This window comes from Paenibacillus sp. FJAT-27812 (assembly GCF_001273905.1).
Taxonomy (GTDB): domain Bacteria; phylum Bacillota; class Bacilli; order Paenibacillales; family Paenibacillaceae; genus Pristimantibacillus.
This window is the reverse complement of sequence record NZ_LIGH01000001.1, coordinates 6021090-6078760: the sequence shown is the minus strand read 5'-3', so window position 1 is coordinate 6078760 and position 57671 is coordinate 6021090. Positions and strand designations below refer to the sequence as shown.

Below are 57671 nucleotides of genomic sequence, written 5' to 3'. Positions count from 1 at the left end.
CATTGACGTTTGCCAATTATCCAAGAGGAAGCGGAGAATGGCTGTTAGCGGCAAGAGAGCGGATCAATCAAGCGTTAGCCAGCCATTTTGCATAAGCAATTAAATAGTTGATGGGGTGGAAGACAAATGGCTACATTTAATTATTCGGGATCTACATTTTATTATAATGATCAGCCCATACGACTCCTTTCGGGAGCCATCCATTATTTTCGGACCGTCCCGGAGTATTGGGAGGACCGTCTTTTGAAATTAAAGGCTTGCGGGTTTAATGCCGTTGAAACATATGTGCCTTGGAACCTTCACGAACCGAAGAAAGGCCAGTTTTATTTTGAAGGGATGGCTGATCTTGTTCGTTTTATAGAGCTGGCCGGAGAGCTGGAATTGCATGTTATCGTTCGGCCTTCGCCCTATATTTGTGCGGAATGGGAGTTCGGAGGACTTCCCTCATGGCTGCTTGCTGATTCGGATATGCGCCTTCGCTGCTATTATAAGCCGTTCCTAGATCATGTAGACGCCTACTATGATGTGCTTCTTCCGAAATTGAAGCCGCTATTATGCACGAACGGCGGACCTATTATCGCCATGCAAATCGAGAACGAATATGGCAGCTACGGCAACGACAAACGATATTTAACGCATCAAAAAGAGAGCATGATCGCCCGTGGGGTGGATGTGTTGTTATTTACCTCGGACGGACCTGAGGACGCGATGCTGCAAGGCGGCATGATCGACGGTGTATTGGCAACGGTGAATTTTGGTTCCCGGGCAGTTGAAGCATTCGATAAGCTTAAACAATATCAACCGGACGCGCCGCTCATGTGTATGGAATATTGGAACGGCTGGTTTGACCATTGGGGCGAGGAGCATCATACCCGTCCAGCCGATGATGTCGCATATGTACTAGATGAAATGCTAAGCCTGCATGCATCCGTTAATTTTTATATGTTCCACGGAGGAACGAATTTTGGCTTCTATAACGGCGCAAACGGCCATACAAAGGAGAGCTATGAACCGACGGTTACAAGCTATGACTATGATGCGCTGCTGAACGAATCCGGTGAACCAACGGCTAAATATTATGCGGTGCGCGATGTCATTTCAAAGTATGTGGAGCTTGGTCCCTGTGAATTGCCGGCCCCAATCGCCAAGAAAGCTTACGGACGGGTGGCAATGACTGGGCAAGCCTCATTAACGGCAAATTTGGATCGCATGTCGACACCTATCCATACCGCATTTCCGGAGACGATGGAGAAATTGGGCCAGGATTACGGTTTTGTTCATTATCGTACCTTTATAAGCGGTCCTCGTCCGAAAGAAGAGCTTTTCTTGCAAGAGCTGCATGACCGTGCGCAGGTCTTCCTAAACGGGCAGCCTGCAGCCATTTTGGATCGTGTCCATGCCGATGTGAAGCTTGAGTTTGAAGTTCCTGCTGACGGAGTTGAACTCACCATACTTGTCGAGAATGCAGGCCGTGTCAATTATGGGCCTTACATGAAAGACCGGAAAGGGATTACCGAAGGCGTGCGCTACGGAAGACAGTTCCTATCGGATTGGACAACGCATACGCTACCGTTAAAGGATTTGTCCTCTCTAGAATTTGGAGGCTTGTTTGAGCAAGAGGAACCAAGCTTCTATCGCGGAAATGTAACGGTGGATGAGCCTTGCGATACGTTCCTCAGTTTGGAAGGGTGGACTAAAGGAGTCGTCTTTATCAATGGCTTTAATTTAGGACGCTATTGGAATATGGGGCCGCAGAAAACATTGTATGTGCCGGGGCCGATACTGAGGCAAGGCGACAATGAGATTGTCATTTTTGAATTGCATGGCGCCGCTGATAAAGCGGTAACCTTTTTGGATCAGCCTGATCTAGGCTCATAAATGAAATCAGATAACAACTTCGTTGAGAGGAAGTATATGGATGTCAAGTGCGCTTCGCTTTCGCAAAGATGGAACCTTTAAAATCGTTCAATTCACAGATATTCATTGGATAGACGGATCTGATTTAGATTTGCAATCGAAGGCTGTTATGGAGCTTGTGCTGGATGCGGAGCAACCGGATCTTGTTATGTTTACAGGGGACGTTATTTATACGGGCACGCATGAGGAAGGGTCCAGCTTATGCCACGATCCTGCTGGCGCCTTTCGGCAAGCGGTTGCCGCTGTCGAACAACGCGCCATCCCTTGGGGCGTCGTATTCGGTAATCATGACACGGAGAACGGCATTACAAGGGATCAACTGATGAGCGAAGTTTTAAAACACGCTTACACATTGGCTGAAAGGGGACCTGAACACATACATGGCGTAGGAAACTATGTGCTCCCCGTCTTTGGCTCAAATAACGAAAAAGCAGCAGCGTTGCTCTATTGCTTTGATTCTGGCGCATACTCCGAGCAGCCGAGCGTTCCGGGGTACGATTGGATCCGCCATGATCAGGTTGAGTGGTATACCGAGCAATCTCGTGAATGGAAAGCAAGGCTTGACGGGGAAGCATTGCCGGCGATTTCATTCTTTCATATTCCTCTGCCTGAGTACGAAACCGTATGGAGGCAGGAAGTATGCTACGGCTCTAAACATGAGAAGGTATGCTCAGCCAAAACGCAGGCAGGCATCTTCTCGGCGATGATAGCGCAAGGGGATGTGATGGCTACTTATTGCGGACATGATCATATTAACGATTATTGGGGAGAGCTTTACGGCATACGGCTTTATTACGGCCGGGCGACTGGATTCAATACCTACGGCAGGCAAGGGTTCCAGCGGGGTGCGCGCGTTATTCAATTGACGGAAGGCAAACGCAGCATCGATAGCTGGCTTCGTCTAGAGGATGGCTCAACGATTAAAGACCAAACGGAACATCTGCCGGAATATGAAAAACCGACCTTATAAGGCCGGTTCAGGCTATAGTGAAACCCACGCTTTTTCCGAAGCGATGGGTTTCTCTTTTTGTATTTGATATCGTGACGGATATCGACGGAAAATAGAGTGGCGCAAATCCGCTAGTGGAGGAGATGCGATTCGTCAAACAATATGATAAAGGGATGAGTGTTCATCGAATGTGCCGCTGCAAAGTCGCCTGGATTTATAGCGGGATAAAGGATAAAGGTGTTAAGATGGAATACATACAAAAGAGAGAGTGGAGAGGAATAGAATGAGTGCAAATCTAAGTGGTAATAAGATGAGAACAATAGGTCTTATTGGCGGTATGAGCTGGGAGTCGTCATTGCTCTATTACCAAATCATCAATCAAAGCGTAAAAGAAAAGCTTGGCGGACACCATTCTGCAAAAAGTATTTTGTTATCGGTCGATTTTCAAGAAATCATCGATCTTCAGCATCAAGGGAATTGGAATGAAGCTACAAAAATCATGATTGATTCCGCACAGAAGCTAGAAGCTGCCGGGGCTGATCTAATCGTCATATGTACGAATACGATGCACAAAATGGCAAAGGAAGTGGAAGAATCGGTATCGATCCCTTTGCTTCATATTGCTGATGCAACTGCAACAGAAATTGTGAAGGCCGGCATTAAGAAAGTCGCTTTGCTGGGAACTGCCTTTACGATGGAACAGGATTTTTACAAGGGCAGGCTCGCTGAAAAATTTGAGCTCGAAGTGATCGTTCCGAATGCATCGGATAGAAAGATCGTCCATGACATTATCTATCAAGAGCTTTGTCTCGGAATCATTAATGATGAATCTAGAAAAGCTTACTTGAAGATTATTGACGGTTTGAACAAGCAGGGGGCAGAGGCTGTTATTCTTGGTTGTACTGAAATTACGCTATTAATCGCACAAGATGATTGCAGTATCCCGATTTATGATACGACAAGGCTACATGCAGAAAGTGCTGTTGATTACGCTTTAAAAGAGAACTAAGCCATAGTAAGTGGTTATAGAAGAGGATGCCGATCATAAAAGGCATCCTTTTTGTGCTGCAAAAAAATATTTTGTTCACAGAATTTGTTTACATATATAAACTTAAATGGGATAATGCGCATTAAAAGTCAGGAATGTTGAAACGGGAGGACAAAAATGTGGCTAGAAAAAATCAATTAATAGGAAGCTTCATACTCGTCATGATTGCTTTGATCGTTTATTCATTGTATCCAAAAAAATTTGAAGTAGAGAGGGAATATCGATCTATTATCTATTCGTTTGATTCCGATTTTGAGCAAGAAACAATAATCAAAATGAGCGGAGATGGATATAAAAGGCTTCTTGGGAAAAATACCGTAATAGGAACGCTGACCGTAGATAAAGATTTAACATATCCTTTCAAATTAGAGTTCGACGGTCAAAAATACTTTTTCTTGATTACAGAAACTAACAATTGGTCTTTTCTAAAAGCATTGGAACCATCACGGCCTCAAGAAATCTTGATAAAGTCTGGCTGATGCTGAATGGCATTAACGAAAAATATGGGATTAATGGATATGTTTTTGGCCCAGCAGACAATAAAGAAGAGGCGAACGAATTAATAAAGCAGATGTTGGGTTATGAAAAAAACAGTTAGAATAGCTAGCCATATGAGGGGTCTTATTGTAAAATGATATAAAAAAGTGAAACTTTGTTTCAACTAATGAAACAGTGTGGCGAAAATGATTTGAAAGTTAGTCCGTTATTAAACAGCATTCATTACCTTTCTTAGAAGGAGAGTGGCAATAGATGAATAGTAAAGAACGGTTTTCTGACCGGGTGGATTCGTATGTAAAGTTTCGCCCGAGCTATCCGGATGAAGCGATTAATTATTTATACGATGTTGTTGGAGTGCAAGCGAAAAGTAAGATCGCGGACATTGGTGCAGGAACAGGTATTTTTTCAAAGCTGCTTTTGGAGCGCGGGAGTCATGTTACGGCCGTGGAGCCGAACCAAGAAATGCGGGGAGCTGCGGAAAAGACGCTTAACGGTGAAAAAAATTACCGTGCCGTTTCCGGCTCCGCTGAAATGACTGGACTGCCGGATCGGTCTGTAGATTTTATCGTTTGTGCTCAGGCCTTTCATTGGTTTGACCGCAGCTCAGCGCAATCGGAATTTAAACGAATTTTGAAGCCCGGTGGCATGGTTGTGTTAATATGGAATTCGAGGCTTCTTCAGGGTACCCCTTTTCGGGAAGGGTACGAGCAGCTGCTGCAAACTTTTGGCACGGACTACAATAAAGTGAATCATAAAAACATTTCGCCAGAAATACTGGTTTCTTTCTTCAAATCGGGGAACATGCATGAAAAACGATTCATCTATCAACAAGTGTTTGATTTTGAAGGATTGAGCGGTCGATTACGGTCGTCTTCCTATACGCCTGCATTCGGAGAACCGAAATACGATCTCATGATGAATGAGCTGCATCATTTATTTGAACGGAATAAGGAGAATGGCAAAGTGTTTTTTGAATACGAGACCGAGGTATACTGGGGCGAAGTTTAAAAAATAAGATAGCGATAATCAATGAAGCCACTCCAACATACGGAGTGGTTTTATGTTTGTTATGGAATAATAAGGGGATAGAGACGATCACTCACCTCGAATTTTCATAATCGCTTGATACACTCATTGCAGCGGTTGAGAAAGCCGTATAACTTTGGGTGAGAGGATGGGTTCATCTTGCAAACGAACAAGCATGAAACCGTTTTAAGTCAAGATTTGTTTAACAAAGTTCCGCAGCTTACGATTTTTTTCTGGATCATCAAAATTTTAGCAACGACGGTAGGTGAAACCGCAGCGGATTTTCTTGACAGCAACCTTGATTTGGGGTTGACCAATACGACCTTTGTGATGAGCATCCTTCTAATCGCAGTCTTGTATTATCAATTTAGATTGAACAAATACGTGCCAGTCGTATACTGGTCGGTAGTCGTCCTAATCAGTATTATAGGTACTCTGATTACAGATAATCTCGTAGATAACATGGGTGTTTCATTGGTGACGACTACAGTTATTTTTACACTTGCGCTGGCGGCGACATTCGCAGCGTGGTATGCAAGCGAGAAATCTCTGTCTATTCATTCGATTATAACAAGTAGACGTGAAGCTTTTTATTGGTTGGCCATTCTGTTCACCTTTGCGCTCGGCACGGCAGCTGGCGATCTTGTGGCGGAGAGCATTGACTTGGGTTATTGGAAGTCAGCGCTTATATTTGCCGGGCTAATCGCTGTTGTGACGGTGGCTCATGTTCGCTTCAAGCTAAATGCGGTACTCGCTTTTTGGATCGCTTATATTTTGACTCGGCCGCTTGGTGCCTCGCTAGGCGACTATTTATCTCAACCGCGGGAGGATGGAGGTCTTGGCCTAGGTACGGTTGTAACCAGTGCAATCTTTTTAGTTACGATTCTGAGTCTGGTTATCTATTTGACGAAATCTCGTAAGGATGAAAACTCAGCCGTGAACCCGGTTGGAAAATAGAGCAAGCAAACGCTGTGAAAAGGCTATAATAGGTAAAAGGAAGCAGCGGGAGGATATATGAAAAAAATTCTAATTGTTGAGGACGAACCGAACTTCGCAAGATTTCTTGAACTGGAGCTCAGGCATGCCTCGTTTGAAGTCACCGTCGCGTATGATGGGACGAGCGGGCTTGCCATTGCACTTGAGCATGACTTTGACCTGATATTGCTTGATGTGATGCTGCCGGGGATGAACGGATTTGAGGTCTGCAGAAACATTCGCGAACACAAGAAAACGCTCATTATGATGTTGACCGCGCGGAATAAGGTAACGGATAAGGTAACCGGGTTGGATTATGGAGCAGACGACTACATTCCAAAGCCGTTCGCCATTGAAGAACTATTTGCCCGCATGCGAGCGTTGTTCCGTAGGTATGAGCATAGTGAACAGACGTTATCTGCGTTATCTTTTCTGGATTTAAATGTTGATTTGAATGCCAGAGTCGTTACGCAATCAGGCGATTCCTTAACGTTTACGAAGCGTGAATTCGATCTGCTGGCTGTATTTATGCAAAATGTTAACTTGGTGTTGTCAAGGGACAACCTGCTTAATAAAGTGTGGGGCCACAATACCGAAGTGGAAACGAATGTTGTCGATGTTTATGTCAGATATTTAAGGAATAAATTAGGCTCTCCGGGAGATGAGAAATACATTAAAACGGTTCGTGGAATAGGATATGTGATGCGGTTATGAAAATGATTATGTCTCGAATAAACACGCTGCCGATGAAATGGCGGATCACCTTGTGGTCCGCCTTATGGATGTGTGTGTTTTTTCTCCTCTATAATTCGGTTCAATATTTGGTTCTGGATCGGTGGATTCTTGCTCAAGAAGAGAATGGAATCAGAAAAAACATGGATGAAATTCTCGTTTATTACGCGGATAACGACTCAAAGGATGTGGCCTCTGGAAAAAACTTCCTCGATAAAGTGAATCAGCCGGATCAGTTTATTCGCATACTAGACAAGAACGGGGCACCTTTATTTACGGTTAACGGTAATTTGCCCGACTCCTGGGTAAAGCCGGAGAAGGTGGATGCTATCACGCTCGTAAGCTTGTGGCATGAACAGGATCATTTATTAGTCATGAGAAGTCCCATCAGGACAGATGAGTTCATAGGCACAATTGAAATTGTCCGAAATTTGGAAAACTACGAAAGACTGAATCATATTTTGCTGCTAGTGATGGCTATCGGAGGTTTGGGAGGCGCCGCATTCAGTATGTTTGCAGGTGTTCTGCTTGGCAGACAATTGGTCAAGCCCGTCGCTAGGCTATCAGAGACGATGGAGAAGATTACACATAACGGACTAGGGGAAAGAGTAGAATATTGGGACAATAAGGATGAGTTGTCCAATCTTAGTTTTATTTTTAATAATATGATGGATCGTCTGGAAGAAGTGTTCCAACAACAGAATCGATTTGTGGAGGATGCTTCGCATGAGCTCAGAACACCTATCGCGATCATTGAGGGCCATCTAAACCTGATAGCCCGTTGGGGGAGGAACGACCCGACTGTATTAACCGAATCACTGAATGCTTCTCTGGATGAATTGGCGCGCCTCAAAAATCTCACTCATGATCTGCTGGCTTCGTCTGAGGCAACTAGCGAGCAGACAAGCACGGAACAAGCTGATATTTATAAAATCGTGCATCATGTAGTGGACGGCTTTGCCGTAATTCACCCGGAATTTGTGTTCCAAATCGACATTGACGCCCTGAAGCATAGGGCTGCGGCTATTCGAGGATATCATTTGAAACAGATTTTAATGATTGTTCTTGATAATGCAATCAAATACTCCGGTGATAAGAAGGATATAAAGATAGCCGGAGACGCGCTTGATGACCAAACCGTTCAGATCCAGATAAGGGATAAGGGATTGGGCATTCAGGCGGTGCATCTGCCCCGTGTATTCGACCGCTTCTACCGCGTCGATGAGGCAAGGAGCAGTAAGCAGGGCGGCAGCGGGCTCGGACTTTCAATTGCAAAACGGCTAGTTGAAGCTTATTGCGGGACCATTCAAATCAAGAGCTCCGAAGCACAAGGAACGATTGTGTCTTTCATGTTACCGATATTCAAAGATGAAGCTGGTCAAGCGTAAAGACGCCTCCAAACCCCATTTAGCAAGTGGGAAAGGAGGCGTCTTTTTTATTTCATTAACTTTCGATACATTTTAATCATAGATAAGGGGATAACCTCCAAGCGGCTGCTTCGTTTATAGACTCCATAACTAATGATGAAAGAAAGCGCAGCAGCTCCTAATATATCGCCTGGGTAATGAACGCCAACATATACTCTCGAGATGCCCGTAAGGATAGCCAGCGCCAACATCACGATGCCCAGCTTACGCTTCACAAATAAAATGCTGAATGCCAACGAGAAAGCGAGTGTCGCATGGTCGCTGGGGAAGGAGGCATCCGGCACATGCGGAATCAGCTGCATGATTTGATGATCGACGAAAGGTCTGGAGTGGTTGACTAGAGGTGAAATCATAAAGATCCCCAGCATGAGCGCGACAGAAGCAGTTAATAAGGAATAGAAGACAAGTTTCTGATTTCTCTCTTTCCCTGTAAGCCAAAGATAGGCCATAACGGCAAGCATGAACCAGACGATCCCCTGTGCGAACAGTTCGACAGAATCGTCAAACCAATCAAAACGGCCGGCGAAATGATTAAAGAAATAAAATATACGATTGTTCATAGCAAGTACCTCTTCTTTTTCTCAAAACTTTAACATAGCTTTATGAAAATTTAGCGTGAATCGATTGTGAAAACATGTACATATGATTTCATGGAAATTATAATGGATTTATCATTTGGATTTGAAGAAGAGGTGGAACGTTTGATTTTAGTAAGTTCTTGTTTGGCCGGACTAGAAGTAAGATATAACGGCACGCATAGTTTAGATCAACGGATAAAAAAAATGCTGCAGCAAAATAAAGCGATTACCGTGTGCCCTGAATTGCTGGGAGGTTTCTCCACGCCTAGGGAGCCTGCTGAAATCATTGGCGGCGATGGAGAAGATGTGCTGGATGGGAAGTTTCGGAAGTGAATCTTGATTCCGTGTTAGAAGTGTCGACAAACTCCCTGCAATAATCTTCTTTATTTGAGGTGGTTTTTTCTATATATCAGGAAGTTGAAGCCATTAACTGAAACCAACATCGACTAAAGTCTAGGTGAAAGTCCAGTCTTTAGTCCTTACTTCTAAATTGGATTATTCTGCTATGCTTAACCTAACATTGTAAATAAAACAATGGCTAAGCAAGCCGAGAAGGAGTGAGTGGGTATCAAAACGAATCATCCTGAGTTTTTACTAAAAACGAAGCATGAAGCTTCGCCAAAATGGGGAAAGGGGATTGTCGTATGTTTGCTGATCATAGTTCCGATTCTGATCGGTTTACTGCAAATACAAGCACCCCGAAGCGTCAAGTCGGATGCCCCGCCGGATCAGTTCTCTTCTGGGAGGGCCATGACGAAGCTTGAGATCATTGCGAAAGAGCCCCATCCAATCGGAAGCCAAGCTCATCAAGCTGTTCAAGATTATCTTGTCAACGAACTTGAAGGTCTAGGTTTAAAACCAGAAATACAAAAAGCAACAGCACTCTTACCGCAAGGAGGCGAGATTGAAAATATAGTTACGCGCATCCCGGGGACGGATAACAGCAAAGCGGTTATGATAACCGCACACTACGACAGCGTACCAACTGCCCCTGGTGCTGGGGACGATGGAGCGGGGATTGCTGCAATGCTGGAAACGATCCGTGCGCTGCAGGTATCGGGTCCTTTGAAAAATGATCTTATTTTACTCATGACCGACGGCGAAGAAACGGGACTTAATGGCGCTAAAGCGTTTATGAATGAGCATCGATTCGCCAAGGATGTTGGGGTTGTGCTTAATTTTGAAGCGCGTGGCAATAAAGGGCCTTCCTTTATGTTTGAGACAAGTGACCAAAATGGATGGTTAATCAAAGAATTCATCAAAGCCGCTCCTGATCCTATCGCGTATTCCATCATTTATAGTCTGTACAAAAGTATGCCTAATGACACGGATCTAACGGTGTTCAAGCAGGGAGATCTGCCTGGATTGAATTTTGCATTCGGCATGGGGTTAAACGCCTATCATCAACCCATAGACACTCCGGAGAATCTCGATCCTTCAAGCTTGCAGCATCATGGAGAGTACATGTTAAGTTTGTCCCGGCACTTCGGACAGCTTGACCTCAAGCAAGTAAAGCAAGAGGACCTGATTTATTTTAACCTATATGGCAGTCATATGGTCAGCTATCCACAATCATGGAGTATATGGTTGATGATCGTTGGCACGTTGTTTTTTATCCTCACTATAGCGTATGGCATTCGCCAGAAGAAGATAAGCGTCAAAGGGCTGGCTGGAGGATTTATAATTACGCTTATTAGTTTAATAGTCGTTTTTGGGTTAGTAACGCTGTCATGGAGCGGATTAACCTCGCTTGTATCCAATGAGCAGCTTAAGGTCATTTTACTTGACCCTCAAGTGAGTTTATATTTTTTAATTGGATACATTGTGGCTGCGGTGTCGATTGTCTGCCTTTTGGTGCGCTTGATTTCTAGGAAGATTCGGATGGAAAATGTGTGGGCAGGCACGCTTCTGTTATGGACGGTACTTAGCATAGTTATGGCGATTTATTTACCCGGCGGCAGCTATCTCATTATATGGCCGCTTCTAGCCAGCCTTGTTGGGTTAAATCTTTCTATTCGTCAAAAAGGGGACGCAGGGAAGTGGGGATCAGTATTTTTTGCGATGCCGGGCCTGCTTCTGTTTGCTCCAGTCTGTTACTTGATCTATGTCTTAATGACCCTTCAACTAGCAGGAGCTTTGCTTACTGTTATCGCTCTTGCGTTTACACTCATTTTCCCTGTTATTTGCAAGGGGCGCAGTTTACCACACGCGCAAACCCATTAATACACCCGAAGAGGCCCATGCATTTGTGCATGGGCCTCTTCTAGCATTTTGGGATTACCCTTTTATTGTTAAAATGGGCTCAACTTCAGCAACGACTTGCGCCATACCGAACTGTTCGTGCGATTCAATAATGTCGTTGATATTCTTGTACGCATAGGGAGCTTCTTTCTTTAATTCTTCTTCCCACTTCTTGAGAATATCTTGTCTGGCTTTAATATCATTTCGATTCGGATCAATAGGTGTTACAATATTAAACCTTGCAATAAAATCGCGGAACAAAGCATCGTCAACCTTTACAGACTCTCCTCGAGAAAGATTTCTGCCTGCGCCATGGCTTGCGCTGTACAAGCTATCCCGATTGCCAAGGCCCGCTAGAATATAGCTTTTTGCCCCCATGGAGCCAGGGATGAAGACAGGTTCTCCAGTAAATTGGAAAGGAGTGTTCATCATTTGTTCTGCAGACCTTGCTGTGCAAGAACCTTTGCGGTGGATAAAGCCTGCGCTGCCGTCAACATTTTCTTCCCAAACGAAATTATGCGGAGCATCGTATAATAGCTTATACTCAAAATCCTTTATGCTTAGCGCTAACGATTTTTGAAGCATGAGTCCTAAAAACAACCGGTTCGCAAAGGCAAAATTTGCTGCGTTGTGAAGCAGGTTCCAATAACGATTCCATTGTGAAGCATGCTGTTCAGAATGAGGCAGTACGTAGATTCCGTTCTTTGGATGCTTTAATGATGCGGGATAAATTTCTTTTAGCATCTCTTTGATGTTAAACCCGGCATGGTGTCCGATCGATACAGAGCCCGTATGGATCATCACGACAACCTGGCCCTTTTTGATATTCCATTCTTTTGCTATCGCATGGTTGCGTATATGAACGACCTTCTGAATCTCGACAAAATGATTCCCGCCGCCGATCGAGCCAATCTGACTATCATAGGAGACTTCACTGCTGCCCAAAAAGCTATCTAGACCGTCCACTTTGTCAGTAATGAACGAGCCTAAACGGTTTACCTTGGACAGGTCTTCCTCTTGCTGCCTAGCATCATAAAACGCCCACAAACCGCTGCGGTTCATCGTTTTCTGCGACTCCAGAATGCCCATTAAACCTTCTTTGAGGATTGCTTCACGCTGAACTTTTGTCATGGGGATACTACGACCGCCTTCAAAGAAAATATGGCGAATATCGGCTTCTATTTTTTTACTATTCGACCGAATATCATCTTCCTTTAATGAGGTGGTATAAAGCCGCATCCCACAGTTAATGTCGTTGCCTACGGCTTGGGGGATGACGAACCCTTTGGTGAAAATCGTAGTCCCGATCGGGATTCCGCTTCCTTTATGAAAATCCGGAGTAATGGCAACCTCTTCAACTTTAGCATTTTCGTTCGAAAAATAACCGGGAGCATAATGTTTTAATGTCGCTACTGATTCATTCACGGTCAGCAGCTGGTCAAGCTCTTCTATGGCATTTTTTTCTACTTTAATATTATCGTTTATAAAAAAACGGACTGGAATTTCGTTGCTGTTGTTAATGTTCAATAAGGACCATCCTTTTGGTTAGTTGTTTTATATTTCAAATTTGTAATTGCGATGTATTCGATGGAAATGCATAACATGGCAAATCACCCTTCCCTCGTTGAATATTTCCAATATAGCATTTCAATAATGGAAAAGCATTAGGCTTGCTCATTTTCAGGAGCATCTGTTTGTTGGCTATCCCTTTTTACCGACCCGCGAAACATTAGAATACCTAGAATTAAAAGGGGCAAGACGATCGTAAAAATCGAAGCAAACGGCGTCCAGTTTTTCGTAAGGAAATTATTGATGGAAATTGTGTTTTGGTAACATAGCAGAGCAAGAGCTATCAAGCCAAATCCAAGGGGAATGGTGTACGGCTTCGGGTCCTTCAGCTTGAATATTTGGCATATTCCGATCAACGATGCGTCAAACGTCATCACAATCTTCATCACGATGGACAATATCCAAATAAACATCATGATCCCTTCGATACGCTCGAGAAAATGGCCGATATTAATATTTTTAGCTAGGACGTATGCAGGGAATAATTGATTGCCTGTGACAGCTGCTCCCATTACGCCTATACATCCTGCGGTAATGATGATCAGGACCATTCCGCCAATCACGGTTCCCCATACAAAGCCGTGTCCTTTTGTTGCTGATTTCGTTACATAAGGGTAGAGCATGGAGAGTACGATGATTTCCTGAAAGCCGGAAAACGTAAAGCCTGCTTTTACAATCGGTTTAAAGCCATACTCCAGCATCGGTTCAAAATCTATGATTTCTACTTGAGGAAAGATTGGCAAGATGAGCAGGCAGAGCATGCAAAACAGTATCGGAAAAAAAATTTGCGATGCACGGGAATACACGATCATCCCAGCTCGAACGCCGATGATTACGATAATGACGAAAATAATTTGGATAATTTCGATCGGCGTTTCAGGCAACGTTTGTGTCGTAAGAAAAAAACCGAGATCACCAATCATAAGGGAAGCGAGCAAATAGAAAAAAGCGATAAAACATAACCCTATTACATTACCAACCCATTTTCCAAAAGCAAGCTGACACATCTCGATGATTGTTTTGTCCCCATATCGTTTGCCGATTACGACATAGATGAGCACGGTTAAAAGGTTTAGGCCGACCCCAACAATGGCAGCGAGCCAAGCATCCTGTTTGGCTACCAAAGCAAGTCCCGCAGGAGTGATGAGGATAGAGGTGCCAATCATGAAAAAAATAACTAATATGGTGAACGTGCGAACGCTTAACGTATCTTGTTTCATCATCGGTCTGTTCCTTTCAGGACATCAACGAGTAAAGTGCACGAGCATAAGGTGATATTATTTTTGTTATCCATTCCACAGGGTTAGGCGGTACGTTCATATACATGAAAACCAGACTGCCAGAGGTTGCTAAAATCATAATTAGAATGATCAGCATGAGCTCCTTCATTCTGCGTTTGCCGAAGAGGGGTGGGATTTCAACAATGAAAACCCACGCCCATGCTCCAATTACGCCTAACCATAACCACATCGTTGCCGCCACCTACTTTTTAATCGTGCTTCTGACAGACTGTACCGTAGTGCCAATTCGCCGAATGGTGCAGTGGGAATGGACAGTGATTTTCACATTCTCGAAGGTTTTATCCCAATCCTTAATGCCATGCCACATTTTCGGATCGGAACGGTGAAGAGCTGAACCAAATCCAAATATATCTACTTTGACTTGCTTTTGAAATTTATGCAGAGTGCGATTGATTATTTCTTCCAGCTTCTTGTCAGCGAGTTTGTTTAATTTCGCAAAAGTTTCTGGCTGTGTGATGTCGAGCTCGCAGCTAATGTCCGTGATGTCCTGCTCCGTTTTGAGAATGACTTCGAATTCCGGAGCTCCGCTCTTCGTATTTACACGAATATTAGCATGAGAATGGACGATTTGAAGACTGATGTTTCCTTTAGACTCTGGACAAGCAATTATGCCGCTAGTTTTGATAATGCTATTTTGAATATAATTGAGAGCCTTCGAGTCATTTTCATTCAGCCAGCCAGCCATGCGGTCCAGTTTGAAAGCGACCATCCCGGAATATTTGAGAATGACCTCGGGGTCAACATATTCAGCATTCGTAATTTTATCTCCTTTTGAAGGGTTGCCTTCAATTTCGATAGCGGTCAATGTCGGCCCTTTGCCCTGCTGGGATAAATCTTGAATAAGCTTGTCCAATGTGATTTTCCCGGTCGCTGCCCAAAGTCTGTCTGAGGTTTCCAGCTTGGTATATAAATTGTTCGCAGGAATCGGATCTATAGGGCTGTACATGTTCAAAATTTTTCCCGCGGTCGTTCCTTTAGCCACAATGAGATAAAAGTCGGTTCTCATCTCACGGTTTCTTGCGATAAAATCGAGCGGCTTGCTGATTCCGCTGCGCGCGACATCCTCGCCAATAATCAATATACGTAGATGCGGGTAATACAGCTGCCGAGCTGCTTTAACCGTCATTCTGCTCAGGGCATCCGGTACGGAAACGCCTGTTGCTTCATAAGAAACGACGGGACTGAAGCTGCTTGAACCCGCTTTCTTATTGCTAACCTGACTCGGATTGACGATCTGTACGGTTACGTTGTATCGGTCGCCTTTCTTATCGATGGCAAGCCCTACGACGATGCTCAGCTCGTTTAGCTCATGCCTGCTCCAGCAAGCAGATATAAGGCTAGCAAAGAGCAGGAGTACGATGACGACAAGAAGTTTTCTAATCAGGGACTTAGATCGATTCATGTTTTTTTCTGCCTCACTAGATTTTTGGGATTAAGACTCTTTGGTCGTGTAATCATGGAGCGCAAGGGTACACGAAAGAGGGTATCTTTCTGATCTGTGCTATTGAAGGGAGCCAGCGGCGCCATATAAGGAACACCAAATGATGTGAGGCTGCACAGATGAAAGATAATCCCAATAATAAAGATAAATACGCCGTACAAACCAAAGGATGCTGCCATGATCATCAGCAGAAAACGGATAATGCGAGCCGCAATTCCTAGATTGAAAGCTGGGAGTACGAAATTGGAGATAGCCGTAATGGAAACCACTATAACCATGGCAGCACTTACGAGACCGGCTTCTACTGCAGCTTGCCCGACGACTAGCGTTCCAACAATGGAGATCGATTGTCCGATCGTTTTCGGCATTCGCACGCTGGCTTCACGAAGGATTTCAAAGGTAATCTCCATGATCAACGCTTCTACAAAGGCTGGAAAAGGCACACCCTCACGCTGGCTTGCCAAATTGTAGAGTAAGGTCGTTGGGAGCAGCTCCTGATGAAACGTTGTTATCGCAATATAGAAAGAGGGTGTAATGGTTGCCAAAATAAATGAAAGAAAGCGAAGCAAACGAATTAGTGTACTAAAATCTGCCCGTTCGTAATAATCCTCGCTTGATTGAAAAAACTGCGTAAACAGCGCAGGAACGAGCAAGGCAAAAGGGGTCCCATCCACCATGATCGCGACTCTGCCCTCCAGTAGTCCAGCAGCTACCACATCAGGCCTCTCCGAATTAAATATGGTTGGAAAAGGTGAATATTTTTTGTCTTGAATTTGTTCTTCTATATAATTGCTTTCTAGAATGCCGTCGATATTGATCTGCTGCAAACGTTCTCTAACCATTTCAAGGACACTATCCGAAACGAGATTTTCGATAAAAATAACCGCAACTTCTGTCTGCGTGACGCTTCCTATCTTATAGGTCTCAAACCATAGATGCCGGCTATTGATTTTTCTGCGAATCATAGCGGTGTTCCAGCTTAACACTTCTGTAAATCCTTCACGCGGGCCGCGTACGACGGATTGAACATTAGGTTCTTCCACAGGGCGTGCTTTTAAATCTTTTGTGTCAACAGCAAGCGCTTGAGCGCAATCGTCAAGAAGGAGAATGCTGTTCCCAGTAAGCAGCAGATCAAAGATCTCATTAAACGAAGTGGGATTAAATACGGCGCCTTCAGGAATGACGCTTTCCTTGTAGTAGTCCAACAGTTCATTTGGTGTGGTACACGGATTGTTCTCATAGTTACCCGTAAAGACGGATTGAAGCATAGAGCTTGAGCTTGATAGCCCATCAATATAAACGATGGCTCCTTGTATAGGCATGTTATTTGCTAAATTCACTTGAAATTGACGGGAAACCAGGTCAGGACTATTTCCGAGATTATCGCGCAGCTGTTTTAAATTAAGCTTTAATGCAGCGTGCAAAGGCTCGTCATCAATGGTGTCTGTTTGATTAATCATCTGAATACCTCTGATCTGATGGTTAATATAGTCGTATAGTTAGGGTATCCTGTTTATCCATATAAATACATGTTAATGCGGGGTACAGGGCAGCACAAAAAAAGAGCGCAGTTTCAGCGCTCCTCATTTGAATCCTTTCATTTTCACCTAAAGAAGCGTCTCCGCCCCATCAATAAATACTTCAGTTCCTGAAATATGGCTCGACTCCTGTGACGCAAGAAACAATACCAAATCAGCAACCTGCTCTGGCTGACCCGGTCCATGCTCTAGCGGCTGGCTGCCCTCCGGATATTTAACCGGAATTTTGATTTTATCAAGCTGGGGCGTTTCTTTTGTACTTTCGCCGATATTGGTTTGAATAGCGCCTGGGCAGATAACGTTCACCCGAATTTTATAATTAGCCAATTCAAGGGCTGCCATCTTGGCAAAAGCAATTTGGCCTGCTTTTGAACTGCTGTAGGCTGACATGCCAATTCCGGAAAATTTACGGCTGCCGTTAATGGAGCTTGTAATGATGATGCTTCCGCCGTTTTTCTTCATATGCGGAATCGCATATTTAACAGTTAGAAATGTTCCTTTTAAGTTCGTTGTCAGCGTATGGTCCCATGCTTCCGGCGTCATGTCCTCAATGGGAGAGACGACGCCGTTGATTCCCGCATTTGCAAACACGATGTCTATTCGGCCCCATTGTTCAAACGCAGCTTGAATCGCTTTATTTACCCGGTCTGGGTCTGATACATCTGTATCTATAAATAAGGATTCTCCGCCTAATTCATTGATTTGTTTTTCCACGGTCTCACTTCGGTTGTTGTTTAAATCGATGAGACATACTTTTGCGCCATGTTTAGCCAGAAGCAGTGCTGCCGCACGACCGATTCCAGATCCAGCGCCGGTAATGACGGCTACTTTATCTTTTACACGAAGCATGTTTGTTTGCTGCTGTTTTTCTTCGGTTATGTTCATGATTATCCCTCCTGAAGGACAGTAATTTTCCGATTTAGTGTTCCTTGGGAATGCTTTTTTATTCTAAATGAACAAGAACGCGAATGATTTAGTAATAAAATCTGGCTCTCATCTGCTATACTTGTAAGAAATCAATCCAAACTATAGATTATTTGAGGTGCTTTAACGTTCATGAATCCGCTAAAATTATTACGAGGCTTTAATTTTTTGTACTTTGCATTACTTTCAATGTTCATTACATTTCTTCCCGTCTACCTTGCAGAACAGGGCTTGCAGCCAGCGCAGATCGGTTTTATTATCGGTACGGGCGGCTTTATCACCATTATTACACAGCCGTTGTGGGGAATGATCAGCGATAAGACGAGAACCATTCGAAAAATACTCATCCTATTGGTCTTAATTTCAAGCGTGATCGGTTATTTTTTGTACAGCTCCAGTTCTTTTTTTCTGCTCATCTTATTCGCGATGCTGCTGTACTTCTTTTTAATGCCGATCGACCCGTTGTTAGAGAGTCTTAACTTCTCTATATCTGAAAAATCCGGTGTTAGCTACGGATCCGTACGCACATATGGAGCTTTAGGTTATGCGGTTACGTCGCTGCTCACAGGGTACGTCATGTCTTATTTTGGCGCACACAGCTTATCATTGCTTTTTGTTGGCATTGGACTTATCAGTTTACTTATAAGTTGGAAAATGTCTGACGTGCCGGTTACAGGAAAACCTGTTACCTTAAGCAGTCTTAAACATTTTATGAGCAATAAAGAGACGCTAATGTTTCTTCTGCTCGTATTTGTTTGCTCGGTTCCGGCGAGGATGAACGACACGTTTCTAGGCATTTATATCCGCGAGCTGGGAGGCACGCCCGAACTGATCGGACAGGCTTTTTTTCTAGCGGCGGGCAGTGAAATTATTGTATTTGCCTTGAGCTTTTGGTGGATGCGCAAAGGCAAGGAGATGATGCTGATCTCATTCGCGTCCATCTTTTTCTTCATACGCTTTTTTCTTTCAGCCTGGATAACAGATCCGCATGTATTGGCTTATCTGCAAATCCTGCAAGTGCTGACTTTCCCGATTTTCTATTCAGCGGCTATTCAATATTTGTACCGGATCGTTCCAGTAGAGTGGAGGGCGACAGGCCAGACCGTATTGGCGCTGCTGTTCTTTGGCGTATCAGGGATACTCGCTTCCTACTTAGGAGGCTTTATTTACGGGACATTTGGCGCTAAAACGCTTTATCTCTCGATTTCGGCCATGTCCTTTCTAGGCATGTTGTTTGGCTTCGTTCTTTATCGGTATTATGGCGGCAAGAATAATGCTAGCAACGAAGCGGTATAAAAGCTCGAGACGCCAAAGCACCTATCCAATTCACTTGGATGAGGTGCTTTTTTTTATGCAGCGACATACGAAAAAGACCCATTGGATGGGCCTTTTTCTTCAATCTATTTAAAGGAATTTGTGCAATTTGAATGCACAGGTGCATTCAGTGGTTAATTAGTAGCCTTTGCCGTAAGGACCAACGCCTACGCCGCCAACGTTACCGTAACCGCCGCCGTAACCGCCGCCGCCAAATATACCGCAGCTACAAGCGATAATGACCAACAAAATGAAAAGCACCAGGATAATACCAGTGTGTGAGAAAGCACCACCTACATGACCGGACATTTTCATTGCACCTCCTTACGTTTTGGGTACTCTGTAACTTATGCACGGCAACAGCTGAGTGATTGGGTGTTTGTTACAGAGTTATTTGATCATATTCATTTGCCCAAAAGGGTTTCATACACGTTTATCGATTAGTAACCGCCAAATCCACCAAAGCCACAGCTGCAAGCGATAATCACAAGCAGGATGAAAAGAACAAGGATAAAACCAATGCTATTATTTGCACCACCAACGAATCCAGACATTAAACTTTCACCTCCCTGATACTGACTACTCTGTAGGTTATGCAGATTAGAATAGGAATGATTGGATGTTTGTACCGGGTACATTTGATAAAGGTTATTTGCCCAGTAGGCTAATTACTGATCCTCACGGAGGGAAATCCTTTATTGTTAATTGTCAGCGGAAAAATAGGTCCAAGTTGGGCAAGACTGTTATGGATGACAAATTTGTTAAGCAACATTTGAATAGCTGGCTTTCGTAGGAGGTATTAAGGAATATGCGCTTTAAAGATGTGTTTTCTATTATCGGTCCAGGCATGATAGGTCCGTCAAGCTCACACACGGCAGGTGCCGTCCGGTTAGGAAGGGTTGCGCGCGGTTTGTTTGGCGAACAGCCTGAGCAGGCTGATATTATTTTTTATGGTTCTTTCGCAGCTACATATGGCGGTCATGGGACGGATTTGGCTGTAATCGCGGGACTGCTTCAGTTCGATAGCGATGACGAGCGAGTACCGGATTCGCTGGATTTGGCGGATAAGCTTGGGATGAAAGTGACTTTTCAAACGGGTAGCGGGGCTGCCGTTCATCCGAACACATTGGCGATTAACCTTCTTTCGGGTTCGAAAAGCGCTCAAATGACGGGCTGCTCGATTGGCGGCGGCAATATCGAAGTGGTGGAGGTGAATGGGTTTGATCTCAAATTTACCGCTAATTATCCGACCCTCATTTTATTCCATGACGATCAACCAGGCGTGCTTGCAAGCATCACGCGGCTGCTAAGCGATGCCAATATCAATATCGGTTATATGGATGTAGACCGCAAAGGCAGACTCGGACAAGCTGCGACGGCAGTTGAAACGGATGGCGAGATCTCGGAAGAGCTGCTAGCGAAGGCCAAAAGGCTGGATCATGTGAATAACCTTAATTACATTGATTTAAATGGTGGTGTTCCGCATTGAGATTTAAAACCCTAAAGGAACTTGCGATGGTTAGCGTAAGTGAAGGCAAACCGATCTACCGTATTATGCTGGAGGATCAAGCGAAGGAATCCGGCCGGACGGAGGATCAGGAATGGGACAAAATGAAGAACTATTACGGCATCATGAAGGAAGCCGCCCAAAAGGGAATCTCTTCGGATAAAACGTCCCGGAGCGGTCTGACTGGCGGAGATGCGAAACGGGTGTATGAATATACCCGCAAGCCGGATGCTTCATTGGAGCCGTTTGCTGGCTCGGCAATGGCCTATGCACTCGCGGTTTCTGAAGTGAATGCGTCTATGGGGCGCATCGTCGCTACGCCAACCGCCGGATCATGCGGCGTCATCCCCGGCGTATTTATCAGCAGTCAGGAACGGTTCGGCTGGGATGACGATCATTTGGTGAACGGTCTGTTTTGCGCCGGGGCAATAGGGTATGTCATCGCGAACAACTCTTTTATATCCGGAGCAGAAGGAGGCTGCCAAGCTGAAATCGGCTCTGCCATCGGGATGGCTGCCGGAGCGCTTGTGGAGCTGAAAGGCGGAACCCCCGCGCAAGCCGTTCACGCAGTCGGACTTGCGCTTAAAAACACGCTTGGCTTGATTTGCGACCCGGTAGGCGGCTTAGTGGAAATTCCTTGTATTGTTAGAAACGGATTTGGGGCGGTCAATGCGCTAGCTGCCGCTGATATGGCGCTTGCGGGCGTAAGAAGCGTTATTCCTTCAGATGAGGTTATACAAGTCATGCTCGAAGTAGGGAGCGCAATGCCGGATATTCACCGTGAGACGGCTGGCGGGGGGTTGGCTCAGACGCCAACCGGCATACAAATTTTCGAACAACTCGCCAAAGACAGAAAGAATGCTCGCGATGAAGGACAGGGGAACGATATTGACCAATAATGCGCGGAGTTACTTCATTGCCCACTAACCGTTTAGGTTAGTGGGCAATATTTGCTTCTACTCATAATTAACGTTTAAGCATCGCTTGTATTTCTGCATGGAGCTGCATGTTTCCCGCAATAATGCCCGTTGATGCCCAAGTGAACGGGTCTCCGTTAATGTCTGTTACAGCGCCTGCTGCCTCTTGAACAACTAAAGCGCCTGCCATCCAATCATAGAACTGTTCCCCATATTCCCAGTAATCATCTATTCTGCCACAGGCTACATATGCCAGCTGCAGAGCGACAGATCCAAGCATACGAAATTGAACTCTCTTTGACAGCAAAGTATTTTCGTTAGTCACCCTATCAAAGGGTGTACGAACAAAATAGTCACTTGTACCACTACCATTTGTCCAGTCGAAATAGGGGAATTGGAATATATTACTAAGAACTTGGACGATTAAACATTTATTTACAGTAAAATGATCGTATGAAATGGGAGGAAATCGATGTCAGCAAATGAAGTCCAAAAACGTATCATCATGAATAACTACGGCAAGATCCCCCTAACCTTTGTTGAAAATGCCGGAGTTGCGAGTGCGGATATATGTTATTTTACAGATCGGCTGGGTTATGGCATTTATTTTACTGCGCAAGAAGCAGCGTTCGTCTTCACTGATAAAACCGACCAGCATGACGAGAATCAAGTGCTTGCGCTTCAGTTTCTTGATGCTAACCCAGAGGTAAAAGTTACGGGCCGTCACAAAAGCGCGGAAAAAGTAAATTTCTTGATTGGAAATGATACAGCTAACTGGCATACAGAACTCTCCACTTATCATGAGGTATGTTACCTTGAGCTATGGCAGGGCGTGGATGTTGTTTTTTACGGTGGTGCTGGGAAGCTCAAATATGATTTTATTGTTCAGCCTGGTGCGAATGCAGAGCATATTCAGCTCACTTATCGCGGCGCAGACCGTATTTCCTTGGACGATGAGGGAAACCTGCTTGTTCAAGCTTCGTTTGGTATGTTGAGCGAGGAGCGTCCGATAAGTTATCAGATCATTGACGGCAAGAAGATTTTTGTAGAGAGCCGTTTCGTATTGAGGCACTCGGACAATGGAGTTGCTGTATACGGCTTCGAAGTAGGGCCTGCGTATAATCCAGACTACGAATTAGTTATCGATCCCGTACTCATGTATTCGACTTTTTTGGGAGGAAGCAGCGTAGGAGCCGGTCAAAGCATCGCAGTCGATGCGAGCGGTAACGCTTATGTGACAGGATTTTCCGCTTCGGCTAACTTTCCGACGACAGCGGGAGCGTTTCAAACTGCTCTAACTGGTGCTAGCAATGCCACCGTGACCAAACTGAATGCTACAGGAACAGCACTCATCTATTCAACTTATTTGGGTGGCAGCGAATCCGATGTGGGATTAGGCATTAAGGTTGACGAAAGCGGCAGCGCTTATGTCACAGGCTACACGACATCAATAAATTTTCCTAGAACAGCTGGGGCATATCAATCGCCGAATGCTGGTCCAACCAATGTGTTTATAACAAAATTGAATGCAGATGGCAGCAATCTTGTTTATTCCACCTTCTTTGGGGGAATGGGCCTTAGTTTTGGCTATGGTATTGCCATTAACGGCGCGGGTGAAGCCTATGTGACGGGAAAAACGACAGCCTTAAATTTCCCAACGACAGCAGGAGCATTTCAAACGGCTTTTGGCGGAGATAACGATGTGTTTATTACAAAGTTAAACGCTGCTGGAACCGCGTTAATCTACTCCACCTACCTGGGGGGAAGTTCCTATGACCATGCTCAAGGGATAGCAATTGATGCAAGCGGCAATGCCTATGTAACTGGAAATACGACTTCAACGAATTTCCCACTTACAAGCGGCGCATTTCAATCAAGCTTAAAGGGAGGGAGTGATGCCTTTGTAGCTAAAATAAATCCATCCGGAACAGCACTTATCTATTCGACCTATTTAGGCGGTACTAGTTTTGATATTGCATATGGCATTGGAGTCGACGCTGCCCAAAATGCAATTGTGGCTGGCTATACGACTTCGACTGATTATCCTACTACAACAGGAGCGTTTCAAACGACGAATAAAGGAACCGCTGATGTCGTCATAACGAAACTAAACGGTACGGGGACAGCGCTGGTCTATTCCACCTATTATGGCGGAAATGGTTTTGATTCAGGGCGGGCTATTGCAGTTGATTCCTCTGGAAACGCCTATGTGACCGGCTATACCGAATCCACTAAATTTCCTCTGTCAGCCGGTGCCTATCAAACATCGCTTGGCGGTCAAAGAGACGCTTTCTTAGCCATTTTGAACACGGCTGGAAATGCCCCCATTTATTCCACGTATTTTGGCGGCACGAATTATGATGACGGTGGGTACGGCATTGCGATAGACAGTAATTTTAGCGCTTATTTGACAGGTTCTGCCTCCTCAATCAATTTTCCAACCACACCTGGGGCGTTCCAGACATCTTTGCCTGGGAGCAGAAATGCATTCGTAGCAAAAATCGGCTCACCTTTCCAAGGACCTACTGGTCCAACAGGACCGACGGGGACAACCGGTGTAACGGGATCTACAGGTGCAACCGGTGATATGGGGACGAGTGGGGCAACGGGCGCAACAGGAGCAATCGGAACAACTGGAGCTACGGGATCGACAGGTGCAACAGGAGCCGCGGGAGAAACTGGGGCAACTGGAGTTACAGGATCGACAGGATCGACAGGAGACACAGGAGCAACAGGAGCAACAGGAGCCGCAGGAGTTACGGGCTCCACAGGAGCAATTGGAATTACAGGATTTACAGGGGCTAGGGGAATTACTGGAGAAACAGGTGCAACTGGAGCAACGGGAGAAATAGGAACAAGTGGAATTACGGGATCGACAGGTGAAACTGGAGCTACGGGAGAAACAGGAACAAGTGGGATTACGGGAACTACTGGTGCAACTGGAGCTACGGGAGAAACAGGAACAAGTGGGATTACGGNCTGGAGCTACGGGAGAAACAGGAACAAGTGGGATTACGGGAACTACTGGTGCAACTGGAGCTACGGGAGAAACAGGAACAAGTGGGATTACGGGATCTACAGGTGCAACTGGAGCTACTGGATCTACAGGGGCTAGCGGAATTACTGGAGCAACAGGTGCTGAGGGAATCACTGGAGCAGGAGGGTCTACTGGTCCAATAGGGGTTACAGGAGCAACTGGGTTAAGAGGTGCTACTGGGCAGTCTGGTCAATCTGGACAGATCGGTCCAGCAGGCCCAACAGGCCCAGAGGGACAGACAGGACGGAACGGTCAGACTGGAGTGACAGGCATACCAGGCCCAACAGGTTCAACAGGCTCTACAGGTTCTACGGGCCTAAACGGAACAGCTGGATTGCGGGGACCGACGGGAACGACTGGTCCGGCAGGTCCGATAGGACCGATAGGAGCGAAAGGGACGACGGGAGTAATGGATTTCGTTGGCCAGAATGGAATAAACGGATTGATGGCACCAACGGGTGCAACTGGAGCAACGGGAGCAACGGTTGTTAATGGTTTGACTGGAAAAACAGGAAAAACAGGACCAAGAGGTAATAGAGGTCCAAGAGGCAAAAAATGCGCCATAAAAATTATTAAAAGGAAAAAGAAACGTTATAAATGTGTGATTAAAAAGAAAATACAAGTTTGCAAAAAACGCATCATGCGAAAAAAACAAATTTCCAAAAAATCATGCGAAAGCGGAAAGCTAAGTAAGAAAATAAAATAACATCAACTTTTAGCAGAAAGACAATCCTATGTGATAGGATTGTTTTTCGGCTTATTTGTTTTTAAGCTGCATCTCCTCATTGGGCAGGATTACTGAATCAAAACAGAGAATCCCTACTAATAATAATTTCAGTCGACTCAATGAAAATGAATTTGAACAATTGTTGTACTTTTAGTAGTAACGTTTTTGTCATACCATTATGGAGGGATAATTATGTCATTTATTAATGATCAGGAGATCATATTGACCGAATCTGAGCTGAGATCCATCATTGGTTACCCGAGCGAGATCGTTCAGCAAAAGTCCATTTCTCATCTTGATGAGCACTGCAGAGATTATATCGCTAAGTCTCCGTTCCTATTTATTTCAACCTCTAATGCCAGCGGAAAATGTGATGTATCTCCGCGAGGGGACGCTGCAGGTTTTGTACACGTAGTTGACGACCATTACTTAGTAATTCCGGAACGAAGAGGGAACAAAAGAATGGACTCTTTGTGCAATATACTGTCGAATCCTGAAGTAGGTCTTATTTTTCTTATACCCGGTCTCGGAGAAACGTTGCGTGTCAATGGACGTGCTTTTATAACGAAGGATAGTGAATTGTTAAAGCCTATGGCCGTAAATCAAATCATTCCAACAGTAGGTATCGTTGTTGCCGTTGAAGAGTGCTTCCTGCATTGTGCCAAAGCATTCAAACGTTCAGGTCTATGGGAGTTAGAGACTCGTATAGAAAAGGAGAAGCTGCCTTCCGCATCAAAAATCTTATCCGCACATATCAAGCTTGAAGGAATAACCTCAGAGGTTATTGCCGCAAATCTAGAGGAGGGTTACGCCAAGCGGCTGTATTAATGTTTTTTTGAATAATAAACATTGAACGAATCGAAAGGTGGTTTGAAATGAATGTCACCATTGAGATAGCCTCTGTTGCGGATGCCAGTTGAACTTCGTTTTCCTAGAGAAGTAACCTGAACGTATATTTATAAAGTTGGCCGATGCCTCTCTGAGACTGATCGGCTCTTTTTTGCATCCAAAAAGTAGTTGACAGCTAATTACACTAATGTTAGGATAATAATATCCTAATTATAAGATATATATACTTAGTATATCTAAGAGTAGGAAAATTATAAGAGGTGGGTTAAAATGAATATAGTTGCGATTGTGATTCAAATTATTTTAAGTTTAGGTTTTTTGGTATTCGGTGCTTCAAAATTCGGTTCCAAGCAAATGGTGGATGAGTTTCGGCGTTATGGTATGCCTCAATGGTTTAGAGTAATAACAGGCTTGCTTGAAATTGGCGGTGCCGCGCTGCTCGTTGCAGGAATCTGGAATGACAGGCTTGCAGCAATCGGAGCCCTTTTGCTTGCTGTAATTATGGCTGGAGCCATAATTACGCATTTACGAGTGAAGGACCCGGTGTCCAAAGCAGGCATGCCGATCATTTTGATGGTTTTATCGTTGATCGTCCTCATTTTGAATTGGAGCGTTTTGTTTGGATAAAGGTCAGAGCGGCGAGCTCTCCTTATTCGAACGGTTGGCCGATAAGTTTAAGGAGGTAGTCTAATGTACCAAGGAAACGAGCAAAGCGAGCTTGATTTACGACTATTCCGAATTTGGGCTAAAGCGTCCAAAGCTGTATTTGAAAATGTGCAGCGGGATATTGCAAGCCACGGGATCAGTCCCGACCATTTTATGATTCTAGAGCTGCTCTACAATAAAGGGCCGCATCCTATTCAAAGAATCAGTGAAATATTCTCCATTCCAAGCGGAAGCATTACTTATGTGGTAGACAAGCTTGAGAAAAACGACTTCGTAAAACGGCAGCCAAGTCCCACGGATCGCAGAACGTCTAATGTGAACCTAACGGATAAGGGGGAAGCATTATTTAATGAGGTTTTTCCCAAGCATGTTGAAGTGATTTCTCAAAACCTTTCCTATATTGATAATGACGAGAAGCTTCAACTGATCCATCTGCTCAAAAAAATCGGGTTAGGCGCACAGGAAAGTTGAGTAACGAGGTATCGGATGTTTAGGTAACAATATGGAGAACATGCATGAAATAAGACCTTGAAAATAGGTCTTTTTTTTATTGTGCTTTTATACGTTTTTGACGAGACATCGCAGCTTAATGGCAGAAATGTTGAACATTAATTGGGTATGCACTATAATGTGCTATACAAAGTTGCATAATAGAATGAAAAGGCAATAAGGAGTGAACGAGAATGAGTACAGCAAGCCGAGGAATAAACATAGGGCCTCCTCGTTTTAAAATAGCGGTACATTCGATCGTATGGCTAGCTAAAAGCGGAAGCATGCTGTCTAGCGGAATGATTGCGAATCAGGTGAATTCGCACGCCACCTTTATGCGAAGAGTCATGCAGGCATTAACGGTTGCAGGTATCGTGGAGTCTAAGGGCGGGCGCGAGGGCGGCTATATTTTGCGGAAAGCAGCAGATCAAATTACGTTGGGTGAGATTTACATGGCCGTCAGCGCAGGAGCAGGAGAGCCAGAGTTTGCAGTGGATTGCGGAGAAGCGGGTGAACAATTAGACGTCGAGCTGGAAAAAATACTGTTTGAGGCCGAACAACATACGATTGATTACTTACGTCGATTTACGATTGTGGATGTAATGGAGCGCGTGGATTTTTTTGTGATTTAACGAAATGTAAGTAACGGGTTTTAGTTTTCCAAATATTAGCATACTGATATGGGTATTAAGGCGCATGGTTCTCTTTCTCTTTGAGTATCGATACCGCAGCTATAAAAGAAATTAAAAAAACCCATTTTAAACCAGAAACTTTTGTGATACACTCTGTCTGACAGCGCTTCTATAACGGGATAAGAAGAAAAGTGGTTTAGAAAAAAAACTATTCCATCTTTTTTTTGACCATAAGTTTAAGTGATTAAACTTTTGAGGAGGCTGAAAAATGTACAAGAGCGCATACAGTGAAGCCGTATTCACCGCGCCATTTATTTCTGCTGCTACGACGAGCACAAGCAATCAGGCATGGGTGAATGCAGGCTGGGACGCAATAAAAAATGTCAAATCAAGTTATTTTAGCGACTCCTACAACTTACTTAACTTGCTCTTCATCTCGGGTAACTGGTGGAAACCGTGATGCCAATCCTTAATAAGATTGGAGACTAGTTTCCATCGCTTGAATGTACCCGCCAAGATCAGAGAATCGATCCGGTCTTGGCGGATCTAAGCGCAATAAAAAAAGACATTTTCAACCAGTAATTTTTGTGGTACACTCTGTTTGAGAGCGCTTCAATGCGTTATGCTTTAAAAAAAAGTGGGTTCAACATAAGGATTTCCCCTTTTTTTTAGCCAAATAAGTTTAAGCGCTTAAACTTTTAAAGGAGGCAAAATGATGTACAGAAGTGTTTTTAGTTTGGCGGGTAAATTTAAGAAAGCAGCAGTAATTGGACTTGCAACGATCGTTATTGCGGGTGTGTCCCAGGTTCCTTCATCGCTTGAGGAGACCGTACGGGCAGCAGGGGAGCTGAAGCCATTTCCACAGCAAGTCTCCTATCCAGGCATTATTAAACCGAACCATGTCAACCAAGCTTCAATGAATTCAACGGTTAAGTCGTATTATGATTATTGGAAAGGCAAATATGTCAAAAACAATCTGGCATCCCTCCCTGGAGGCTACTACGTAAAAGGAGATATTACAGGAAGTGCGGAAGGATTTAAGCCGCTTGGCACATCAGAAGGCCAGGGCTATGGAATGGTCATTACCGTTTTAATGGCAGGCCATGATTCGAATGCCAGAACTATTTTTGACGGAATGTTCAAAACAGCAAGAGCGTTCAAAAGCTCAGTTAACTCCAATCTGATGGGCTGGGTTGTCGCAGACAACAAAAACGCACAAGGCCATTTCAGTTCTGCCACGGATGGCGATTTGGACATCGCATACTCCTTGATTCTTGCAGATCGGCAATGGGGTTCAAGCGGCTCGGTGAACTATTTGTCTGAAGCCAAAAAAATGATCAATGCGATCAAAGCTAGCAACGTAACGACAGGCAATCGCCTTAATCTTGGGGATTGGGACACGAAGAGCGCCCTCAATTCCAGGCCGTCTGATTGGATGCTGAGCCACCTTCGCGCATTTCATAGCGTAACAGGCGATCAAACGTGGATCAATGTCATTAACAGCCTGTATACCGCGTATTCGCAAGTCAGCAACACGTATGCTTCGTCTACGGGACTAATTTCTGATTTTATTGTTGGCAATCCTGCCAAGCCAGCCCCAGAAAATTATTTGAATGAGTTCAAGGAAACGAACGCTTACTACTACAATGCATCCCGCGTACCGCTTCGGATCGTAATGGATTACGCTCTTTACGGGGATGCAAGAGGCAAAGCAATCGCAAATAAAGTAACCAATTGGATCAAAGGTAAAACGGGCAATTCACCTGCAGGCATTAAAGCAGGCTACTCGTTAAGCGGAACAGCTCTCAACAGCTACAGTGAAGCCGTATTTACTGCACCATTGATTTCGTCTGCTACTGCAAGCTCGAGCAACCAAGCTTGGGTAAATGCAGGTTGGGACACGATAAAAAATGCCAAATCAAGCTACTTCAGTGATTCATTCAATTTACTTAACTTGCTCTTTATCTCCGGTAACTGGTGGAAGCCGTGAAGCGGCGGAGCCAATAAAACGAGCTATGGCAATTTTGACCTCATCGTAAAATCACCCGCCACTTACCCGCCAAGCGTTCACGCTTGGCGGGCTTTTTAAATGGCAGGTTCATCAAAATCATCTATTTTTCATTTGGTTAAATAATTAGCATGGAAAACCCATACTCTTCATTTCCTGCTGGCATAAACTAAAATGTGCATAAATCCTCTTTTTGAAGACCTCCTTATCGGAGGTCTTTTTTTTTTTTATATATGCGTTAAATAAAAGTTGCTTCATTAAAACAACCACGATACCCAGTATGATAAAAGGACCAAAGTGAAAATGACGGTAACGGGAATGACGAGGGCAGTGACTTTCAAATATTGTCCCCAGGTTATCAATATTCCGCCTTTTCTTACGATGTGGATCCACATTAATGTAGCAAGCGTGCCGATAGGCAAAAGAAGTGAACCGATATCGCTGCCCACAACACTCGCTAAATAAGCGATTTTTAACGTTATTGGATTGAGTCCCATATCCATTAGGGTTAACGTGCCTACCATTAGCGCTGGATGATTATTAAATAAATTCGATAGAATACTGAGCAGAATACCCATAAATACACTGGCGTTTAATAAGCTGCTTGATACCAAAGGCTGGAGCAAACCAACAAGCCACTCCGTGAGCCCAATATTATTTAAGCCGTAAATGATCACGTACATGCAAAAGGCGAAGATGAAAATGTACCAAGGCGTTTTTTTCAGCATATCGGTAGGGGGGACTTTCAAATAAAACCAGCGCCATAATAACAGCAAGGAAGATCCGATTACAGCCATTAACGAGATCGGAAAGTGGAAATAGGATGCTACAAACAAGCTAATCCGGACACAAAATACGAAGATGAGAATGTTGCGCATAAATTTGTTGCGGTTTTCATGCTGGACGACTTCTTTTAAAGGATGGCTCCCCGGGATCAAATTCCATTGCTTTACTTCAGGCAGCTTTTTAGGGAGGACGCGGTAAAAGGTAAGAAAGAGCAGCAAGGTCAATAGGACTAGCCCTAATGAGGCTGGCACGAACATCATCGCGGTGTGCATGTACAAATCCATGTGAACGATTTTCAGTGCGATCAAATTCACGATATTACTAACGCCTATGGGAGCGCTTGATGCTGTCGCAATTAATGCGCCTGATAGCAAATAAGGTATTTTTTGATGATTTTTCAGTCCCATATTTTTTAGCAAAAGCAATAAAATCGGTGTCGTTATTAAAATACTGCCGTCATTATTAACGAAAAGAGTCATGAGAAAACAAAATAGATTCGTTAGCCAAAATAGCCGAATGCCGGAGCCTTTTGCTTTTCTTGTGAGAAGCTCCGCCGCCCAATAAAAGAATCCAAAGCTCTCTAAAACAATAGCCATAACAATAGTTGCCATAATGGTGATAGCGGCGCCGCTTATCGTCTCTGTTATTTGACCGAGGTCTGCTAGTGAAACGCTGCCGCTGAGAAGGACGAAAAAAGCGCCAATCGATGCCGGAATCGCCTCGTTAACATGGGGACGCCAAAATATGAAGCCGATCGTCAAAAGGAAGGAACAGAGTGTCATAATAATCATTAAATCGTGCATGCTTAAACCTCTTTTCGTGGATAGAAGTTTCTCTCTAGTTAGTTTGCGTTTTATATACGTTTACTTCCGTCCCAACTGCGTTTCTAGTGAATAGGCGATCCCTCCTCTAAAGTTGCATTTAATAGTAAAGATGTAATGTATGTATACGTACAAGACATATCATTCGTACTGGTCAATATCCCTATTCCTATTAAAATGCGCGAGTATCAATTGAAGATATTTGTCTCGTAATGATAGTTACCGACAATGGATAAGAGTCTATTTAAGTACGCCATATCCGAGTGCAAAAATCGCAAATAAATACATTTTCAACCAGTATCTTTTGTGATACACTCTCTGTGAAAGCGCTTGACTTACTTGGGAAAGAAGAAGAAATATGGATGGGACATTCCTTTTTCATTTTTTTTAACCAAAAAGTTTAAGCGCTTAAATTATAAGGGAGGCGAAATGATGTACAAAAGCGTTTTTCGATTGGCCCGCTCGTTTAAGAAAGCTGCCGTTATTGGTCTTGCAACGATCATCGTTGCCGGTGTATCCCAGGTACCTGCATCGTTCGAGGGCACCGTACGCGCAGCAGGGGAATTGAAGCCTTTTCCGCAGCAAGTCAGTTATCCCGGCATTATTAAACCTAATCATGTCAGTCAATCATCCATGAATGCTTCCGTCTCATCGTATTATGATTACTGGAAAGGCAAGTATGTGAAAAACAACCTGTCGTCACTTCCTGGAGGCTATTACGTTAAAGGAGACATAACAGGAAGCGCGGAGGGATTTAATCCGCTTGGTACCTCTGAGGGTCAGGGCTTCGGCATGGTTATTACGGCGTTGATGGCAGGATATGATTCGAACGCTAAGACGGTCTATGATGGGATGTTCAAAACGGCAAGAGCTTTCAAAAGCTCAGGCAATTCAGCTTTGATGGGCTGGGTTGTAGCGGACAGCATTAATGCGCAAGGCCATTTTGGCTCCGCTACGGATGGGGATTTGGATATCGCTTATTCCCTCGTATTGGCGCATAATCAATGGGGCTCCAGCGGGACGATCAATTATTTGTCTGAAGCCAAGAAAATGATCAATGCCATTAAAGCCAGCAACGTGACGAATGGCAATCGCCTTAACCTAGGGGATTGGGATACGAAGACGGCAACAAATTCAAGGCCATCTGACTGGATGCTCAGCCATCTCCGTGCATTTTATGATGTAACGGGCGATCAAACGTGGATCAATGTCATCAATAGCTTATATACGGCGTACACGCAAGTCAGCAATTCGTATGCTTCCACAACAGGATTGATTTCCGATTTCATTGTGGATAATCCTGCCAAGCCGGCGCCGGAATGGTATTTGGATGAGTTTAAAGAAACGAACGCGTTTTATTACAATGCTTCCCGCGTACCGCTGCGGATCGTCATGGATTACGCTCTCTACGGCGACACCAGATCCAAAACAATCGCTGACAAAATGGCGGTATGGATCAAAGGCAAGACAGGCAACTCGCCAGCTGGCATTAAAGCAGGTTATTCTTTAAGCGGCACCGCTCTTAATAGCTATAGTGAAGCTGTATTTACAGCGCCGTTGATTTCTGCGGCAACGACGAGCACTAGCCACCAGGCTTGGGTGAACGCTGGCTGGGACTGGATGAAAAATGCAAAGTCGAGCTACTTCAGCGATTCATTCAACTTACTTAATTTGCTTTACATCTCCGGCAACTGGTGGAAACCGGGAAGCGGCGGAACAAGCCCATCGCCAACGCCGACGGCAACGCCGACTCCAACGCCAACCGCTACTCCTAGCCCGACGACAACACCAAGTCCAACCGCGACCTCTGGACCTAACAATCCTGGGACGACACTGGCGGTAACGGAAGACAGCTTTGTGCGTGGAGGCACATATAGCGGCGATAATTATGGCAGCCAAGCGTCGCTAACGCTTAAGAAAAGAGAGTCAAATGTATCGTTTGACCGTAAAGGTTATTTGAAATTCAATAAATCATCGGTTACAGGTACGGTAAACTCGGCAGTCATAAGATTGTACGTAAACAGCTTTCACAGCAATACGAGCTCGTTCCCATTACAAGCGATTGGCATAACGACAAACTCATGGACGGAATCTACGATTAAATATTCGAACCAGCCAACAACTTCCGGTACTGCACTCGGATCAGCAACGGCTAGCTCGGCAGGGACATACGTCAATCTAGACGTCACTTCCTTCGTTCAGAATGCTTCGGGCAATACGATTTCATTCCGAATCGTCGGCTTGACCGATGATGCTGGAGCGGATTTTGCGTCTAAAGAGAATTCGACTTCATCGAGACGTCCGGTTCTTATTATCAACGGTGGCTAGACCAATCAATTAGCTAAGAAAACGAGCCTTAGAAGTGATTCTAAGGCTCGTTTGACGTATCGGGGGTTATGAATCGTGAGGTTTTCCCGTTAAAATTTCCCCATACAGCTTTGACCATCTTGGCCAAGCAGATGAAAGTGAGAATATGACCGATTTTACATAGGAGCAAGCGAGTAGATACTAGACTCTGTCTCCGAGCATGAATCGGCAGTCAAAAAACGCTATCAGCATACGAAAGGGCACTGAAAAATGATCATTTTTCAGTGCCCTTTTTTTCATGCTCCTATAGGAAAGGTTTGAGAGAAGTTCACTTCTCCGCTTTCTCTAGCGCGGCAATCTCCTGCTTGTACAGCTCTAATTGTTTGCTAAGCGCTTGTTTGATCTCGTTTGCGTCCTTGGAGTCGACAGCCTTGTCCAGTTCTGTCCAGCCTTGAGCAAATGGTGAGAGCTCGAACTTGCCATCTAGAGGAACTGCTGTTGCAGTTGTCAGGCTTACTGCGCTTACAGCACTTGTCGTACCTGTTGATGCAGAGGCGATTTCTTTGCCATCAAGTGCTTTAACTTCAATTGGTACGCCTTCCGCTTTGGTCAATGTAATCGATTTTTCGCGGATTTGTTTTACTTCCTCCGCTGACAAAGCTTTGAGCGATACACTGATCGTGTCCGCAGAAGACTTCTCGTTAACCATTTTGCCTAGATCGGCTGAGCCGACGATTTCAAGCTTATCTGCACTAGCGAAATAGAAAAGTTTAGATGTTAGGTTATTATATCGCTCAAGCGTGCTTTTCCATTCGTTAACCGTATCCGGCGCATAAGTTTCGGCTAGTTTCAAAGGATCCAGTATGTTTCTGGCAGCAAAGGTAGTGGCAGCAGCATTCTCCAGCTTAACTGTTTCTATTAAATGACTTGCAGCAGTGCCTGCCTTTTCTGCATGGTTGACCGATTGCTTGGCCGAGTCAGCAAATACTTGGGGACCAGCAACAGCAGAGAGCAGCAGGGTGGTCATGGCAACATTTTTGAACATCATCTTGTAATTCATTGATAAACACTCCTTCAAGGTTTGGGTTTGTCTTACATTTCCTAGTTTATCGATCAAGTATGGCAAACTAAGTGACGGATTGTGGAAAAACGATGGCAAAGCCCATTAGGAGCCGTCCCTTTGATATACTGATAAAGGAACATGGACAGGGAGGCTGTAAGATGAATGATTATTTCATAGCGGTCGTCGACGACGATCAACATATACGCGAGCTTGTAGAAGCTTATTTGAAGAAGGACCATTTTCGAACGGTAGCGCTCGCAACTGCGGAGGAAGCATTGGAGCAGCTCCGAGTTGATCCTCCAGACATGTGGGTGCTCGATATTATGCTGCCGGGAATGGACGGTTATGAGTTTTGCAGGCGGATACGGTTGGAAGCGGAAGTGCCGATTATTATGATTTCAGCCCGCGATAATGAGGTTGATAAAATATTGGGGTTGGAGCTTGGCGGCGATGATTATTTGGTTAAGCCGTTTAGTCCGCGTGAACTTGTTGCCCGCATCAAACGGCAGCTTCAGCGCTGGTATAAGATGAAGACGATCGAGGAAGGCAAGCAAGCAGCGCCGGTTCTACAGCTTGATGCGGATCAGCTCCAGCTGGCAGTAGAAGAGCGAAGAGCGTTTTGGTGCGGAGAAGAGGTTGATGTAACCTCGAAGGAGTTTGCCTTGCTCCAAACTTTGGCGGAACGTCCGAACCGGGCGTTTGCAAGGGATGAGCTGCTCACGATCGTTTGGGGAGACGATTATTTTGGGAGTGACCGGGCGGTTGACCATTTAGTGAAGCGATTGCGCAAAAAAATCGAGTTATTGCCTGTTGAAGCGGTATGGGGACACGGCTATCGGCTGCGTATGGATGGAGGCGAATCTCAAGGATGAAGCTGCTCTACCAGATTAATATAGCGTTTGCGGTTTTGCTCGTATTGGTGCTTTCTCTAACGGCTGTCATTTTTCATTACGTGTTATTAGATCACTTTATTAACGTTCAGAAGATGGATATGAAGCAGCTAAGCACTTCCATTTCGACCCAGCTTACGACTAGCAAAGCGTCAGCGGCGACGCTCTATCCGGTTGAAATGGGCACAGCAGTATCAACGATTTCTAAGCAAGGGCTAGTAGGCATGGATGCCGTAATTACGGATGCGAGCGAAAATGTTGTATTCAGTACACTCGAAGCACAGAAGATTGACGTTTCCGTCAAGCCTTTGAACGATAGCGGCATCCGCTACGAAAATGTCTATCAAGCGGATAATTCGCAGGTATTGGTGGCGGCAAGCGCTATTCCGCAGGGAGGTACCTTGACGCTGTTTGCGCCTATGAGCAAAATCAAAGCGATTGAGCAATCGCTCATGGGTCGGCTTCTTATCGTATTGTGCTGCGGCGGAGTATTCGCGTTCCTGCTCAGCCTTGTCATTACGAGGAAATTAATTAAACCTCTAATGAAGGTACAGAGCGAGCTGAAAAAAGTAGAAAGCCGCCAATTTTCCGAGGTGAAGCTGGTGAAAGCCGGAGGCGAAATCGGCGACGTCGCCCAGTCGGTTTACGAGCTGGCTGGCGAGATGGAGAGGTATCATTTTATACAAAGGCAATTTATCCAGAATGCGTCGCATGAACTGAAAACGCCGTTAATGTCGATCTCCGGCTATGCGGAGGGCATTCGGGATGGCATATTTGAAGGGGAGCAGGTTGGCAAAGGACTGGACATCATCATGAGCGAGAGCAGCAGGCTGAAAAATATCGTCACCGAGATGACCTTGCTGGCTAAGCTCGATGGAGAGGAAGAGCATTTCAAATTTACGAAGGTTAGCGTATCAGAGCTAATCACAGAGACGATTGAGAGGATAAATCCGCTTCTGACTAAAAACGATTTGACGATAACGACGGCCATATCCGATGGACTGGAAGCAAAATGGGCGATACAGGCGGATCGAGACAAATTGCTGCAGGCCCTGCTTAATGTAGCGTCCAATGCCACCCGATATGCGAGCAGCCAGATTCGCATCCATGCAGGGATTCATAAAACCGAGATGGAAATTTCGATTACGGATGACGGGGCAGGCTTGCCGGAGGAGCTGATTCCACATTTGTTCCATCGCTTCGTAAAGGGGAAAGACGGGGAAACGGGGCTTGGGCTTGCGATATCACGTGCAATCGTTGAGCGCTGCGGCGGCACCATTATGGCGCAAAACCATGACGAAGGGGGCGCGCATGTGCGGATGCGATTCCCGTTGAAGGCTGCGTAACTGCTAAACAAGCCAAACTTTGCTTCAATAAAAAATAAGGCTGCGAAACGTTTTTCCAATTAATCGTTCGACTGGGGTACGTTAGCTGCCTTATTTGCATTAGCTTTTCTTTTTTTTCAATTGAAGCGGTTCTCCTAGTTGACCTGTTTTTCTAATGATAATATCCGAGACGACTTCAATCTTCGCACGAGCAAAAGTTTGCTGCCAATTTTTTTGCATCGTTTTCCAGCGCTTCGGATACTTTCTATGTACAAATTCGCCGAATCCGAAAACATCAGCTTTTATTTTTTGCGCTTTTTGAACCGCATTCCGCGCCTCTTTTTCCACATCTTTGTTTAATGCTTTTTGCAGATACATAATATTGTCTGACTTCGCAAGATCCAGCTTCGTGTTATTTTCAAGAATGTTGCCATTGCCAGATAAACGAATATTGATTGTCACATTATCCCCTTTTAAATCAACCGTCACCTTGCTTTTTAATTGCCTTGAATCAACAGACATGTTGCCGTGTTCTTCCGGAACATCTGGCGTCAAAGAGAGATCTTTAATGCTGCCCATGATCCAATGCCGCATCGCGTTGGTTTTGGCGTCCAAATAACCGATTAATTTCAACTGCTCGTCAAAAGCGGCAATTCCGGCAAAAATAATCGTCGATTCATTTGCTTTGTTTTTTTTATTTTCCTTCTCTACGTTTTTCAAAACTTGAAGCACGGGCAGAACAGGGGTGCTGCCTTCGGAGGAAGCGGCAATCAAAAAATCCCGCAATGCGGTTTCGGCTCCAATTACGAGATGAGAATGTATTTTGAAAATACCCAATACAGGAATCCGTTCAAACGGATATTGTTGTTTAAGGATATCATTAGCAGTACCCCCCTTTACGATGAACATATCGGTACGCAATCGCACGATGATATAACGCGAATACTCGTCAATGACTTTTGCAATGCCATGCTTGGCCAGATCCTCGCCAATCAAGATTGATCTTCGATGTCCGGCAAACAAAGAGCGAGACAGCCTCAAATCCATATCGTCAGCGGCAGAACGGATATTTTTCCCTTTTCCTACAGAGGTAACGAACGAGCTGGTCTTGCCGGCTCCCCCTCCTTGCTCCGCGCTGAATTGGGAGGTAGTCGCAAGCTGGGCTGTAGCATGGTACATGCCTGCTTTGTAGTCCATTCCCCATCCTAACAGGATAGCTCGGTCATTAAGCTCCTTGCGATCCCAGCAGCCGGTTAAAGTGATCAAAGAAATGCAGAGGAGCAGCTTGGCGCATCGCATGACTTGTCTCAAACGGTTCAACCTCCATCTTTGGCTGTTTTTTTGCGGAAAAAGCTCACTACGAGCAGCAGTAAAGGAATGGCAAAAGCGGTGATAGGAAAATCGAGCGGAATACGGTACATGCTTGGGTAGTCAATGGAAGATTGATCCACATTTTTGAACGAGACGGAAACAACGAAGCCAACGATGACAACAAACCAGATCACGTTCTTCCAATTTTTCATGCCAAACCATTGCGCCGTACCGTAGCTTGCCGCGAACACATACAGCGCCAATTTTATAAACACGCTGAAAAACCAAATGATTACGACGTAAGCGTCGACATTTTGAATAAACTCCATGGTGGAGATGAAACCGGTCATGACAAAAAAGGGATACCTCATCCCTGCAGCCAATTGATCAAACGAGATAACGACAGCGATCGTAATGAGCCATATCAGCATAAAAGCGACGAGTGAGCCTCTCATGGCTTTAGACATCGCTGCTTTTGGTTTAGACATAAACGGGATTAACATCGTTAAAATGGTGGACTCAGCAAAAAAACTCATGGGAGGCAGCGATCCCTTCCATATATCTAATGGTTTGTTATCTACTAATATGGGAAGAATTTTATGCCAATCCATGTATTTTAGCGATAGCAGAAACACGATAATGACCGTCATGATCAGGAGAGGACCGATTACTTCCGCGCATCTTGCGATGCTTTCAATACCTCTAGTGATCGTCACGTAGACAAGAAGAGCGATGGTCATGATGATCAAGACCCAAAACGGGGTTCTGTCAAACAGCATCAAATGTAAAAAATCCGAGCATTGCCTTAATATAGCCCCTATTATGGAATACCATTTGATGAGGTAAGGGATGATTATGATGCTGCCGAGCCATTTGCCGAGTATGCTTCGGCTAAATTCAATCAGAGTCATTTTCGGATAACGCATGCACAGTTTGACACTCATCCAAGTGACGAGCAAGGATACGATTCCAGCTAGAATAACGGAGATCCATGCGTCTTGCATGGCGTGTCTGATTACAGGCGTGATGCTAAGCAGCAGGCACATTCCCGTTTGCATCGTGAAGATTAACCAAAAAAGCTGGTTTCCTGATATGCTCATCTTCCTCATCATTATTCCTCCTCTCAAGTGGTGAGAAACATCAATCTTCGTCTTGATTCGTCTTCTTATTAGGCATCGGACTGGATGAAAGCCGCTCTTTGTTCACTCCTGTGAACGCCGGACGCTTGTGCATAGTCCAGCGAGGCGCACGAAAGAGCACATCTTTTAGATCGCTGTTGTATCTTGGAGCAATCGGGGAGAAGTACGGCACGCCATAGGAATTCAGGTTCACAAGATGGATAAGGATGAAGAGAATGCCAAATGCAATCCCGAAAAACCCCATCATTCCGGAGAGGATCAGCAGCGGGAAACGCAGCAAACGGAATGAGGTCCCGAAGTTATAACGCGGAATGGTAAACGAAGCAATGCCGGTTGCCGCTACAACGATAACCATGGGAGCCGAGACGATGCCAGCTTGTACAGCAGCCTGCCCGATAACTAGCGCACCCACTATGCTGACTGCCGAACCGGCTGCTCTCGGCAGCCTCACTCCTGCCTCCCGCAATGCCTCGAACGTAAATTCCATAATAAACGCTTCAATAACGGCTGGAAATGGACTTGGCTCCCTTGCTACCGCTATGCTGAGCAGCAAATTCGTCGGCATCAGCTGCGGATGATAGGAAATGATCGCTACATAGACGGATGGCAATAACAGCGAAATGATTAACAGAACATACCGAATCCACCTAATCGCCGACGAATAGAAAAAACGCTCATAGTAATCATCAGCGGATTGCAGTGATACCCAGAACGTCATTGGTACGATAAGCGTATAGGGTGAACCATCCTCCATAATGGCAACTTTGCCTTCCAGCAGTGCAGCGGCTGTTACATCGGGCCGCTCTGTATTTTGTACCTGCGGAAATGGGGAGTAGGGGGAATCTTCAATAAACTCTTCGAGATACCCCGATCCGAGAATGGCATCGATTTTGATTTGGCCTAACCTTTTTCGAACCTCGTCTATGACCGTTTCCTCAGCGATTCCTTCTATGTAAGCAATCGAGACGATCGTTTGGGATAGCTCTCCAATTACCATCGATTCAAATTTCAGTCTGGGAGATTGGATTTTTCTGCGAACAAGGCTTGTATTCACGCGCAAGGTTTCTATGAATCCTTCTCTTGGTCCGCGCAGCGTCACTTCCGAGGTAGGCTCTTGTATGGCACGTTTCTCATAGGATGGTATTTCCACAATCAAAGCGTTTGCTTCCCCATCTATCAGTATGGCAGCATTGCCTTTCAAGACGGCTTTAATTACGTCGTCTGTTGAAGCTGAAGATTGGGTTGAGGCGATCGCAGCCGCTTCCTTTTTGATTTGCTCAGCTAAATTTCCTTGCAGCTTATCTTGAAACAAATGAGGCTTTTGGACGATGCTTTCTAGCGTTACGGTGTCAATTAGTCCATCTACATATATGATCATTAATTTCAGCTGTTCCTCGATCTGGATAGGGCGAAATAAAATGTCGGAGCAGTTATGAAATACATCTCTAAAAAGAGTCTCGTTTTCACGAATACTTGGAGTCAATTGTTCAGCTGGTCTATCGTATTCCAATTGTGTCGCAGGCTGAGAGGTCATTTTATTTTGTTTATTCTTAAAGAAACGGATAATGGCAATCTTCCTTCTCTCCAAAGAAATGTATTCATTTTCCTTGGTATTATTGATTTAAATCGGCTTAATTATGCAAAATGGCTCACAGTCCCAGCGAGGTTGTGCTGTCTCGGCATCCAGTCTTTAATTTTTGAATTGCTCGGATGAGCGGTAATCCCTTGGCGACTGGCCGGTCTGTTTATGAAAGAGCCTTGAAAAGTAATGAACGGAGCTGAAATGATACTTGTCGGAGATCTCCGTGATGCTGAGATTCGTATGTAGCAGATCCTCCACCGCGCGGCCAATTCGAAATCTATTCATATATTGGACAGGGGAATACCCGGTTGTTTTTTTGAAAAGCTCAAAAAAATGGCCGCGGCTCATGTTAAGGTCCCCGTAATAATACGCTGGCGGATAGTTCAGCCCCCGCAACAGATTTTGTTCCATTCGATCAAGCAGCCGTCCGATTCGGGGGTCAGGAATATGGGATTCCTTCAGCATGACCGTTAAGAAGTAATCGATAAAGGCTTGAAAATTTCTTTGGGTCGTCAAGCTGCGCATAAACGTTTTCTCATTTGTAAATTCCCCTGATTTATAAAAGCTCTGAAAATGATCAATCCATGGGCGTGTGGCGTCCACATGAATGATTTCAGGAATGGAATAGGGGAAGGCAGGTCCGACAAGCGCATGCTGAAGCTGGTTTGGCTGATAGCAGATTGGGGCAGCCCAATCGGATATGAATTGACGCTCCACGTAATGCCAATCGAAGTAACAACAGATGTGCACCATAGGCTGCTGCTTGTCCGCGAGCCATTCGTGATGCTGGCCGGCAGGGATATGAATGAGTGATCCGGGGCCTGTCTCATACTCTCGACCGTTTGTTTTCAGAATACCGAAGCCTTCGCTTATTAAATAAATGGAGCTGGAATAACAAATCCGCGGGAAGCTGGACTGCTCTTTGGCAAAAGGGTAGCGGGTCGCGTAATAAACGTAAGGGTGGAATCCAGAAAAAGACATGCTTGTATCCTCCGTTATTCATTTGAATGGAATTAATCCGTCGATTGTGCAAATAAATGACAGCCTGCTAAATACTTCTTAAGGCTAATGAAATACATTAAATACTGTAGTTACAAGATAAATTAAGGAGTGTTCATAATGCAACAACATTTGAAATTGCTGACTGATGAACAAATTATACAATTCATAACCCAAGGCTATCTAGTGCTGAACAATGAGCTTCCAAATGAGCTGCATCTGAAGGTGATGAGCCAGATTCATGAGGTGCTGCAGGAGGAAGGCAATCCTGGAAACAACATTTTGCCAAGAGTGCCCGACATTCAGAAGTTTTTTGATACGCCAGTCGTGAAGGGGGCGCTAACAGGCATACTTGGACCTGACTATTATCTGCATCCGCATCGCCATTGCCATTACAACCAGCCTGCCAATCAAAACCCTGGAGGCGGAAATTGGCATAAGGATGGTTACTGGAGCGCCATGCGCAGCCACCGGCCTTGGTGGGCGATGATTTTTTATTACACGCAGGCTATTACGGAGGAGCTTGGTCCAACCGCGATTATGCCAGGCTCACAATATAATGAAGCGTACCCCGGAGACGACAAGCCGTTTTTGCTGCCAACAGGTCCTGCCGGCACTATGGTGCTAGTACACTTTGATCTATGGCATAAAGCTTCGCTTAATACGTCCAATATGGATCGTTACATGCTGAAATTCCAATTTGCAAGGCTGAGTGCGCCTACGGCCCCAAGCTGGGACCATCAGAAGGAAGGGTTCCAGCTTCCGGATGGGATGTCTGCAGCACGCCTGCCTGTGTGGCAGAGCATTTGGGATTGGATGAGGGGGCAAGCGGAGCCGGAAGGCACGGATCAATCCATCGATATCGAGCGATTGGCAAGCTTGGCACAATCACAAAACGAAGATGCTGCATTAGATTCGGCATATGCGTTAGCGCGTGCAGGAGCAGAAGGCATCAGCAAATTGCATGCGATTATTAGCACTGGCACATATGAAGCAGCCAAACGAGCAACCTATGCGATTTTGACAGCTGGAGAGCAGGCCATTAACGGGTTAATTGACTTGCTTGAGCATGAGGATGGAGAGAAGCGCTCGTTAGCATGCTCAGCAATAGGGATGATTGGCGCTCCAACGGATGAGGCGCTTCGTGAGCTTATCCAGTCGTTATCGGACGAGAACGAGTCTGTTCGCCGTCATGCGGCAGAAGCGCTGGGCATGATCGCAGAGCCTTCCGAACAAGCTGTAGCAGCGCTAACACGCACGCTCGAGGAAGCGGTGGCAAAAGAGCGGGAAGAACGGGCAAGCCATGCCGAGACTGATCAGAGCTATATTCGAAATAAGATCGGTTATGCGGCTGCACTCTCGCTGCTGCGAGTCGGAAGATATGGAAATGTCAGCGAAGTAATATTGGCACTAAACAAGGCGCTGGACAGTTCGGATCGATATGTTCGGGCGTATGCATTTGAAGCTTTAACGTTTTTGAGAACGGAGGAGGCAGTGGACGTCCTGCTGCGTTATTACCGGTCAGCCCGTTGGTGCCCGGATACGAATAAAGCAAGCACTTTTTAAAAGGCTAAGAAGCGGCTTAACCAGTTATTAATACTTTCAAAAGAAATGAGCGCTTAGGATTTTTATCTAAGGCTCATTTTGTTTTGCATATTGGCATACAAAGGTCAAATCCAGATTATACATTTTAAGGGTGCCGATTCGGAAAATCATTTTCATTTTGTAAAAATATTGTATTTTATCCTTTTGTCGAAATAAGCAGGAATTTGCCTCTGCGACACGAATAATATGTATACTCGTATTTTAAGAATTTTTTATGATAAAGACCGCAACTTTTCGTTCCCCGGCCGGTACAATGTAGTATGGCGGTCCGGGAATAATCCGCAGGTGGAGGAGGTTCGCCTGTCATGACTGATTCCCAATTAATACGTGAGATAAAGGATGGCAATGTCGAGCTGTACTCCGAGCTTATGCGGCGCTATCAACGTAAAATATTAGCTTTTATATATCATATGCTCAAGAGTGCGAAGCTGGAGCTGCTGGCTGAGGATTTGTGCTCCGAAACCTTTTATAAAGCATATCGCAGCCTTCATTCGTTTCGCGAGCTGGATGCTTCTTTTTCGACATGGCTGTATACGATAGCCCGGAATACGGTGCTCAGTGAGCTTCGCAAACAAAAATCAGCGCATGTCTCGCTCGATGAATCCGGATTCGAGCCTGTTGCTGCGCTTGATGCGGTTCCGGAGCAGCATGTGCTGCGGAATGAACGGATGGCGATGGTACGCGAAGCGATCAACAATCTGCCAGAGAAACAGCGCTCAGCACTTATTCTTCGGGAATATGACCAGCTGGACTATCAAGAGATCGCTAATATTTTGGGGCAAACGGTCAGTTCTGTTAAATCACTGCTTTTCCGAGCGAGAGCAAGCGTAAAGACGCAGCTGGAGCCATATTTCGGACAAACGCCGCTGATGGAAGAATACGAAGGGATGAATACGAGATGAATTGCAACGATGCGCAAGACAAATTCGGCGAATATTGGGATTTATCTGAGCATGATGAGGATCGGATAGCGATAGACGCTCATCTGCAGGAGTGCACGGCTTGTGCGGAACAGTTCCGTCTATGGGAAGAGAGCGAGGATATGATCCGTTTTCTTTCCGAGGAGGAGGATACCTTTGGTCCAACAGAGCATGTTAATCGCAGTGTAATGGATCGCATCTATGCGGAGGAATCCTGGTTAATGCCGGTTCCGCACAAAAGCTATCAGTTCTCCAAGTCGTTTCGCCGAAATCTTGCGTTAATCATTGCCGCTTGCATGGCTATGTTTGCGAGTGCGTTTTTTGTATTCATATTTGATAACCAGGGGGGTCCCACACAAGCGGAAGTAGCCGAGTTAAGCGGGTTGATGGATACGGCTAATGCTTCCGGCGATGGAGTGGTGACGGCTGGATTTTATGCTGAGGTTCCGGTTGCCAGCATCAGCGATCCGTTTGTTCTAAAGGTTATGCCAGCCTTTCCGCAATATTATGTTGCTTTGTCGTTGCTCGGTATCATTATGACGCTGCTTATTTTGAATTGGCTGTCACGAACGCGAAGCTAACGCTGCTTTATCGTAAAGCTCCTTAGGGAGCTTTTTGTTGTATCTATCATGAAAAGGAGCTGGATGCAGACTTGTTGATTGGATTAGTGCGCCACGGAAAAACAGATTGGAATGCCGAAGGGAAAATTCAAGGTCAGACCGATATTCCGCTTAATAACGAGGGAATCGCACAAGCTAAAGCATTAGCTGAGCGGTTAAGCGGTGAAAAACGGATTTGGGATGCTGTCGTTTCAAGCGATCTGTTGCGCGCATACGCGACAGCGCAAATCATAGCGGAGAAGCTGGAGCTGCCTTTGCTGGATAGTGACCCGCGCCTTAGAGAGCGTTACTTTGGCGAGATTGAAGGAACGAAGGAGCAGGAGCGGCATGCCCGCTGGGGCAAAGAATGGCGAAACGTTGCCGAGGGTGTCGAGCCGGATGCTGACGTTAGAGCACGGGGGATAAGCGCGCTCAAACAATGGCAGCTTGAGTACCCAGACCGCAACTTGCTCGTTGTATCGCATGGCAGCTTTTTAGCTCAATTGCTGGCGGAGCTTTGTTCGGAGCTTGAGGATCAGCATCTATCGAACCTTTCTTACTCCATCTTGGAGCATAGGGACCAGAGATGGCATCCGCAGCTATATAATTGTACGATACATTTAAATCCATAAAAACATCGAGCAAAGAGTTCTGCCTTCATGCATATGAAGCCAGGACTCTTTTTTTTTTTGCGCAAACTCCTTGCAAGCTAGGTTATAAAAAGATAGATACTTTCCCATAATGGTATTAACAGACGCTTATCCATTACACAGTACGCTTACGAAGCGGGCCACTAGCAGCTGAAAAGCGGCTTTTGCAGAAAGGAGAGAGCTATGAATTTATCGGATATGCTAGGTTATGCAGACATCCAACAGCTTAGCAGAATTGCAGATGTATACCGTTGCGAGTGCAACGGACATTCGAAAAATGATTTGATACAGTCCATTCTCTCTACCGTAAGTCGGAATGATGTCTTTGAAGCGCAAATAAGCAGCATGAAGCTGGAGGATTTACGCTTCCTGAATTCCTTGCTGTTCGAAGCGCGAAATTCCTTTAGTTTGGAGGACTTAATCGCTCGTGTGCAGCAAAGCAGATTTGGGGATGAAGCCGTAAAACCGGAGCCAGAGCCGCCTAAAAAGTCAAAAAGAGCCAAAAAACAGACAGAGGCAGCCGATAAGCCGCTTAGTCCTAGGGAAATGATCGCAAAATTTAAGCATCAGGGCTGGTTGTTTAACGGATTCAGCGGTCCGAGCAGGTATTTGTTTCAGGTGCCGATCGATATGAAAGCTCGCTTTCGGAACACGCTTGCCAAACGGTTTGCCGCAGATCTGCAATACACCGACGAACCTCCAGTTTATCGCGATGAGCAGATGCTCATTCATGAGGACATTACACATTTGCTTCATTACATACGCCACAACGAGGTGCAGTTAACGGCTGACGGCTCGATGTACAAAAGGTTCACTCTGCAGCTGCTTGATCAGTTTGGTGTCCAAGAAGAGCTTCCCGCCAAAGGGGCATGGCGTTTTGGTTATGGCCGGCACTTCAATCAATATCCGAATCGGTTGTCGTTCATCTACGATTATTGCTATTACGCCAAGTTTATTAGCGAGAATCAAACGGTACTGTCGGTCACCGCTGCCGGCGAGGAGCGCATCCTTAGCAAGCCTGCTGGCGAAGCGGAGCAAATCTATCGGTTCTGGCTCAAGCTCTATAAGGGACCGATCACACATTTGTTATCGCTCGTACACTGGATCCATGCATTGGCCGGCGAATGGGTTACGGTCGAATCGCTGAGAAGCGTGCTCGTTCCGTTCATTAAGCCTTACTACTATGACGATGCAAATACGATCTTAGAGCAGCGCGTAATGACGATGATGGTTCATTTGGGGCTGCTGCGGCTTGGCGAGCATCCCGTGTATGGGGCGGTTGTCAGAATGACGAAGGCAGGCCAAGCCATCGTGTCAGGCGTCAGCATAGACGAAACTCCACCTATTGCGCTGCGATAACTTTTATTATCCGCTCTTGGTGTACAATCAAATATAAGTTAGAGTTAAAGGAATAAGCTCAGCATTCAACCTATATTTGAGTATCAGAAGGAGCGGATAAAAAAAGATGTTGATTCCCTACAAAGGTGTAATGCCAAAAATTCATGAAGATGTGTACATAGCAGAAGGCGTTAAAATTATTGGAGATGTAACGATAGCTGAGAAAAGCACGGTTTGGTTTAATGCGGTTCTGCGCGGAGATCTTGCGCCTATACAGATCGGTCACAGCTGCAACATTCAGGATGGCGTCGTCGGTCACTTAAATACAAATCAACCTTTAATACTAGATAACGAGGTGTCTATTGGCCACGCCGCAATTATACACGGCTGCACGATAGGCAGAGGCACATTAATTGGAATGGGGGCAATCGTACTTAACGGCGCAGACATTGGTGAATATGCTTTAATAGGAGCCGGTTCGATTGTTACAGAGAATAAAAAAATACCACCCTATACTCTATCTATCGGTTCACCCGCCAAAGTCGTAAGAGAATTGACAGAGGATGATTTGCTGCGCATGAGAAAGACGATGGAGAGCTACGTGACAAAAGGAATAGAATATAGGATCTCTTAACGCCGGTTTGGAGGTGTATCCTATGGACAAAATGAAAGTAGCGTATGAAGCGATGCTCGGTTTGGCCGCAGAATTCGTCTTAGACGAAGCGGTATTGAAATTTCAAACCAATCAAATTCATACGGCAATAGACAAAGCACTGGCCGCAGGTGACGAGGATACGTTTTACCGTCTCGCGAAACAGTTGAATGCTCTCAAAAAATAGCGTTCGTCGCCCTAGACTGCTCTATGTCGATAGATCGCAAGAAGCTTTTCTGATTGAAGCGGACGCATGCGTCCGCTTTAAGTGCAGGAAAGCTTTTTTTTCTGAACATAGCAATTGGCAATCGGTAGAAATGGGGTTAACATAGAAACAGTCATGTTGGTGAATGCTGTTAATATGTTAAGGAGTGAGCGCAAGGGATGAAGTTTAGCGAAATATCAAAGGAGCAGTGGGAGGAGCTTAGTCCTTATTTGGACACCTGCCTGCTGCCGATAACCGGAATGGTTGAGCCTGTGCAGCCTTACGAGGCGACGGCGTGGCTGGAGCGGCTAAGGGACTTGCTCGATTTAATTGAGATACCGTTTAAAGGGAGAGTCGTTACTTATCCGGCTTGGCATTACATTTATGGCAAGGACAATTTTGCAGCGCATGTGGAGCAGTGGTGCGCTTCAGTGAAGCAGGCTGGCTTTCGTTACGTCATCGTAGTTACGCCGGACAAAGAATTGAAACTCAAGTGCCCTTCCGTCGATTTATGGTTGCAGCCGACAGAGGAGGACGCGCTGCCTCTTCAAACCGAGGTCTCGAATCAAATTCGCGCGCTTTGGAGTGGACAAGCTACATAAACTTCTTGAATTTGCCGTATAATATGATCAAAATTTGGGGAAAACAAATGCCAGACAAGGTCAAATGTGACAAAATGATAACAAATTATTGAACGGTAATTTGATAAACGTTCAAATATGAAGCCATATTCTTGACGCTCCCAAGCACCTAGGCTATTATAAGTTATGTCCTAGTTCGTCATGTGTTTTTGCCCTGCGGCAAGACGCGAGATATGGTTGGCAAAGGGGGTTAGAACAGAAGATGAGTAACCATGAACAACACGAGACCGCGCATCGACCGGTTCAGCGCAAAGAAATGTCCCGGCGTCAATTTTTGTCATATACGCTCGGCGGCACAACTGCATTTATGATGGGTGGCGCGGTATTGCCAATGGTTCGTTTTGCAGTGGACCCACTCCTTGAAAAGAAGGGTGAGGGCACTTACGTAAAAGTTGTGGAAGAGAGCAAAATTACGAACGAACCACAAGAATTTAAATTTAAAATTCATCAGATCGACGGTTGGTACGTAAGTGATCCTGAGCTTGCAGCTTGGATTTCAAAGGATGCTAATGGTAAGATTTTTGCGCTTTCGCCAGTTTGTAAGCACTTGGGCTGTACAATTGGCTGGAACACAAAGGGTAAAAATGAATACGATTGTCCTTGTCACGACGCGCGCTACACGAAAGACGGCAAAAACCTAGCGGTCGCACCAAATCCATTGGATGAGTACGAAGTGAAGCTTGAAGGCGGATTCGTTTATTTGGGTCCAGTAATGCCGAATACAAGAACGTAAGGAGGGCGTATTTCAGATGTTTAAAAGTGTATACAACTGGATCGACGAACGTCTTGACATTACGCCGCTATGGAGAGATGTAGCTGACCATGAAGTGCCTGAGCACGTCAACCCAGCACACCATTTCTCTGCGTTCGTTTATTGTTTCGGCGGCTTGACGTTTTTCATCACAGTCATTCAAATCTTGTCCGGTATGTTCTTGACGATGTATTATGTTCCGGACATCATTAACGCTTATGCGAGCGTTGATTACCTGCAGCATAAGGTTGCATTCGGACAAATCGTTCGAGGCATGCACCATTTTGGGGCAAGCTTAGTTATTGTAATGATGTTCCTACATACCCTTCGAGTGTTTTTTACCGGTTCTTACAAGGCGCCGCGCGAAATGAACTGGGTTGTCGGAATGCTGATCTTCTTCATCATGTTAGGCCTAGGGTTTACAGGCTACCTGCTTCCTTGGGATAACAAAGCTTACTACGCAACAAAAGTTGGTGTCCAAATTGCTGAATCCGTACCGGTAATCGGACCATATCTCGCTTCCTTCCTATACGGGGGCGATATCGTAGGCGCGCAAACGCTGACTCGTTTCTTCGCGATCCATGTATTCTTCTTGCCTGGCGCTTTGATCGCGATGTTGGCAGCGCACTTTATCATGATTCGGAAACAAGGTATTTCGGGACCACTTTAAGCGAAGGGAGGCTTACTTATGGCGCATGGTCATAATTCGAATGAGAAGGTTGTCTTTGTAGGCGACTCGCGTGTTAAGAAGAGCAACCATCCGAACATCCCACCGGACTACACGTCATTCCCAGGTAAATCGGAAGCGTTTATTCCGAACTTCCTGCTTAAGGAATGGATGGTAGGCTGCGTTGTGTTAGTCGGCTTTCTAGTATGGGTTATCGCTGAGCCGGCTCCGCTTGGCTATCCAGCAGATCCAACGAATGCGGCTTTCATACCGATGCCGGACTGGTATTTCTTGTTCTTGTATCAATTTTTGAAATACCCATACGTATCGCAAGATTACATCTTGCTTGGTACTGTAGGTATTCCAGCCATTATGTTCGGCGCATTGCTTTTAGCACCGTTTTTGGACACTGGCAAGGAGCGCCGCTTCTACCGTCGTCCGATTGCATCATCTCTAATGGGGCTAACGCTAATCGCATGCGTATACTTAACAGTAGTTTCTTGGGACCACTACCAGCATCAGCTGGAGATCAATGGTCAAGTTCCAGAGCATATTGAACGTGAAGAGAAGGCGCGCGAAGCTGCGGAAGCAGGTAAAGAGCGTCCAAACTACACGAAACCAACCGTTGAAGCATCTCTTGTTGATGCGAATGATCCAGCAATGGACATCGCTAAGCAAGCAGCATGCGTAGGCTGTCATGCCGCTGATCTTAAAGGTCAAGGCAATGCACCAAGCTTAGTCGGCGTTGGCGATAGACTATCTAAAGAGCAGCTCGTTGAAACGGTTACGAATGGTCGTGGCAATGGCGCGATGCCTGCATTTAAAGATTCGTTGTCTGCTGAAGAAATAGACCAGCTAACGACTTGGCTGTCTAAGCAAAAAGCAGCAACTGAATAAATTGTTTGAAAAAACCTGATCGGATTATACGGTCAGGTTTTTTTCTCGAATAAAACATTTTAGCTTATGTCGAAGGAGTAGTGGTTCAACATGCTCAGTTATTTCTGGAGCCGCGAATTTTTGCTTAGCCGGCCATTTTTATGGCTCCTTTTTATCGTCAATTTGGGCGGGACGGTGTATGGTTACATCTGGTATGAAAGCCAGCTTGTCGCTACGCTTGAAACTCATCCGCTATGGCAAATTGTGTTTGTACCCGATTCCCCGACGGCAAGCTTGTTTTTCACTATTGCTCTCCTTTATTTTTTGTTTCCGCCACAAAAGTCCTACGGCCTTGTTAAGGTTGGCCGCAGTATTATAGAAGCATTAGCAGTCGTATGCTCCGTAAAATACGGGATTTGGGCCGTATCGATGATCGTGGCAGGAGCTTGGCAGGGCGCGGAGCTTCACTGGCAGCATTACATGCTTATTGCTTCCCATCTGGGCATGGCATTCGAGGCGTTGCTTTTTTTCCGATTTATGAAAGCGGGAGTCGTTGCTCTGATCGCGGCTACTTGCTGGCTGCTACTGAATGATACGGTTGACTATACGTTTGGAATATACCCGTACCTGGCGGATGAATTAAATGATGATCTTTCGGCAGTGCGTGCTTTTACATATGGTTTGTCCCTCTTCAGCTTAGGGGCTGCTTTGCTCGTGTGGCGATTTAGAAAGAAGGTATAACAGTGGACATCCCCTCATAGATTGATCTATGGGGGGATGTCCATGAAGATACGATTTATAATTCCATTCGTCATATGTATCGTCATGACGATCGGTTATGCCGGTTCTGTATGGGGAAATAGTGCGCCGCTAAGCCAGTATGCGCCTTTGTTATCGTCAAGCCCATATAAGCAACTACAGCGATTGGATGATATGGCAAGCTCATTATATGAAGCAGCTAATACGAATAATCGCCAGACAAGCTATCAGTACGTCCAGCAGCTGCAGCGGGTTATTGAAGGCGGGCTTAGGCAAACAATGGGAAATGAAGAGGGCTGGTCGGCAATGGCGCAGGATGCAAGAACGATTGAGCATACGTTGGTAAGCGGTGCTGGCAGCTCAAGCTGGTTGATGGAGGCAGCTCGCATTAAATTGGCTGCAGATGCGCTAATTCGACCCGAGCATGCCTTATGGCTGCAATACGAGAGCGTCATGCTGGATGATCTATCACGTGTAGAGAAAGCATGGAAACGTCAGACGGGTGATGGGGCGATTGCGGCAAGGGCTTCAATGACGGGCCTGCAGGAGCATGCAAAGCGGATAGAGCCGGCCATTCGGATGCTGTACGGCGGCATGCTTGAGGCTGAACTTACCGAACGGATTCTCTATACGAATAAGCTGCTCGAAGCCAATGTACATAATATTACGAATGATGCGATGATTGACCGCTCCTTGAAGGCGTTAAAGGAATCACTCGTACGCTTGTTTGATCAGAGTGGGCGAGAAAATTCCTTGCCGGCTGTTGCAGCTATTCCAACCTCAAATCCGCTTAGCTGGACGCTTTTCTTAGGTGCGCTTATATCCGCCATTCTTACCTATTCGGGCTGGAGAAAATATAAAGCAAATCCATTTGGCGTAAAGCCGATTACGAAGTAGAGCGGTTATTCTTCTTTAAAACCTTCGCCAAGCACATCATGCACTTCATTAATGACGATAAAAGCTTTGGGGTCGATATTGCGGACGATCGTTTTCAGCCGGCGTATTTCTTGCCGCTGGACGACGCAATAGACGACCTCTTTTTGTTGTCCGGAGAAAGCGCCTTTTGCGGGGATAAGGGTGACGCCGCGTTCAAGCTCAAGCGATATTTGATCGGAGATCGCTTCGCCATGCTCGGATATGATCGAAAAAGCTTTGGCTGCATAGGCGCCATCCTGAATGAAGTCTATCAGCTTTGAGGCAATAAACACCGTCACAAGGGTGTAAAGCACTTTTTCAATCGTAATATAAAACAAAGAAATTCCGATGATGACGGCATCAAATGACAGGATAATCTGTCCCATGCTCATTCCCTTTGAACGAGAAACGATGCGCGCGATAATGTCTACGCCTCCGGTTGTTCCGCCAAATCGAAATACGATGCCGAGTCCTGTCCCAAGGGATACGCCAGCATAGAGAGCTACGAGCATATAGTCGTTGGTGCCGTGGAACGGGATGACCCATTCGCGGTCAATCAGCTGTTCCATAAGCGCAAGGAAGCAGGATAAGGAAATAACGCCAATCAGTGTATACAACATTTGCCCGCGTCCAAGCGCCTTCCAGCCTAGAAAGAACAAGGGGATGTTGAGTACTAATGTGGAAATTGATAGCGGGAGTCCAGCAGCATAGTTGAGTAAGACGGCGATGCCTGTAACACCGCCCTCCATAAGCTGGTTTGGAATGACAAAATAGTGCAGCCCAAACGCATAGATAGCTGTGCCGATCATGATGGGAATAATCAACCGCAATTGCTGTAGCATATTTGGCAACCCCGTTCAGTTTCTATTTTCGAATGGCTAACAATGACTTACATGTAGTATGGCTAAATATCATCAATCAAAAAACATTGATTTTAAATAGGCCTTTACGTTAACATAGTGAAGTATAGCTATCGACAGAAAGGAAATGTTTCGATGTCGGAAAAAACATTGTCAGATATTCAGCGAGAAGTAGATGATTACATTTCTCAATTTAAAGAAGGCTACTTCAGCCCGCTTGCCCTGATGGCCAGAATGTCAGAGGAAGTAGGGGAGCTTGCTCGCGAAGTGAACCACTTCTATGGAGAAAAGCCCAAAAAAGCGGATGAGGCGGATAATTCCGTTGAAATGGAGCTTGGCGATATTTTATTTATTCTTTCTTGTTTTGCGAATTCGCTCAATATTGATTTAACGGAAGCGCATAATAAAGTCATGCATAAGTTTACAACTCGTGATGCGAATCGGTGGACGAAGAAAATAACCGAACTGTAAACAAGCTCCTAACATATGCTGTACCATCAACCTGTGTACAAGGAGGATGGGCGGATGGATGGAGAGAGCTGCATCAAAAAAGCTTATGAATTCATCTTTAATAGCGATTTCGAGCAAGCGATATATTGGTTCGAGCAGGCGATCGAAGCCGAACCGGAAAATGCATTTTATTATCACACATGCGCCGTGTCATGCGCTCGCAGCGGCAAATGGGCGAAAGCGAAGCAGCATGCGGAGTCAGCTTTAAGGCTGGATCCTGAGCATGCGGAATACAAATATCATTTACAAACCGTTGAAGCTAGGATACTGCTGGCTGAAGCGGACCTTTTGCTAGCGAAGGTACCGCCGAAGCTGGTCGAAGCAGCAGAGCTGCTGGATCGTGCGAGCTCGCTAGACCCGCTTAGCTTTGATGCATTTTATACGCTTGGAGTGATATACGCTGCCCTTAATCAATACGATAAGGCTGCCAGTAACGCAAGGGAAGCGATGCGGCTTGATCCAAGCCATTCAGCAGCGAGAAGATTGTTTGCCGACGTGAACCGAAAGCGACGCATGCAGCACTTGCGCATAAACGTACGAAAAAGAAAAAGGAACAGGTGATAAGCATGACGACACAAAAAATACGAGTGGCAGTAGCTGGCGCAAGCGGAAGAATGGGGCGCGAGGTTGTCAAAATGGTGCTGGAGGACGAGACGCTTCAATTGGTTGCGGCCGTCGCTCCTTCAGCAGGTCCTGTTGACGCTGGCTTGTTTGCCGGTAAAGCAAATACAGGAGTCGTTGTTAGCGCTACGCTTGAAGAGGCGCTCAGCATCTCGAATGCCGATGTGCTGGTCGATTTTACAGTGCCCCAGGTAGCCTATAGCAACACCAAAACATCGATTGGATTTGGCGTGCGTCCCATAATCGGGACAACCGGATTTACGCCGGAACAGATCGAGGAGCTGGACGAGCTTTGCCAAGAAAAAGGGATTGGCGGCCTTATAGCGCCAAACTTCTCAATCGGAGCTATTTTGATGATGAAATTTGCGGCTGAGGCTTCAAAATATTTGCCGCATGTGGAAATTATCGAATATCACGGCGATCAAAAGCTGGATGCGCCGTCAGGCACTTCGATCAAGACCGCTGAGTTGATCTCGCAGGTTCGCAAGGAATTGCGCCAAGGCAATCCAAATGAGGAAGAGGTAATAGAAGGCGCTCGCGGCGGCTATTACAACGGATTCCGCATACATAGCGTGAGACTTCCAGGCGTATTTGCACAGCAGGAGGTCGTATTCGGAGGCAACGGCCAGACGCTTAAGATTCGTCATGATTCCTATGACCGCGCAGGATATATGCCAGGTGTCAATGTAGCCGTGAAGAAGGTTATGACATACAGCGGTTTAATTTACGGCTTCGAACATATCATGGACTAGGTATTTCGTCACCAGGAGAGGGGAACGGCATGTTAAACATAGCATTTATCGCGCATGATCGAAAAAAAGAGGAAATCGTAAATTTTGTAATCGCATATGAGAAGGTTTTTGTTCCGCATAAGCTGTATTCGACAGGTACAACAGGCACGCGTATTATGGAGCAAACCAACTTGTCCATCCATCGGTTCATGTCGGGCCCGCTAGGCGGCGACCAACAAATTGGAGCGCTAGTGGCTCAAAATGAGATGGATTTAATTATTTTTTTGCGCGACCCTCTGATGGCTCAGCCTCATGAGCCCGACATTATTGCATTGCTTCGTTTATGCGATGTTCAGGGAATTCCGGTTGCGACAAATATTGCGACTGCTGAATTGCTCGTAAAAGCGCTTGAGCGCGGAGACTTCGCATGGCGGGAGCTTGTCCATAAATATAAACCGGGTGTTGCCGAATGACCGAATCGCTAGATATTCTCGTTTTTGGCGCACATGCTGACGATGCCGAGATTGGAATGGGCGGTACGATCGCGAAGCATGTGCAAGCCGGCTTCAAAGTCGGCGTCTGTGATTTGACTGAGGCTGAGATGTCGTCAAACGGCACGGTGGAGCTGCGAAAACAGGAAGCGGCTGAGGCATCTAAGGTGCTTGGGCTTAGTATGCGTTCCAATCTTGGACTGCCTGACCGAGGGCTAGAGCCTACAAGAAATCAGATTGAGCAAATTGTATCTGAAATTCGTACATTTAAGCCGCGCATCATTTTTGCGCCATATTGGGTAGACCGTCATCCCGATCATGTGGCAACAAGCCAATTGATTGAAGAGGCTGTGTTTAACGCCAAGCTTCGAAGGTATATGCCGGAGCTGCCTGCGGTGCAAGTGTCGCAGCTTATTTATTATTATATAAATGACGTTGATCAAGTGTCTTTGATTGTTGATATTAGTGATTTCCATGAGACGAAGCGTAACGCGCTTTTGGCTTATCGTTCGCAATTTGATGCAGCGGCAGCCGGATCAGACCGTGTGGCAACACCGCTCACGAACCGTTATGTAGAGCGAGTGGAAGCGCGTGATTCGCTGCTTGGACAAGCAAGAGGCTGGTCGTATGCGGAGGGCTTTGCTTTAAAGCGCCCACACGCCGTACAATTTTTTTGACAAATCGTACAGCTCTTGTGTAATACAATAGTTATACGTGACGAACACAGGAGGCGCGACAACAGTGGCGAGAAAATTAAAGATTGGCATAACCTGTTACCCAACCTTGGGCGGATCGGGAGTCGTGGCTACTGAGCTTGGTAAGCTGCTGGCAGAACGCGGCCATGAAATTCATTTTATAACGCACAGTATTCCTTTTCGGTTGGGACACTTTAATAAAAATATTTTTTTCCATGAAGTAGAGGTCAATGATTATTATGTGTTCCGCTATCCGCCGTATGATTTAGCTTTGGCGAGCAAAATGGCGCAGGTAGCCAAAATGCAGCAGCTTGATCTGCTCCATGTACATTATGCGGTACCCCATGCGGTTTGTGCTTATTTGGCGAAGCAGATGAACGGGGATGGACTTAAAACGGTGACGACGCTTCACGGTACCGATATTACGGTGCTGGCGCAGGATGAATCGTTAAAGAACCTGATTCGTCTTGCCATCCACCAAAGCGATGCCGTTACGGCTGTATCCAAGGATCTAATCAATGAAACGAGGCAGCTGCTTGATATCACCACACCTATTGACTTAACTTATAATTTTGTCGATAAGCGTGTGTATTACCCAAGGGATGTCGTATCGCTTCGAGCGGATTACGCGGCGCCGAACGAGAAAATCTTG

Annotated in this window: 59 protein-coding genes and 5 pseudogenes (2 of these 64 cut by a window edge); 47 read left to right on the top strand and 17 right to left on the bottom strand. The window is 45.5% G+C overall.

The features are described from left to right. The 9 genes from ADU23_RS26020 to ADU23_RS25980 all read left to right on the top strand — a co-directional run. Positions 1-95 carry the 3' end of a DUF4091 domain-containing protein gene (locus ADU23_RS26020; RefSeq protein ID WP_053376416.1) on the top strand. The gene continues 1567 nt to the left of window position 1, outside the view, so the window shows 95 of its 1662 coding nt (coding positions 1568-1662); its start codon lies off the left edge, out of view; the stop codon is at positions 93-95. A gap of 31 nt (positions 96-126) precedes the next feature. Beyond that, positions 127-1878 (top strand): glycoside hydrolase family 35 protein, encoded by a 1752-nt coding sequence (locus ADU23_RS26015; RefSeq protein ID WP_053376415.1) that lies wholly within the window; start codon positions 127-129, stop codon positions 1876-1878. 40 nt (positions 1879-1918) lie between these two features. After that, complete coding sequence (locus ADU23_RS26010; protein WP_053376414.1) at positions 1919-2887, top strand: metallophosphoesterase family protein; 969 nt, start codon at positions 1919-1921, stop codon at positions 2885-2887. Between the two features lie 289 nt (positions 2888-3176). Then, positions 3177-3875: an aspartate/glutamate racemase family protein gene (locus ADU23_RS26005; RefSeq protein ID WP_053376413.1), complete on the top strand. Its 699-nt coding sequence runs from the start codon at positions 3177-3179 to the stop codon at positions 3873-3875. 158 nt (positions 3876-4033) lie between these two features. After that, positions 4034-4393, top strand: coding sequence for a hypothetical protein (locus tag ADU23_RS26000; RefSeq protein WP_053376412.1), 360 nt, complete (start codon positions 4034-4036; stop codon positions 4391-4393). Between the two features lie 271 nt (positions 4394-4664). After that, positions 4665-5420 (top strand): class I SAM-dependent methyltransferase, encoded by a 756-nt coding sequence (locus ADU23_RS25995; RefSeq protein WP_053376411.1) that lies wholly within the window; start codon positions 4665-4667, stop codon positions 5418-5420. A 177-nt stretch (positions 5421-5597) separates the two neighbouring features. After that, on the top strand, positions 5598-6395 hold the full coding sequence (locus ADU23_RS25990; protein ID WP_231637532.1) for a COG4705 family protein: 798 nt from the start codon (positions 5598-5600) through the stop codon (positions 6393-6395). A gap of 57 nt (positions 6396-6452) precedes the next feature. Further along, the gene (locus tag ADU23_RS25985) at positions 6453-7127 is read left to right on the top strand and encodes a response regulator transcription factor (protein WP_053376409.1); all 675 of its coding nucleotides are present in this window, start codon (positions 6453-6455) and stop codon (positions 7125-7127) included. Then, entirely contained in the window at positions 7124-8533 is a 1410-nt protein-coding gene (locus ADU23_RS25980; protein ID WP_053376408.1) for a HAMP domain-containing sensor histidine kinase, read from the top strand. The genes ADU23_RS25985 and ADU23_RS25980 overlap by 4 nt, the downstream gene beginning before the upstream one ends. Positions 8534-8580: 47 nt before the next feature. Here ADU23_RS25980 and ADU23_RS25975 read toward each other — a convergent pair whose 3' ends face one another. Further along, the gene (locus ADU23_RS25975) at positions 8581-9132 is read right to left on the bottom strand and encodes an undecaprenyl-diphosphatase (protein WP_053376407.1); all 552 of its coding nucleotides are present in this window, start codon (positions 9130-9132) and stop codon (positions 8581-8583) included. A gap of 141 nt (positions 9133-9273) precedes the next feature. Here ADU23_RS25975 and ADU23_RS25970 point away from each other — a divergent pair. Next, positions 9274-9471, top strand: a pseudogene (locus ADU23_RS25970) (DUF523 domain-containing protein); the annotation flags it as partial. Between the two features lie 240 nt (positions 9472-9711). Beyond that, entirely contained in the window at positions 9712-11373 is a 1662-nt protein-coding gene (locus tag ADU23_RS25965) for a M20/M25/M40 family metallo-hydrolase (RefSeq protein WP_157265962.1), read from the top strand. A gap of 54 nt (positions 11374-11427) precedes the next feature. Here the strand turns inward: ADU23_RS25965 and ADU23_RS25960 are convergent, their stop codons facing one another. The 6 genes from ADU23_RS25960 to ADU23_RS25935 all read right to left on the bottom strand — a co-directional run bounded on the left by ADU23_RS25960 (position 11428) and on the right by ADU23_RS25935 (position 18125). Continuing rightward, the gene (locus ADU23_RS25960; RefSeq protein WP_231637531.1) at positions 11428-12918 is read right to left on the bottom strand and encodes an RtcB family protein; all 1491 of its coding nucleotides are present in this window, start codon (positions 12916-12918) and stop codon (positions 11428-11430) included. A gap of 137 nt (positions 12919-13055) precedes the next feature. Further along, positions 13056-14183: a GerAB/ArcD/ProY family transporter gene (locus ADU23_RS25955; RefSeq protein ID WP_053376406.1), complete on the bottom strand. Its 1128-nt coding sequence runs from the start codon at positions 14181-14183 to the stop codon at positions 13056-13058. Positions 14184-14196: 13 nt separating this feature from the next. After that, entirely contained in the window at positions 14197-14430 is a 234-nt protein-coding gene (locus tag ADU23_RS25950) for a hypothetical protein (RefSeq protein WP_053376405.1), read from the bottom strand. A gap of 12 nt (positions 14431-14442) precedes the next feature. After that, a complete protein-coding gene (locus tag ADU23_RS25945) occupies positions 14443-15663 on the bottom strand; it encodes a Ger(x)C family spore germination protein (RefSeq protein WP_053376404.1) in 1221 nt (406 codons plus the stop codon). Continuing rightward, on the bottom strand, positions 15660-17162 hold the full coding sequence (locus ADU23_RS25940) for a spore germination protein (RefSeq protein WP_231637530.1): 1503 nt from the start codon (positions 17160-17162) through the stop codon (positions 15660-15662). Before ADU23_RS25940 ends, ADU23_RS25945 begins: the two co-directional genes overlap by 4 nt. A gap of 147 nt (positions 17163-17309) precedes the next feature. Further along, positions 17310-18125 carry an SDR family oxidoreductase gene (locus tag ADU23_RS25935; protein ID WP_082311204.1) on the bottom strand — a complete coding sequence of 272 codons (816 nt, stop codon included), beginning with the start codon at positions 18123-18125 and terminating at the stop codon, positions 17310-17312. Between the two features lie 171 nt (positions 18126-18296). Between ADU23_RS25935 and ADU23_RS25930 the strand changes: the two genes are divergently transcribed. Next, the gene (locus ADU23_RS25930; RefSeq protein WP_053376403.1) at positions 18297-19460 is read left to right on the top strand and encodes an MFS transporter; all 1164 of its coding nucleotides are present in this window, start codon (positions 18297-18299) and stop codon (positions 19458-19460) included. Positions 19461-19616: 156 nt separating this feature from the next. Here ADU23_RS25930 and ADU23_RS32960 read toward each other — a convergent pair whose 3' ends face one another. Both ADU23_RS32960 and ADU23_RS32385 read right to left on the bottom strand, forming a co-directional pair. Next, on the bottom strand, positions 19617-19787 hold the full coding sequence (locus tag ADU23_RS32960; protein ID WP_141680211.1) for a hypothetical protein: 171 nt from the start codon (positions 19785-19787) through the stop codon (positions 19617-19619). A 131-nt stretch (positions 19788-19918) separates the two neighbouring features. Next, positions 19919-20032: a sporulation protein YjcZ gene (locus ADU23_RS32385; RefSeq protein ID WP_082198011.1), complete on the bottom strand. Its 114-nt coding sequence runs from the start codon at positions 20030-20032 to the stop codon at positions 19919-19921. A 254-nt stretch (positions 20033-20286) separates the two neighbouring features. On the opposite strand from ADU23_RS32385, the gene sdaAB reads away from it, so the two are divergent. Together sdaAB and sdaAA are read left to right on the top strand one after the other, a co-directional pair. After that, positions 20287-20967, top strand: coding sequence for an L-serine ammonia-lyase, iron-sulfur-dependent subunit beta (gene sdaAB, locus ADU23_RS25920; RefSeq protein ID WP_053376402.1), 681 nt, complete (start codon positions 20287-20289; stop codon positions 20965-20967). Next, the gene (gene sdaAA / locus ADU23_RS25915) at positions 20964-21884 is read left to right on the top strand and encodes an L-serine ammonia-lyase, iron-sulfur-dependent, subunit alpha (RefSeq protein ID WP_053376401.1); all 921 of its coding nucleotides are present in this window, start codon (positions 20964-20966) and stop codon (positions 21882-21884) included. The genes sdaAB and sdaAA overlap by 4 nt, the downstream gene beginning before the upstream one ends. A 67-nt stretch (positions 21885-21951) precedes the next feature. On the opposite strand, the gene ADU23_RS25910 is transcribed toward sdaAA, so the two are convergent. Then, positions 21952-22227 (bottom strand): inositol monophosphatase family protein, encoded by a 276-nt coding sequence (locus tag ADU23_RS25910; RefSeq protein WP_269433130.1) that lies wholly within the window; start codon positions 22225-22227, stop codon positions 21952-21954. Positions 22228-22374: 147 nt separating this feature from the next. On the opposite strand from ADU23_RS25910, the pseudogene ADU23_RS34360 reads away from it, so the two are divergent. The 10 genes and pseudogenes from ADU23_RS34360 to ADU23_RS25870 all read left to right on the top strand — a co-directional run. Next, positions 22375-24330, top strand: a pseudogene (locus ADU23_RS34360) (DUF7948 domain-containing protein); the annotation flags it as partial. A gap of 39 nt (positions 24331-24369) precedes the next feature. After that, positions 24370-24880, top strand: a pseudogene (locus ADU23_RS34355) (collagen-like protein); the annotation flags it as partial. 1 nt (position 24881) lies between these two features. Continuing rightward, positions 24882-25082, top strand: a 201-nt coding sequence (locus tag ADU23_RS33975; protein ID WP_269433129.1) for a hypothetical protein, incomplete at its 5' end; no start/stop codon positions are given. Between the two features lie 266 nt (positions 25083-25348). Then, positions 25349-25645 carry a hypothetical protein gene (locus ADU23_RS33335; protein ID WP_053376398.1) on the top strand — a complete coding sequence of 99 codons (297 nt, stop codon included), beginning with the start codon at positions 25349-25351 and terminating at the stop codon, positions 25643-25645. Positions 25646-25858: 213 nt separating this feature from the next. Then, entirely contained in the window at positions 25859-26494 is a 636-nt protein-coding gene (locus ADU23_RS25895; protein ID WP_053376397.1) for a pyridoxamine 5'-phosphate oxidase family protein, read from the top strand. Positions 26495-26785: 291 nt separating this feature from the next. Beyond that, on the top strand, positions 26786-27142 hold the full coding sequence (locus ADU23_RS25890; protein WP_063846107.1) for a DoxX family protein: 357 nt from the start codon (positions 26786-26788) through the stop codon (positions 27140-27142). A 63-nt stretch (positions 27143-27205) separates the two neighbouring features. After that, the gene (locus ADU23_RS25885; RefSeq protein WP_053376396.1) at positions 27206-27652 is read left to right on the top strand and encodes a MarR family winged helix-turn-helix transcriptional regulator; all 447 of its coding nucleotides are present in this window, start codon (positions 27206-27208) and stop codon (positions 27650-27652) included. Positions 27653-27864: 212 nt separating this feature from the next. Continuing rightward, positions 27865-28302: an RrF2 family transcriptional regulator gene (locus ADU23_RS25880; RefSeq protein WP_053376395.1), complete on the top strand. Its 438-nt coding sequence runs from the start codon at positions 27865-27867 to the stop codon at positions 28300-28302. Positions 28303-28582: 280 nt separating this feature from the next. Continuing rightward, positions 28583-28762, top strand: a pseudogene (locus ADU23_RS25875) (glycosyl hydrolase family 8); the annotation flags it as partial. A 255-nt stretch (positions 28763-29017) separates the two neighbouring features. Further along, the gene (locus ADU23_RS25870) at positions 29018-30292 is read left to right on the top strand and encodes a glycosyl hydrolase family 8 (protein WP_082311203.1); all 1275 of its coding nucleotides are present in this window, start codon (positions 29018-29020) and stop codon (positions 30290-30292) included. A gap of 275 nt (positions 30293-30567) precedes the next feature. Here the strand turns inward: ADU23_RS25870 and ADU23_RS25865 are convergent, their stop codons facing one another. Beyond that, positions 30568-31899: an ArsB/NhaD family transporter gene (locus ADU23_RS25865; RefSeq protein WP_053376393.1), complete on the bottom strand. Its 1332-nt coding sequence runs from the start codon at positions 31897-31899 to the stop codon at positions 30568-30570. A gap of 564 nt (positions 31900-32463) precedes the next feature. On the opposite strand from ADU23_RS25865, the pseudogene ADU23_RS33735 reads away from it, so the two are divergent. Together ADU23_RS33735 and ADU23_RS33730 are read left to right on the top strand one after the other, a co-directional pair. Continuing rightward, positions 32464-33621 (top strand): annotated as a pseudogene (locus ADU23_RS33735) (glycosyl hydrolase family 8); the annotation flags it as partial. Beyond that, entirely contained in the window at positions 33598-34245 is a 648-nt protein-coding gene (locus ADU23_RS33730) for a CBM96 family carbohydrate-binding protein (RefSeq protein ID WP_442950661.1), read from the top strand. The pseudogene ADU23_RS33735 and the gene ADU23_RS33730, both read left to right, overlap by 24 nt. A 307-nt stretch (positions 34246-34552) precedes the next feature. Here the strand turns inward: ADU23_RS33730 and ADU23_RS25855 are convergent, their stop codons facing one another. Continuing rightward, positions 34553-35284 (bottom strand): hypothetical protein, encoded by a 732-nt coding sequence (locus ADU23_RS25855; protein WP_053376392.1) that lies wholly within the window; start codon positions 35282-35284, stop codon positions 34553-34555. Positions 35285-35445: 161 nt separating this feature from the next. Here ADU23_RS25855 and ADU23_RS25850 point away from each other — a divergent pair, with 161 nt between their 5' ends. Together ADU23_RS25850 and ADU23_RS25845 are read left to right on the top strand one after the other, a co-directional pair. Beyond that, a complete protein-coding gene (locus ADU23_RS25850; protein WP_053376391.1) occupies positions 35446-36159 on the top strand; it encodes a response regulator transcription factor in 714 nt (237 codons plus the stop codon). Next, the gene (locus tag ADU23_RS25845; protein ID WP_053376390.1) at positions 36156-37523 is read left to right on the top strand and encodes a sensor histidine kinase; all 1368 of its coding nucleotides are present in this window, start codon (positions 36156-36158) and stop codon (positions 37521-37523) included. The genes ADU23_RS25850 and ADU23_RS25845 overlap by 4 nt, the downstream gene beginning before the upstream one ends. A gap of 99 nt (positions 37524-37622) precedes the next feature. On the opposite strand, the gene ADU23_RS25840 is transcribed toward ADU23_RS25845, so the two are convergent. The 4 genes from ADU23_RS25840 to ADU23_RS25825 all read right to left on the bottom strand — a co-directional run bounded on the left by ADU23_RS25840 (position 37623) and on the right by ADU23_RS25825 (position 42515). Next, complete coding sequence (locus ADU23_RS25840) at positions 37623-38813, bottom strand: Ger(x)C family spore germination protein (RefSeq protein WP_053376389.1); 1191 nt, start codon at positions 38811-38813, stop codon at positions 37623-37625. Positions 38814-38818: 5 nt separating this feature from the next. After that, positions 38819-39922, bottom strand: coding sequence for a GerAB/ArcD/ProY family transporter (locus tag ADU23_RS25835; RefSeq protein ID WP_053376388.1), 1104 nt, complete (start codon positions 39920-39922; stop codon positions 38819-38821). Between the two features lie 31 nt (positions 39923-39953). After that, entirely contained in the window at positions 39954-41486 is a 1533-nt protein-coding gene (locus ADU23_RS25830) for a spore germination protein (RefSeq protein ID WP_053377830.1), read from the bottom strand. A gap of 156 nt (positions 41487-41642) precedes the next feature. Continuing rightward, positions 41643-42515 carry an AraC family transcriptional regulator gene (locus ADU23_RS25825; protein ID WP_053376387.1) on the bottom strand — a complete coding sequence of 291 codons (873 nt, stop codon included), beginning with the start codon at positions 42513-42515 and terminating at the stop codon, positions 41643-41645. Positions 42516-42653: 138 nt separating this feature from the next. On the opposite strand from ADU23_RS25825, the gene ADU23_RS25820 reads away from it, so the two are divergent. From ADU23_RS25820 to ADU23_RS25760, 13 genes are all read left to right on the top strand, one after another. Further along, positions 42654-44099 carry a HEAT repeat domain-containing protein gene (locus ADU23_RS25820; RefSeq protein ID WP_053376386.1) on the top strand — a complete coding sequence of 482 codons (1446 nt, stop codon included), beginning with the start codon at positions 42654-42656 and terminating at the stop codon, positions 44097-44099. 344 nt (positions 44100-44443) lie between these two features. Then, positions 44444-45040 carry an RNA polymerase sigma factor gene (locus ADU23_RS25815; RefSeq protein ID WP_053376385.1) on the top strand — a complete coding sequence of 199 codons (597 nt, stop codon included), beginning with the start codon at positions 44444-44446 and terminating at the stop codon, positions 45038-45040. Beyond that, entirely contained in the window at positions 45037-45639 is a 603-nt protein-coding gene (locus ADU23_RS25810; RefSeq protein ID WP_053376384.1) for an anti-sigma factor, read from the top strand. Before ADU23_RS25815 ends, ADU23_RS25810 begins: the two co-directional genes overlap by 4 nt. 71 nt (positions 45640-45710) lie before the next feature. Continuing rightward, positions 45711-46289: a histidine phosphatase family protein gene (locus ADU23_RS25805; protein WP_053376383.1), complete on the top strand. Its 579-nt coding sequence runs from the start codon at positions 45711-45713 to the stop codon at positions 46287-46289. Between the two features lie 201 nt (positions 46290-46490). Next, entirely contained in the window at positions 46491-47666 is a 1176-nt protein-coding gene (locus ADU23_RS25800) for a hypothetical protein (protein WP_053376382.1), read from the top strand. A 106-nt stretch (positions 47667-47772) separates the two neighbouring features. Then, positions 47773-48279 carry a gamma carbonic anhydrase family protein gene (locus ADU23_RS25795; RefSeq protein ID WP_053376381.1) on the top strand — a complete coding sequence of 169 codons (507 nt, stop codon included), beginning with the start codon at positions 47773-47775 and terminating at the stop codon, positions 48277-48279. Positions 48280-48301: 22 nt separating this feature from the next. Further along, positions 48302-48484 carry an IDEAL domain-containing protein gene (locus ADU23_RS25790; protein ID WP_053376380.1) on the top strand — a complete coding sequence of 61 codons (183 nt, stop codon included), beginning with the start codon at positions 48302-48304 and terminating at the stop codon, positions 48482-48484. Between the two features lie 197 nt (positions 48485-48681). Then, entirely contained in the window at positions 48682-49104 is a 423-nt protein-coding gene (locus ADU23_RS25785) for a DUF2487 family protein (protein WP_053376379.1), read from the top strand. A 241-nt stretch (positions 49105-49345) separates the two neighbouring features. Further along, entirely contained in the window at positions 49346-49876 is a 531-nt protein-coding gene (locus tag ADU23_RS25780) for a ubiquinol-cytochrome c reductase iron-sulfur subunit (protein WP_053376378.1), read from the top strand. Positions 49877-49892: 16 nt separating this feature from the next. Then, positions 49893-50564 (top strand): menaquinol-cytochrome c reductase cytochrome b subunit, encoded by a 672-nt coding sequence (gene qcrB / locus ADU23_RS25775; protein ID WP_053376377.1) that lies wholly within the window; start codon positions 49893-49895, stop codon positions 50562-50564. A gap of 18 nt (positions 50565-50582) precedes the next feature. Continuing rightward, on the top strand, positions 50583-51458 hold the full coding sequence (locus tag ADU23_RS25770) for a menaquinol-cytochrome c reductase cytochrome b/c subunit (protein ID WP_053376376.1): 876 nt from the start codon (positions 50583-50585) through the stop codon (positions 51456-51458). A gap of 90 nt (positions 51459-51548) precedes the next feature. Further along, on the top strand, positions 51549-52178 hold the full coding sequence (locus tag ADU23_RS25765; protein ID WP_053376375.1) for a DUF1405 domain-containing protein: 630 nt from the start codon (positions 51549-51551) through the stop codon (positions 52176-52178). A gap of 42 nt (positions 52179-52220) precedes the next feature. Next, positions 52221-53093 carry a sporulation protein YpjB gene (locus ADU23_RS25760; protein WP_053376374.1) on the top strand — a complete coding sequence of 291 codons (873 nt, stop codon included), beginning with the start codon at positions 52221-52223 and terminating at the stop codon, positions 53091-53093. A 5-nt stretch (positions 53094-53098) separates the two neighbouring features. Here ADU23_RS25760 and ADU23_RS25755 read toward each other — a convergent pair whose 3' ends face one another. Next, positions 53099-53953, bottom strand: coding sequence for a YitT family protein (locus ADU23_RS25755; RefSeq protein ID WP_053376373.1), 855 nt, complete (start codon positions 53951-53953; stop codon positions 53099-53101). Positions 53954-54106: 153 nt separating this feature from the next. On the opposite strand from ADU23_RS25755, the gene ADU23_RS25750 reads away from it, so the two are divergent. From ADU23_RS25750 to bshA, 6 genes are all read left to right on the top strand, one after another. Then, complete coding sequence (locus ADU23_RS25750) at positions 54107-54442, top strand: nucleotide pyrophosphohydrolase (RefSeq protein WP_053376372.1); 336 nt, start codon at positions 54107-54109, stop codon at positions 54440-54442. Between the two features lie 54 nt (positions 54443-54496). Beyond that, the gene (locus ADU23_RS25745; protein WP_053376371.1) at positions 54497-55042 is read left to right on the top strand and encodes a tetratricopeptide repeat protein; all 546 of its coding nucleotides are present in this window, start codon (positions 54497-54499) and stop codon (positions 55040-55042) included. A 5-nt stretch (positions 55043-55047) separates the two neighbouring features. Next, complete coding sequence (dapB, locus tag ADU23_RS25740) at positions 55048-55854, top strand: 4-hydroxy-tetrahydrodipicolinate reductase (RefSeq protein WP_053376370.1); 807 nt, start codon at positions 55048-55050, stop codon at positions 55852-55854. 29 nt (positions 55855-55883) lie between these two features. Beyond that, a complete protein-coding gene (locus tag ADU23_RS25735) occupies positions 55884-56306 on the top strand; it encodes a methylglyoxal synthase (protein ID WP_053376369.1) in 423 nt (140 codons plus the stop codon). Next, the gene (bshB1, locus tag ADU23_RS25730) at positions 56303-57001 is read left to right on the top strand and encodes a bacillithiol biosynthesis deacetylase BshB1 (RefSeq protein ID WP_053376368.1); all 699 of its coding nucleotides are present in this window, start codon (positions 56303-56305) and stop codon (positions 56999-57001) included. Before ADU23_RS25735 ends, bshB1 begins: the two co-directional genes overlap by 4 nt. Before the next feature lie 64 nt (positions 57002-57065). Then, positions 57066-57671: the 5' portion of an N-acetyl-alpha-D-glucosaminyl L-malate synthase BshA gene (gene bshA / locus ADU23_RS25725; protein WP_053376367.1), read on the top strand. 558 nt of this gene lie beyond the right edge of the window; only the first 606 of its 1164 coding nucleotides appear in the window; it begins with the start codon at positions 57066-57068; its stop codon lies off the right edge, out of view.

Coding starts and splice junctions, on each gene's coding strand:
- ADU23_RS32385 (WP_082198011.1), bottom strand. CDS start 20,032: ATGTCTGGATTCGTTGGTGGTGCAAATAATAGCATTGGTTTTATCCTT.
- ADU23_RS25950 (WP_053376405.1), bottom strand. CDS start 14,430: ATGTGGTTATGGTTAGGCGTAATTGGAGCATGGGCGTGGGTTTTCATT.
- ADU23_RS25825 (WP_053376387.1), bottom strand. CDS start 42,515: ATGTCTTTTTCTGGATTCCACCCTTACGTTTATTACGCGACCCGCTAC.
- qcrB (WP_053376377.1), top strand. CDS start 49,893: ATGTTTAAAAGTGTATACAACTGGATCGACGAACGTCTTGACATTACG.
- ADU23_RS25895 (WP_053376397.1), top strand. CDS start 25,859: ATGTCATTTATTAATGATCAGGAGATCATATTGACCGAATCTGAGCTG.
- dapB (WP_053376370.1), top strand. CDS start 55,048: ATGACGACACAAAAAATACGAGTGGCAGTAGCTGGCGCAAGCGGAAGA.
- ADU23_RS25770 (WP_053376376.1), top strand. CDS start 50,583: ATGGCGCATGGTCATAATTCGAATGAGAAGGTTGTCTTTGTAGGCGAC.
- ADU23_RS25790 (WP_053376380.1), top strand. CDS start 48,302: ATGGACAAAATGAAAGTAGCGTATGAAGCGATGCTCGGTTTGGCCGCA.
- ADU23_RS32960 (WP_141680211.1), bottom strand. CDS start 19,787: ATGTCCGGTCATGTAGGTGGTGCTTTCTCACACACTGGTATTATCCTG.
- ADU23_RS25870 (WP_082311203.1), top strand. CDS start 29,018: ATGTACAGAAGTGTTTTTAGTTTGGCGGGTAAATTTAAGAAAGCAGCA.
- ADU23_RS25955 (WP_053376406.1), bottom strand. CDS start 14,183: ATGATGAAACAAGATACGTTAAGCGTTCGCACGTTCACCATATTAGTT.
- ADU23_RS25890 (WP_063846107.1), top strand. CDS start 26,786: ATGAATATAGTTGCGATTGTGATTCAAATTATTTTAAGTTTAGGTTTT.
- ADU23_RS25935 (WP_082311204.1), bottom strand. CDS start 18,125: ATGAACATAACCGAAGAAAAACAGCAGCAAACAAACATGCTTCGTGTA.
- ADU23_RS25980 (WP_053376408.1), top strand. CDS start 7,124: ATGAAAATGATTATGTCTCGAATAAACACGCTGCCGATGAAATGGCGG.
- ADU23_RS25940 (WP_231637530.1), bottom strand. CDS start 17,162: ATGATTAATCAAACAGACACCATTGATGACGAGCCTTTGCACGCTGCA.
- ADU23_RS25815 (WP_053376385.1), top strand. CDS start 44,444: ATGACTGATTCCCAATTAATACGTGAGATAAAGGATGGCAATGTCGAG.
- sdaAB (WP_053376402.1), top strand. CDS start 20,287: ATGCGCTTTAAAGATGTGTTTTCTATTATCGGTCCAGGCATGATAGGT.
- ADU23_RS25845 (WP_053376390.1), top strand. CDS start 36,156: ATGAAGCTGCTCTACCAGATTAATATAGCGTTTGCGGTTTTGCTCGTA.
- ADU23_RS25745 (WP_053376371.1), top strand. CDS start 54,497: ATGGATGGAGAGAGCTGCATCAAAAAAGCTTATGAATTCATCTTTAAT.
- ADU23_RS25760 (WP_053376374.1), top strand. CDS start 52,221: ATGAAGATACGATTTATAATTCCATTCGTCATATGTATCGTCATGACG.
- ADU23_RS25885 (WP_053376396.1), top strand. CDS start 27,206: ATGTACCAAGGAAACGAGCAAAGCGAGCTTGATTTACGACTATTCCGA.
- ADU23_RS26015 (WP_053376415.1), top strand. CDS start 127: ATGGCTACATTTAATTATTCGGGATCTACATTTTATTATAATGATCAG.
- bshB1 (WP_053376368.1), top strand. CDS start 56,303: ATGACCGAATCGCTAGATATTCTCGTTTTTGGCGCACATGCTGACGAT.
- ADU23_RS25820 (WP_053376386.1), top strand. CDS start 42,654: ATGCAACAACATTTGAAATTGCTGACTGATGAACAAATTATACAATTC.
- ADU23_RS25835 (WP_053376388.1), bottom strand. CDS start 39,922: ATGAGGAAGATGAGCATATCAGGAAACCAGCTTTTTTGGTTAATCTTC.
- ADU23_RS33335 (WP_053376398.1), top strand. CDS start 25,349: ATGGATTTCGTTGGCCAGAATGGAATAAACGGATTGATGGCACCAACG.
- ADU23_RS26010 (WP_053376414.1), top strand. CDS start 1,919: ATGTCAAGTGCGCTTCGCTTTCGCAAAGATGGAACCTTTAAAATCGTT.
- ADU23_RS25855 (WP_053376392.1), bottom strand. CDS start 35,284: ATGAATTACAAGATGATGTTCAAAAATGTTGCCATGACCACCCTGCTG.
- ADU23_RS25765 (WP_053376375.1), top strand. CDS start 51,549: ATGCTCAGTTATTTCTGGAGCCGCGAATTTTTGCTTAGCCGGCCATTT.
- ADU23_RS25785 (WP_053376379.1), top strand. CDS start 48,682: ATGAAGTTTAGCGAAATATCAAAGGAGCAGTGGGAGGAGCTTAGTCCT.
- ADU23_RS25880 (WP_053376395.1), top strand. CDS start 27,865: ATGAGTACAGCAAGCCGAGGAATAAACATAGGGCCTCCTCGTTTTAAA.
- ADU23_RS25780 (WP_053376378.1), top strand. CDS start 49,346: ATGAGTAACCATGAACAACACGAGACCGCGCATCGACCGGTTCAGCGC.
- ADU23_RS25755 (WP_053376373.1), bottom strand. CDS start 53,953: ATGCTACAGCAATTGCGGTTGATTATTCCCATCATGATCGGCACAGCT.
- ADU23_RS25830 (WP_053377830.1), bottom strand. CDS start 41,486: ATGACCTCTCAGCCTGCGACACAATTGGAATACGATAGACCAGCTGAA.
- ADU23_RS25865 (WP_053376393.1), bottom strand. CDS start 31,899: ATGCACGATTTAATGATTATTATGACACTCTGTTCCTTCCTTTTGACG.
- ADU23_RS25985 (WP_053376409.1), top strand. CDS start 6,453: ATGAAAAAAATTCTAATTGTTGAGGACGAACCGAACTTCGCAAGATTT.
- ADU23_RS25850 (WP_053376391.1), top strand. CDS start 35,446: ATGAATGATTATTTCATAGCGGTCGTCGACGACGATCAACATATACGC.
- ADU23_RS26005 (WP_053376413.1), top strand. CDS start 3,177: ATGAGAACAATAGGTCTTATTGGCGGTATGAGCTGGGAGTCGTCATTG.
- ADU23_RS25930 (WP_053376403.1), top strand. CDS start 18,297: ATGAATCCGCTAAAATTATTACGAGGCTTTAATTTTTTGTACTTTGCA.
- ADU23_RS25810 (WP_053376384.1), top strand. CDS start 45,037: ATGAATTGCAACGATGCGCAAGACAAATTCGGCGAATATTGGGATTTA.
- ADU23_RS25800 (WP_053376382.1), top strand. CDS start 46,491: ATGAATTTATCGGATATGCTAGGTTATGCAGACATCCAACAGCTTAGC.
- ADU23_RS25945 (WP_053376404.1), bottom strand. CDS start 15,663: ATGAATCGATCTAAGTCCCTGATTAGAAAACTTCTTGTCGTCATCGTA.
- ADU23_RS25995 (WP_053376411.1), top strand. CDS start 4,665: ATGAATAGTAAAGAACGGTTTTCTGACCGGGTGGATTCGTATGTAAAG.
- ADU23_RS25795 (WP_053376381.1), top strand. CDS start 47,773: ATGTTGATTCCCTACAAAGGTGTAATGCCAAAAATTCATGAAGATGTG.
- ADU23_RS25735 (WP_053376369.1), top strand. CDS start 55,884: ATGTTAAACATAGCATTTATCGCGCATGATCGAAAAAAAGAGGAAATC.
- ADU23_RS25975 (WP_053376407.1), bottom strand. CDS start 9,132: ATGAACAATCGTATATTTTATTTCTTTAATCATTTCGCCGGCCGTTTT.
- ADU23_RS25750 (WP_053376372.1), top strand. CDS start 54,107: ATGTCGGAAAAAACATTGTCAGATATTCAGCGAGAAGTAGATGATTAC.